The 51,252-nt window shown below is 61.5% G+C and carries 55 protein-coding genes, 1 tRNA gene and 1 pseudogene (1 of these 57 running past the window's edge); 17 read left to right on the top strand and 40 right to left on the bottom strand.

Features of this window, described 5'->3' with window-relative positions; all coding sequences use genetic code 11:
* Positions 1 to 71 precede the first annotated feature (71 nt).
* Positions 72 to 761 (bottom strand): HAD-IA family hydrolase, encoded by a 690-nt coding sequence (locus NTD80_RS10300; RefSeq protein WP_262133420.1) that lies wholly within the window; start codon positions 759 to 761, stop codon positions 72 to 74.
* A gap of 105 nt (positions 762 to 866) precedes the next feature.
* Complete coding sequence (locus NTD80_RS10295) at positions 867 to 1,715, bottom strand: oxidoreductase (RefSeq protein ID WP_262133419.1); 849 nt, start codon at positions 1,713 to 1,715, stop codon at positions 867 to 869.
* A gap of 98 nt (positions 1,716 to 1,813) precedes the next feature.
* Between NTD80_RS10295 and NTD80_RS10290 the strand changes: the two genes are divergently transcribed.
* The 7 genes and pseudogenes from NTD80_RS10290 to NTD80_RS10260 all read left to right on the top strand — a co-directional run bounded on the left by NTD80_RS10290 (position 1,814) and on the right by NTD80_RS10260 (position 5,807).
* Positions 1,814 to 2,710 carry a LysR family transcriptional regulator gene (locus NTD80_RS10290; protein ID WP_262133418.1) on the top strand — a complete coding sequence of 299 codons (897 nt, stop codon included), beginning with the start codon at positions 1,814 to 1,816 and terminating at the stop codon, positions 2,708 to 2,710.
* Positions 2,711 to 2,738: 28 nt separating this feature from the next.
* Complete coding sequence (locus tag NTD80_RS10285; protein ID WP_262133417.1) at positions 2,739 to 3,095, top strand: DUF2784 domain-containing protein; 357 nt, start codon at positions 2,739 to 2,741, stop codon at positions 3,093 to 3,095.
* An 83-nt stretch (positions 3,096 to 3,178) separates the two neighbouring features.
* Positions 3,179 to 3,757, top strand: a complete 579-nt coding sequence (locus NTD80_RS10280) for a DUF4337 domain-containing protein (RefSeq protein ID WP_065909463.1) — start codon at positions 3,179 to 3,181, stop codon at positions 3,755 to 3,757.
* A 133-nt stretch (positions 3,758 to 3,890) separates the two neighbouring features.
* Positions 3,891 to 4,550: an aminopeptidase P family protein gene (locus NTD80_RS10275; protein ID WP_262133416.1), complete on the top strand. Its 660-nt coding sequence runs from the start codon at positions 3,891 to 3,893 to the stop codon at positions 4,548 to 4,550.
* A gap of 17 nt (positions 4,551 to 4,567) precedes the next feature.
* Positions 4,568 to 4,921: pseudogene (locus NTD80_RS10270) on the top strand (gamma-glutamylcyclotransferase family protein).
* A gap of 100 nt (positions 4,922 to 5,021) precedes the next feature.
* Positions 5,022 to 5,357: a hypothetical protein gene (locus tag NTD80_RS10265; protein WP_065909457.1), complete on the top strand. Its 336-nt coding sequence runs from the start codon at positions 5,022 to 5,024 to the stop codon at positions 5,355 to 5,357.
* Positions 5,358 to 5,429: 72 nt separating this feature from the next.
* A complete protein-coding gene (locus NTD80_RS10260) occupies positions 5,430 to 5,807 on the top strand; it encodes a c-type cytochrome (RefSeq protein ID WP_120449505.1) in 378 nt (125 codons plus the stop codon).
* A gap of 70 nt (positions 5,808 to 5,877) precedes the next feature.
* On the opposite strand, the gene NTD80_RS10255 is transcribed toward NTD80_RS10260, so the two are convergent.
* Positions 5,878 to 5,967, bottom strand: a tRNA-Ser gene (locus NTD80_RS10255).
* Between the two features lie 336 nt (positions 5,968 to 6,303).
* On the opposite strand from NTD80_RS10255, the gene NTD80_RS10250 reads away from it, so the two are divergent.
* The 3 genes from NTD80_RS10250 (at position 6,304) to NTD80_RS10240 (ending at position 9,046) form a co-directional block, all read left to right on the top strand.
* Positions 6,304 to 6,996 (top strand): crotonase/enoyl-CoA hydratase family protein, encoded by a 693-nt coding sequence (locus NTD80_RS10250; protein ID WP_201145717.1) that lies wholly within the window; start codon positions 6,304 to 6,306, stop codon positions 6,994 to 6,996.
* 211 nt (positions 6,997 to 7,207) lie between these two features.
* On the top strand, positions 7,208 to 7,948 hold the full coding sequence (locus NTD80_RS10245) for a lysophospholipid acyltransferase family protein (RefSeq protein ID WP_106802882.1): 741 nt from the start codon (positions 7,208 to 7,210) through the stop codon (positions 7,946 to 7,948).
* 126 nt (positions 7,949 to 8,074) lie between these two features.
* On the top strand, positions 8,075 to 9,046 hold the full coding sequence (locus NTD80_RS10240; protein ID WP_065909380.1) for a magnesium and cobalt transport protein CorA: 972 nt from the start codon (positions 8,075 to 8,077) through the stop codon (positions 9,044 to 9,046).
* Here NTD80_RS10240 and NTD80_RS10235 read toward each other — a convergent pair.
* From NTD80_RS10235 to NTD80_RS10225, 3 genes are all read right to left on the bottom strand, one after another.
* A complete protein-coding gene (locus NTD80_RS10235; RefSeq protein ID WP_065909379.1) occupies positions 9,043 to 9,768 on the bottom strand; it encodes an amidotransferase in 726 nt (241 codons plus the stop codon). The genes NTD80_RS10240 and NTD80_RS10235 overlap by 4 nt on opposite strands.
* Before the next feature lie 94 nt (positions 9,769 to 9,862).
* Complete coding sequence (locus tag NTD80_RS10230) at positions 9,863 to 12,007, bottom strand: 3-hydroxyacyl-CoA dehydrogenase NAD-binding domain-containing protein (protein WP_262133413.1); 2,145 nt, start codon at positions 12,005 to 12,007, stop codon at positions 9,863 to 9,865.
* 16 nt (positions 12,008 to 12,023) lie between these two features.
* A complete protein-coding gene (locus NTD80_RS10225) occupies positions 12,024 to 13,229 on the bottom strand; it encodes an acetyl-CoA C-acetyltransferase (protein ID WP_262133412.1) in 1,206 nt (401 codons plus the stop codon).
* Positions 13,230 to 13,878: 649 nt separating this feature from the next.
* On the opposite strand from NTD80_RS10225, the gene NTD80_RS10220 reads away from it, so the two are divergent.
* Positions 13,879 to 14,685 carry a c-type cytochrome gene (locus NTD80_RS10220; RefSeq protein ID WP_262133411.1) on the top strand — a complete coding sequence of 269 codons (807 nt, stop codon included), beginning with the start codon at positions 13,879 to 13,881 and terminating at the stop codon, positions 14,683 to 14,685.
* A gap of 265 nt (positions 14,686 to 14,950) precedes the next feature.
* Here the strand turns inward: NTD80_RS10220 and NTD80_RS10215 are convergent, their stop codons facing one another.
* The 14 genes from NTD80_RS10215 to NTD80_RS10150 form a co-directional block, all read right to left on the bottom strand.
* Positions 14,951 to 15,754 carry a transglutaminase N-terminal domain-containing protein gene (locus NTD80_RS10215; protein WP_065909371.1) on the bottom strand — a complete coding sequence of 268 codons (804 nt, stop codon included), beginning with the start codon at positions 15,752 to 15,754 and terminating at the stop codon, positions 14,951 to 14,953.
* A complete protein-coding gene (locus tag NTD80_RS10210) occupies positions 15,751 to 16,701 on the bottom strand; it encodes an alpha-E domain-containing protein (RefSeq protein WP_065909369.1) in 951 nt (316 codons plus the stop codon). The genes NTD80_RS10215 and NTD80_RS10210 overlap by 4 nt, the downstream gene beginning before the upstream one ends.
* A gap of 3 nt (positions 16,702 to 16,704) precedes the next feature.
* Positions 16,705 to 18,114: a circularly permuted type 2 ATP-grasp protein gene (locus NTD80_RS10205; protein WP_120449513.1), complete on the bottom strand. Its 1,410-nt coding sequence runs from the start codon at positions 18,112 to 18,114 to the stop codon at positions 16,705 to 16,707.
* A gap of 442 nt (positions 18,115 to 18,556) precedes the next feature.
* A complete protein-coding gene (locus NTD80_RS10200; protein ID WP_015885395.1) occupies positions 18,557 to 18,898 on the bottom strand; it encodes a ribonuclease E inhibitor RraB in 342 nt (113 codons plus the stop codon).
* A gap of 213 nt (positions 18,899 to 19,111) precedes the next feature.
* Positions 19,112 to 19,348, bottom strand: a complete 237-nt coding sequence (locus tag NTD80_RS10195) for a hypothetical protein (protein ID WP_065909365.1) — start codon at positions 19,346 to 19,348, stop codon at positions 19,112 to 19,114.
* A 103-nt stretch (positions 19,349 to 19,451) separates the two neighbouring features.
* A complete protein-coding gene (locus NTD80_RS10190; protein WP_065909364.1) occupies positions 19,452 to 20,057 on the bottom strand; it encodes an START domain-containing protein in 606 nt (201 codons plus the stop codon).
* 41 nt (positions 20,058 to 20,098) lie between these two features.
* Positions 20,099 to 20,353 (bottom strand): YkgJ family cysteine cluster protein, encoded by a 255-nt coding sequence (locus tag NTD80_RS10185; protein ID WP_065909363.1) that lies wholly within the window; start codon positions 20,351 to 20,353, stop codon positions 20,099 to 20,101.
* Between the two features lie 162 nt (positions 20,354 to 20,515).
* Entirely contained in the window at positions 20,516 to 21,007 is a 492-nt protein-coding gene (locus NTD80_RS10180; RefSeq protein WP_120449515.1) for a translation initiation factor 2, read from the bottom strand.
* A gap of 104 nt (positions 21,008 to 21,111) precedes the next feature.
* Entirely contained in the window at positions 21,112 to 22,551 is a 1,440-nt protein-coding gene (locus NTD80_RS10175; protein ID WP_017527404.1) for a PLP-dependent aminotransferase family protein, read from the bottom strand.
* Positions 22,552 to 22,824: 273 nt separating this feature from the next.
* A complete protein-coding gene (locus NTD80_RS10170) occupies positions 22,825 to 23,640 on the bottom strand; it encodes an OmpA family protein (protein ID WP_065909360.1) in 816 nt (271 codons plus the stop codon).
* Positions 23,637 to 23,999: a DUF4398 domain-containing protein gene (locus NTD80_RS10165; RefSeq protein ID WP_065909356.1), complete on the bottom strand. Its 363-nt coding sequence runs from the start codon at positions 23,997 to 23,999 to the stop codon at positions 23,637 to 23,639. The genes NTD80_RS10170 and NTD80_RS10165 overlap by 4 nt, the downstream gene beginning before the upstream one ends.
* 9 nt (positions 24,000 to 24,008) lie before the next feature.
* Entirely contained in the window at positions 24,009 to 24,827 is an 819-nt protein-coding gene (locus NTD80_RS10160) for a substrate-binding periplasmic protein (protein ID WP_262133408.1), read from the bottom strand.
* 116 nt (positions 24,828 to 24,943) lie between these two features.
* Positions 24,944 to 25,873: an electron transfer flavoprotein subunit alpha/FixB family protein gene (locus NTD80_RS10155; protein ID WP_065909352.1), complete on the bottom strand. Its 930-nt coding sequence runs from the start codon at positions 25,871 to 25,873 to the stop codon at positions 24,944 to 24,946.
* A 2-nt stretch (positions 25,874 to 25,875) separates the two neighbouring features.
* A complete protein-coding gene (locus tag NTD80_RS10150) occupies positions 25,876 to 26,625 on the bottom strand; it encodes an electron transfer flavoprotein subunit beta/FixA family protein (protein WP_016973648.1) in 750 nt (249 codons plus the stop codon).
* A gap of 521 nt (positions 26,626 to 27,146) precedes the next feature.
* On the opposite strand from NTD80_RS10150, the gene NTD80_RS10145 reads away from it, so the two are divergent.
* On the top strand, positions 27,147 to 28,811 hold the full coding sequence (locus tag NTD80_RS10145) for an electron transfer flavoprotein-ubiquinone oxidoreductase (RefSeq protein WP_065909350.1): 1,665 nt from the start codon (positions 27,147 to 27,149) through the stop codon (positions 28,809 to 28,811).
* A gap of 168 nt (positions 28,812 to 28,979) precedes the next feature.
* Here the strand turns inward: NTD80_RS10145 and NTD80_RS10140 are convergent, their stop codons facing one another.
* A complete protein-coding gene (locus tag NTD80_RS10140; RefSeq protein ID WP_065909348.1) occupies positions 28,980 to 29,873 on the bottom strand; it encodes an AraC family transcriptional regulator in 894 nt (297 codons plus the stop codon).
* A gap of 223 nt (positions 29,874 to 30,096) precedes the next feature.
* On the opposite strand from NTD80_RS10140, the gene NTD80_RS10135 reads away from it, so the two are divergent.
* Positions 30,097 to 31,149, top strand: coding sequence for an NAD(P)-dependent alcohol dehydrogenase (locus NTD80_RS10135; RefSeq protein WP_106802876.1), 1,053 nt, complete (start codon positions 30,097 to 30,099; stop codon positions 31,147 to 31,149).
* Here NTD80_RS10135 and NTD80_RS10130 read toward each other — a convergent pair whose 3' ends face one another.
* The 6 genes from NTD80_RS10130 to NTD80_RS10105 all read right to left on the bottom strand — a co-directional run bounded on the left by NTD80_RS10130 (position 31,150) and on the right by NTD80_RS10105 (position 37,176).
* Positions 31,150 to 31,953, bottom strand: a complete 804-nt coding sequence (locus NTD80_RS10130) for an IclR family transcriptional regulator (protein WP_065909342.1) — start codon at positions 31,951 to 31,953, stop codon at positions 31,150 to 31,152.
* Between the two features lie 187 nt (positions 31,954 to 32,140).
* Positions 32,141 to 33,106: an L-arabinose ABC transporter permease AraH gene (gene araH / locus NTD80_RS10125; protein ID WP_025854166.1), complete on the bottom strand. Its 966-nt coding sequence runs from the start codon at positions 33,104 to 33,106 to the stop codon at positions 32,141 to 32,143.
* 19 nt (positions 33,107 to 33,125) lie between these two features.
* Positions 33,126 to 34,625 (bottom strand): L-arabinose ABC transporter ATP-binding protein AraG, encoded by a 1,500-nt coding sequence (gene araG, locus NTD80_RS10120; protein WP_262133403.1) that lies wholly within the window; start codon positions 34,623 to 34,625, stop codon positions 33,126 to 33,128.
* Positions 34,622 to 35,602 carry a substrate-binding domain-containing protein gene (locus NTD80_RS10115; RefSeq protein ID WP_065909335.1) on the bottom strand — a complete coding sequence of 327 codons (981 nt, stop codon included), beginning with the start codon at positions 35,600 to 35,602 and terminating at the stop codon, positions 34,622 to 34,624. The genes araG and NTD80_RS10115 overlap by 4 nt, the downstream gene beginning before the upstream one ends.
* Before the next feature lie 35 nt (positions 35,603 to 35,637).
* A complete protein-coding gene (locus NTD80_RS10110) occupies positions 35,638 to 36,459 on the bottom strand; it encodes an SDR family oxidoreductase (protein WP_201145723.1) in 822 nt (273 codons plus the stop codon).
* 237 nt (positions 36,460 to 36,696) lie between these two features.
* Positions 36,697 to 37,176 (bottom strand): GNAT family N-acetyltransferase, encoded by a 480-nt coding sequence (locus tag NTD80_RS10105; protein WP_106802872.1) that lies wholly within the window; start codon positions 37,174 to 37,176, stop codon positions 36,697 to 36,699.
* Positions 37,177 to 37,365: 189 nt separating this feature from the next.
* Here NTD80_RS10105 and NTD80_RS10100 point away from each other — a divergent pair, with 189 nt between their 5' ends.
* The 4 genes from NTD80_RS10100 to NTD80_RS10085 all read left to right on the top strand — a co-directional run bounded on the left by NTD80_RS10100 (position 37,366) and on the right by NTD80_RS10085 (position 39,741).
* Complete coding sequence (locus tag NTD80_RS10100) at positions 37,366 to 38,562, top strand: MFS transporter (RefSeq protein WP_262133398.1); 1,197 nt, start codon at positions 37,366 to 37,368, stop codon at positions 38,560 to 38,562.
* 85 nt (positions 38,563 to 38,647) lie between these two features.
* A complete protein-coding gene (locus NTD80_RS10095) occupies positions 38,648 to 38,992 on the top strand; it encodes a hypothetical protein (protein WP_065909324.1) in 345 nt (114 codons plus the stop codon).
* A gap of 51 nt (positions 38,993 to 39,043) precedes the next feature.
* Positions 39,044 to 39,310 carry a hypothetical protein gene (locus NTD80_RS10090; RefSeq protein WP_106802870.1) on the top strand — a complete coding sequence of 89 codons (267 nt, stop codon included), beginning with the start codon at positions 39,044 to 39,046 and terminating at the stop codon, positions 39,308 to 39,310.
* A 50-nt stretch (positions 39,311 to 39,360) separates the two neighbouring features.
* Positions 39,361 to 39,741 (top strand): termination factor Rho, encoded by a 381-nt coding sequence (locus NTD80_RS10085; RefSeq protein ID WP_262133395.1) that lies wholly within the window; start codon positions 39,361 to 39,363, stop codon positions 39,739 to 39,741.
* A 129-nt stretch (positions 39,742 to 39,870) separates the two neighbouring features.
* Here the strand turns inward: NTD80_RS10085 and NTD80_RS10080 are convergent, their stop codons facing one another.
* The 13 genes from NTD80_RS10080 to mltG all read right to left on the bottom strand — a co-directional run.
* Entirely contained in the window at positions 39,871 to 40,599 is a 729-nt protein-coding gene (locus NTD80_RS10080) for a class I SAM-dependent methyltransferase (RefSeq protein ID WP_262133393.1), read from the bottom strand.
* Positions 40,600 to 40,623: 24 nt separating this feature from the next.
* Positions 40,624 to 41,541: a PfkB family carbohydrate kinase gene (locus tag NTD80_RS10075; protein ID WP_262133392.1), complete on the bottom strand. Its 918-nt coding sequence runs from the start codon at positions 41,539 to 41,541 to the stop codon at positions 40,624 to 40,626.
* Entirely contained in the window at positions 41,534 to 43,000 is a 1,467-nt protein-coding gene (locus NTD80_RS10070; RefSeq protein ID WP_065909313.1) for a purine-cytosine permease family protein, read from the bottom strand. The genes NTD80_RS10075 and NTD80_RS10070 overlap by 8 nt, the downstream gene beginning before the upstream one ends.
* Positions 43,001 to 43,115: 115 nt before the next feature.
* Positions 43,116 to 44,114, bottom strand: a complete 999-nt coding sequence (locus tag NTD80_RS10065) for an ADP-ribosylglycohydrolase family protein (RefSeq protein WP_262133390.1) — start codon at positions 44,112 to 44,114, stop codon at positions 43,116 to 43,118.
* Positions 44,111 to 44,824 (bottom strand): GntR family transcriptional regulator, encoded by a 714-nt coding sequence (locus NTD80_RS10060; RefSeq protein WP_262133389.1) that lies wholly within the window; start codon positions 44,822 to 44,824, stop codon positions 44,111 to 44,113. Before NTD80_RS10060 ends, NTD80_RS10065 begins: the two co-directional genes overlap by 4 nt.
* A gap of 70 nt (positions 44,825 to 44,894) precedes the next feature.
* Entirely contained in the window at positions 44,895 to 45,455 is a 561-nt protein-coding gene (locus tag NTD80_RS10055; RefSeq protein WP_065909304.1) for a DUF1285 domain-containing protein, read from the bottom strand.
* 16 nt (positions 45,456 to 45,471) lie between these two features.
* Positions 45,472 to 46,077: a DUF4823 domain-containing protein gene (locus NTD80_RS10050; protein WP_065909302.1), complete on the bottom strand. Its 606-nt coding sequence runs from the start codon at positions 46,075 to 46,077 to the stop codon at positions 45,472 to 45,474.
* A 196-nt stretch (positions 46,078 to 46,273) separates the two neighbouring features.
* Positions 46,274 to 47,242, bottom strand: a complete 969-nt coding sequence (locus tag NTD80_RS10045; RefSeq protein WP_065909301.1) for a GTP 3',8-cyclase MoaA — start codon at positions 47,240 to 47,242, stop codon at positions 46,274 to 46,276.
* 113 nt (positions 47,243 to 47,355) lie between these two features.
* Positions 47,356 to 48,015, bottom strand: coding sequence for a TetR/AcrR family transcriptional regulator (locus NTD80_RS10040; protein ID WP_065909300.1), 660 nt, complete (start codon positions 48,013 to 48,015; stop codon positions 47,356 to 47,358).
* A gap of 445 nt (positions 48,016 to 48,460) precedes the next feature.
* Complete coding sequence (locus NTD80_RS10035; protein ID WP_262133386.1) at positions 48,461 to 49,246, bottom strand: TatD family hydrolase; 786 nt, start codon at positions 49,244 to 49,246, stop codon at positions 48,461 to 48,463.
* 63 nt (positions 49,247 to 49,309) lie between these two features.
* Entirely contained in the window at positions 49,310 to 50,299 is a 990-nt protein-coding gene (locus NTD80_RS10030) for a DNA polymerase III subunit delta' (RefSeq protein ID WP_065909296.1), read from the bottom strand.
* Entirely contained in the window at positions 50,292 to 50,924 is a 633-nt protein-coding gene (tmk, locus tag NTD80_RS10025; protein WP_262133384.1) for a dTMP kinase, read from the bottom strand. The genes NTD80_RS10030 and tmk overlap by 8 nt, the downstream gene beginning before the upstream one ends.
* 19 nt (positions 50,925 to 50,943) lie before the next feature.
* A protein-coding gene (gene mltG / locus NTD80_RS10020) for an endolytic transglycosylase MltG (protein ID WP_262133382.1) crosses the window boundary here: on the bottom strand, positions 50,944 to 51,252 show its 3' end. 825 nt of this gene lie beyond the right edge of the window; 309 of the gene's 1,134 nt are visible here — the last part of the coding sequence; its start codon lies off the right edge, out of view; it ends in the stop codon at positions 50,944 to 50,946.

Below are 51,252 nucleotides of genomic sequence, written 5' to 3'. Positions count from 1 at the left end.
CCCGCCCCCCCCCCCCCCCCCGGCCCCCCCCCCCCCCCCCCAAGCCGGGCTCCTGCATTTGATTGTGGGATTTAATTGAACGGCGGCAGGCCATACGCAGCCAGGTCAAACTCCGCAAGTTTGCGGATGATCTGGTCGGCGTGGTGGTACTTGCTGTCGGCCATGGCTTCGTCGGGCACCGCAATGGCGGTCATGTGGGCGGCCTTCGCGGCGGTCACACCAAACGGCGAATCCTCGAACACCAGGCAATCTTCAGGCGCCACGCCGAGTCGGCGCGCGGCGGTGAGGAAGATATCCGGCGCAGGCTTGGCGGCACCGACTTCCGGGTCGTCAGCCGTCACAATGGTGTCGAACAACCCGAACCACTCGCGGTGCAACGTGGTTTTGTGGCCAAACGAATTGCGCGACGAACTGGTGCCCACGGCAATCGGGATGTTGTGCGCCTTCAAGTGCCGCACCAGCGCTTCGGCGCCAGGCATCCCCAGGGCCTTGGGAAAGCGCTCGCTCATCAGCGGTTCGCGGATCTCGAGAAACTCGGCCGGGGTGATCGGCAGCTCCAGCGCCTTGACCACATAATCGGCCAAGTCCTGGGCACCGCGCCCAATGATGTGCTGCTTGATGCCCCAGTCGTAGGTACGCCCGTAGCGTTCGGCGATGATCTGCGTGACTTCGGTGTAGATACCTTCCGTGTCCAGCAACAATCCGTCCATATCAAAAATCACGGCCTTGATCGGACCGACTGCAGTACGCGGTGCATTCATCAGTAAAACACCCTGGGGAAGGACTAAAAGGATTCAGCACAATAGCGGCCCGGGTTGCCTGCAAGCAACCACCGCGGCCACGATTACCTTCGTCCCCCCCAAGGTTCACTCAGGAAAATCCGCCCCCTGCGTCACGTCCGCCCACGCTTCAAAGTCGGCACTCAATGCCTTGACCTTGGAGCGTGCAAAGCCCAGTGCAGCCTTGCCCAACAGCAAGCGCAGGGGCGGCTGCTCGGCCTCCACCGCCTTGACGATGGCAATCGCCGCGCGCACCGGATCACCCGGTTGCTTGCCGCTGTAATTGCGCACGGTGCTGGCACGGGCCGCCGCGGTATCGCGGTAGTCGTCGATGGCGTGCGCGGCCTCGTTGGCCGAACGTCCAGCCCAGTCGGTACGGAACGGCCCCGGCTCCACCAGCAGGACCTTGATCCCCAGCGGCGCAACTTCCTGGGACAGCGCTTCGGACAAACCCTCCACGGCAAACTTGGTGGCGTTGTAGAAACTCAGGGAAGGGAACGCAGCAATACCGCCCACCGAAGAAATATTCACCACCGTCCCCGAGCGCCGCGCACGCATGCCGGGCAATACCGCGCGGGTCATGGCGCTGAGGCCCCACACGTTGATTTCGAACATGCGGCGCACTTCGTCCAACTGGCTTTCTTCGAACGCGCCGAAGTAGCCGATCCCGGCATTGTTGACCAGCACATCGATATGCCCGAAGTGCGCGTGCGCCGCCTGCACCGCCGCCTCGACCTGGGCCTGGTCCGTCACGTCCAGGGTCAGCACCAATGCGTGGTCTTCGTGACCGGCAACGATGTCCTGCACCTGTTGCGGATTGCGCGCGGTCACCACCGTCGGGTAGCCGAGGCTCAAGGTGTGCAACGCCAATTGACGGCCGAAACCGGTGGAGCAACCGGTGATAAACCAGACAGGTTTTGCAGTTGAATCGGTCATGAAGGGCATTCCTCGTGAGGTGAGGAAAAAAGTATGCGCGCGGGTGTTCTTGTTAAAAAGATGCATAATCCGCAAGCCCCTTTCGGAAAAACCACACAATGGACGCGCCGGATTTCCAGCAATTGCGCCTGTTCCTACAGGTCGCGCGCACCAAAAGCTTCACCCAGGCGGCGGATGCCGTCAGCCTGTCGGTGTCGACCGTCAGCCAGCGCGTCGGCGCCCTGGAAAAACAGCTGGGTGTGCGCCTGCTCAATCGCACCACCCGCAGCGTCAGCCTGACCGAGGCCGGCACACAGCTGCTGGAAAAAATCACGCCGCTGCTCGAAGAGCTGGAAACCAGTTTGCACAGTGTCGCCGCCGCTACCGTCGAGGCCAGCGGCACTTTGCGCCTCAACATTCCCTCCACCGCCAGCCGCATGGTGCTGCAACCGCTGTTGCAGGGTTTCCTGCACAAACACCCGGGGATCAATCTGGAAGTGGCCGTGGATAACGCGCTGGTCGATATCGTCGCCCAGGGCTTCGATGCGGGAATCCGCTACGACCACGTGCTGGCCGAGGACATGGTGGTGATCCCGGTGGCCCGGCAACTGCGCTTTGTGATTGTCGCCACTCCCGGCTACTTGCAGGGGCGCAGCGTGCCGACCCATCCTCACGATTTGCTCGAGCATGAATGCGTCAACTACCGCAGCGCGCAAACCGGCCTGATGCACCGCTGGGATTTCGAAAAAGACGGCAAACCGCTGCGGGTCACGGTCAAGGGCCGACTGGCGACCAATGACATCGAACTGATGATCCGGGGCGCACTCGACGGTTTCGGCTTTGCCTACGTGGCGCGCTCCAGTGTCGAGGCGTATTTGCACAGCGGCGAGTTGGTGGAAGTCCTGGGCGACTGGATTACCCACAGCGCGCTGTATTTGTACTACTTCAATCGCAGCAACACGCCAAAGAAACTGCGGGTGTTTATCGACTACCTGCAACAACAACTCGGCGACTGACCCAGGCCCCCTTAAAAGCGAACCCATCATGTTCTATCGCGTAATCGCCGACGGCCTCGTGCTGTTTCACCTGTGCTTCATCCTGTTCGTACTGTTCGGCGGGCTGCTGGCCCTCAAGTGGCGGCCCGTGATGTGGCTGCACCTGCCCGCCGCCGCGTGGGGCGTGGCAGTGGAGGTGTTCCACCTGCCCTGCCCGCTGACCCGCTGGGAAAACCTGTTTCGCCACCTCGCCGGACAGGACGGCTACGCCGGCGGATTCATCGAGCACTACATCCTCACGCTGATTTACCCGGCCGGGTTGACGCCACAGATCCAACTGGGGCTGGGCGCGCTGGTGCTGCTGATCAACGCGGCGGTGTATGTGCGCTTGATCAGGCGCAGGTAGGAGGTTTGCAGCGTTACGTACAGGATTGAGACAGCTGGCGTGGTGAAGAATCAGACTCCCTCATTCCGTTCGTAGACGCGCCCATGTCCGAAGCCTTCGAAGTCCCCAGCCCCCACGAAAAACACCTCGAACACACCACCGAACATGCCCACGGCCGCGGGGATAATTTCGCCAGCCGCATCGCCGTGATGACCGCGCTCATGGCCACTCTCGGTGCCATGCTCAGCTACCAGGCCGGTTCCACCGAAAGCGAAGCGGCGATGGACAAGAACAACGCCGCCATCATCAAGACCGAAGCGGCCAACCAATGGAACTACTACCAGGCCAAATCCAGCCGACAAAACCTGGCGGAACTGGCCACGCATATCCCCGGTGTGGACGCTGCGCATTACAAGGATGAGATCGAGCGCTACAAAAGCCAGAAGGAAGACGTGCGCAAGCAGGCGGAGAAACTTGAAGCCACCTCGAAGGAATGGGACGAGAAATCCGAACAGGCGCTGCACCAGCATCACCGCTGGGCCCAGGCGATGACCGCGATCCAGATCGCGATTTCGCTGGCGGCGATCACCTTGCTGACGCGCAAGGAGTGGCTTAAACGGATGTCCTACACGGCCGGCGGCATCGCCTTGGTATTGGGCGGCCTGGCGTGGCTGCACGTCTGAACCTGCAGGCGCAAGCAGTGTGCTGTCGACAGAAAATGTCGGCACACAGCGCGTTTGCACTTTGGCTGCTCCGCCCTATCGCTATATAGTAAAATGCACAGCGCCTGATGCTGCTCAACGCGAGGAAAAGTCGGTGTCCACACAACCCAAAGAAGCCGTGGGCGCCGCCTACAGTATCGACTCCATGCGTTTTGCCCAGGCCATGACCTGGCAAGCCATCGAACAGCTTTCCCAGCGCATCCGCCCCGGCATGCTGGAGTCCGAAGCCCGCGAGCTGGGCAAGCAGGTGCTCGCCGACCTCGACATGCAACGCATCTGGCACCCGCTGCTGGTGCGCTTCGGCGCCAATACCCTGAAGGCCTTCAACCAACGCTCCGACGGCGACCCGGTGCTGGGCGAAAACGATATCTTCTTCATCGACATGGGCGCCGTGTGGCAAGGCCACGAAGGTGATGCCGGCGCGACCTTCGCCACCGGCAACGATCCGCAAATGCTCGCCTGCGCGAGCGCCGCCAAAGAGCTGTTCGACCGCGTGCAGGCCCGCTGGACAAACGCCAAGGTCGTCGGCCTCGAGCTGTACCGCTACGCCGAAGAACAAGCCCAGGCCCTGGGCTGGCGACTCAACCTCGACATCAAGGGCCACCGCGTCAGCGATTTCCCCCACGCCGTCCATCGCGGCGGAGACCTGGGCGACTTCGAGCACTACCCGAACGCCGGGTTGTGGATCCTGGAAATCCAGATCGCCCACCCGACCAAGCCGTATGGCGCCTTCTACGAAGACTTACTCGCCTGACCCTTTAAGGAACATCCATGAACCGCTCCACCGAACACCCCGTGCTGCTGTTTTCCTACGGCACGTTGCAAGACAAAGCCGTGCAACTGGCCAACTTCGGCCGCGAGCTGACAGGCCAGTAGGACGCCATGCTCGGCTATTCGCAAAGCTGGGTCGAGATCACCGACCCAGAGGTGCTGGCAAGCAGTGGCAAGACCCATCACCCGATCGTGGCGCCGACCACCGAGCCAGGCGCCCAAGTCGAGGGCAATGTGTTTCAGATTACCGAGCAGGAATTGGCCGCCGCCGATGCGTATGAAGTGTCGGACTACAAGCGTGTGTCAGTGGCGCTGGCGTCAGGCCTGACGGCGTGGGTGTATGTACAAGCCTGAAGAGAAATTTCCGGTAAATGATTTCAATCTCACAGGCCGGAGATTAGAGTGGCGCGCCTTCGAGAATTGAATCTCGATTTTTAGCCCATGGAGTTATCCAGTGAAGTACGTCAGTAAAGTGGTTGCAGCAGCTGTTCTCGGTTTCACCCTCGCAGGCTGCACCGGCACCGCCATCAAATCCCCGCAATACGACAGCAGCCAATACACCGTTCTCGGCCACAGCGAAGCCAGCGCCACCGGCATCATGCTCTTCGGCGTCATCCCGATCGGCCAGAACAGCCGCTTCGTCCGCGCCCAGGATGCCGCAATCAAGGCAAAAGGCGGCGACGCGCTGATCAACACCCAAGTCCAGGAAAACTGGTTCTGGGCTTGGGTACTGAGCGGTTACACCACCAAGATTTCCGGTGATGTGATCAAGCTGAAAACCGCACAGTAAGCGCACGACGTGAAAAAGCCGCTTATCTCTTCGGGAGAAAGCGGCTTTTTCATGCAATAAGGCCTGATAAAAATGAAAATCTTGGTCATCGCTTCGCTGGGGCTCTTATCGCTGGCCCAAACACCCCTGGCCGTCGCGGAAAACAGCAACGGGAAAAACCTCTACCTGCAACGATGCGCGATGTGTCACGGCGCAGACATCAAAGCAACAGGCCCGCTGGCGCATAAAAGCACGCCTCCCACACCTGACCTCACGACCGCCGCTTTCAAGAAGCGCCTGAGTGATTATCCGGGCGTTATCGTTTCTTCGATAATACTTCGCCCTAACGGCGACTTGATCCCGAGAACGTTACGAGAGAACGGCGTAAAGCTGGCGCCGCACGCCTGGAGCATCCAGGATCTACGTGATTTGAATCAGTACATGAGTGGCGTGATTTCGAAAGCGAGGTAGTTTTCAGACGCCAGAAACCACAAACCCCCGGTTTTCTCTGGGAAAACCGGGGGTTTGTGTTTACTTAATGTGGCGGTGAAGGAGAGATTCGAACTCTCGATACAATTTCTTGTATACACACTTTCCAGGCGTGCTCCTTAAGCCACTCGGACACTTCACCGTATCTCGTCAAACCAGTTCAGTCTGTCGAGGCGCGCTAATGTAGTCGAAAGCCTTTCTGATGGCAAAGGTTTTTTTCAGAATTTTCATGCGGTTAGACCGCTATACCGGGAGGTGCCCGGCAAGGGGTGGTGATTCTGCCATTCTTGGGCATGGGCAGCACGCGTCTGGAACGGCGATTGCGCCCTGCCCTAGGCTATGGGGCGACCGGCATGCGGGAAAAGTCTGACTGGGTAGTCAGTCACGGCGCTTTACCGGGGCGGGCGTGGTGGGTAACGTCTGTGCATAAGCTTCTATAAACAGCCTATCTATAACAAGTCCTACAAGGAACCGCGTCATGAGTGAGTTGATTGCTTACCACCTCGAAGACGGTATCGCGACCCTGACCTTGAGCAACGGCAAGGTGAATGCCATTTCTCCCGATGTGGTCAGTGCGTTTAATACAGCGCTGGACCAGGCCGAAAAGGACCGCGCGGTGGTGATCATCACCGGGACGCCGGGGATTTTGTCGGGTGGTTATGATTTGAAAGTGATGACGGCCGGCCCTAAAGAGGCAATCGGCCTGGTGACGTCGGGCTCGACGTTGGCCCGTCGCCTGTTGTCGCACCCGTTTCCGGTGATTGTGGCGTGCCCTGGGCATGCCGTCGCCAAGGGCGCGTTCCTGTTGTTGTCGGCGGATTATCGGATTGGTGTGGAAGGCCCGTTCAGCATTGGCCTGAATGAAGTGGCAATCGGCATGACCATGCACCACGCCGGGATCGAGTTGGCGCGGGATCGCCTGCGCAAATCCGCGTTTCACCGTTCGGTGATCAATGCCGAGATGTTCGACCCGCAAGGCGCCTTGGGCGCAGGCTTCCTCGACAAGGTGGTCGCACCGCAAGAGCTGCATGCTGCAGCGCTGGAAGCGGCCCGTCAGTTGAAGAAGCTGAATATGAACGCCCACAAACACACCAAGTTGAAGGTGCGCAAAGCGCTGCTGGAAGCGCTGGACGATGCGATCATCCAGGACCAGGGCCATATCCTCAGCTAAAGCCTGCAGCCGCATAAGAAAGCCCGGCCTTGAGTCGGGCTTTTTCTTACAGATAAATTCGAATCATCCTCAGCCGCTCTAGCCTGCCGATGTCAGCAGATGTTGAAACATGTACTTAAACATCGCCTATCTCCTCCCTCTACAGGGGTAATTGCCGAATACAGTGCACAACCGTACACTGCGCCACCTTTTGTCCCGATGGGCTGTTTCGATGCTTTTTCTGTTGCGTATGTTGTTGATGGGCCTGCACTTTATGGTCGCCGGCGTGCTGGGCGTGCTGATCGGTGTCTGCCGGCCGTTCAACCCGGATAACAGCCGTTTATGTGCTCGCCTCTACGCGCTGCCGGCCATGTGGATCCTGCGCCTGAATGTGAAGGCCGACGTGGACTCGCTGCGCAACAAGCCCGGTACGTGCGTGATCATTGCCAACCACCAGTCCAATTACGACCTGTTTGTGTTCGGCACCGTGGTGCCGCACCGCACGGTGTGTATCGCCAAGAAAAGCCTCAAGTGGGTGCCGCTGTTCGGCCAGCTGTTCTGGCTGGCGGGCAATGTGCTGATTGATCGCGGCAATGCACACAAGGCGCGCCGCGCGATGCTTACCACTACACACACCTTGCAGCATGAGGACACGTCGATCTGGGTGTTTCCGGAAGGCACGCGCAACCTGGGCAAAGGCCTGTTGCCGTTCAAGAAAGGTGCGTTCCATATGGCGATAGCCGCCGGTGTACCGATCGTGCAGGTGTGCGTGAGCAATTACGTCACCCACATGCAGCTCAATCGCTGGAACAGCGGTGATGTGCTCATACGCTCGCTGCCGCCGATTCCTACGACAGGCCTGACTGCAGACGACATCCCGCAGTTGATGCAGGCCTGCCAGGCGCAGATGGATGAATGCATCGCAGGGATGGACCGCGAACTGCAAACCGCCTGGACACCCGCGCCTCTGTAATTCTGTGGGGCCACCCGCCCCCCTATGCTGCGGATAAAAAAGCACGCTGCGCCAACGGCCACAAGGGAACGCCATTCAGGCTAAGCTGCCCAACACCTGTCCTCCCAATAAGAAGTGATCAGTATCATGGGTAGAGTTGTTGCGGCCGCTGTCTACAGCGCCGGAAAGAAAGTCACTGACATCACTCTCGACGAAGGCGCGGCCTGGGCCGCCAAACCCGACCACTTTGTGTGGATCGGCCTGGAAGAACCCAGCGCACAGGAGCTGGCCAACCTGCAACGCCAGTTCAACCTGCATGAATTGGCCATCGAAGACGCCCTGGAAAAACACAGCCGCCCCAAGCTGGAAACCTTCGGCGATGCGCTGTTTATCGTCACTTATTCACCGGTGCGCGACAACGGCAAGCTGGAGTTTATCGAGACACATATTTTTGCCGGCAATGGCTACATCATTACCGCACGCAACGGTCACTCGGCGTCCTACGGCTATGTGCGCCAGCGCTGTGAGGCGCGGCCGCTGTTGCTGGAGCATGGCGAAGATTTCGTCCTCTATGCACTGCTCGATTTCGTCACCGAAAACTACCAGCCCGTGAGCGAGGCGATCCATGCCGAGATCGATGAGCTGGAGCGCAATGTGCTGTGCAACTCCCTCAGTGAAGTCGATATCCAGAACCTCCACGGCCTGCGCCGCGACGTGCTGCGGCTCAAGCGCTACGTGGCGCCGATGGTGGAGATCAGCCAGGAGCTGCAGAAGCTGAGCTTCCCGTTTATCGACAAGAACATGCGCCCGTATTTTCGTGATGTGCAGATCCACGTGACGCGGCAGATGGAAGACCTCACCACCCTGCGCGACATCGCCAGCCAGACCATTGAAATCGGGGTGTTGCTGGAGGCGTCGCGCCAGAGCGTGGTGCAGCGCAAGTTCGCCGCGTGGGCGGCGATTCTCGCGTTCCCCACCGCGGTGGCGGGGATTTACGGAATGAACTTCCAGAACATGCCCGAGCTGCAATGGCACTACGGCTATTTTGCCGTGCTCGGGTTTATCGCGGTGGGCTGCACCAGCCTGTGGGCCAGTTTCAAGCGCTCGGGCTGGCTTTAAACCCGGGCCTCGGGCTTGTGCGCCACAAAGCGCATCATCCACTCCGCCACGGTCACGCCGTGGTGGTCACGCTCCAGGCTGGACACACCGTTGGTGTAGACCTTTTCGCCCAGGGTCGTCTGAAGAATCTCGAGCAATTCGCGGGAATAGTCGTGGATAAACTCCGGGTGGCCTTGGAAGCACAGTACCTGGTCGCCAATGTGGTATGCGGCGAACGGGCAAAAATCGCTGGAGGCAATCACCGTGGCGTTGTCCGGCAACGTGGTGACCTGGTCCTGGTGGCTGATCAATAGCGTCAGCTCTTCCACTTCAGGGCTCATCCACGGCGCCTTGGCATCGAGTTTGTAGTCGTGGATGCCCATGCCCCAGCCCTGGCCGGCACGCTCGGTCTTGCCGCCCAGCAGCAGCGCCAGCAATTGGTGACCGAAGCAAATGCCGAGCAACTTGTCGCCACGCTCGTAGCGTTCGAGCAGGTACGTCTTGAGGGTCTGGATCCACGGGTCGGTACCGAAGGAGTCGGCCTTGCTGCCGGTCACCAGATAGGCGTCAAACACTTCATCGTCCGCGGGGTATTCGCCCTGCACCACGTTGTACACGACGAACTCGGCGGGAATCGGCTGCTTGGAGAACAGGCGCTTGAACATCTGCCCGTACCCTTGGTATTGATCGATCAAGCCTGGACGCAGGATATCGGTTTCCAGGATACAGACGCGTAGCGACATAAAAAATACCTGACACGGTGATGGGAATAATGCACACCCCAGAGCCTGCCTTGAAATACCCTGACAAGGCAAGCCCCGCGCATACCCAAAACCGTCAGAACGTCGCGTTCTGTGCCGCTTTCTCCAGCAACAACGCCGGCGGCGAGAACCGCTCGCCATATTGCTCGGCCAGATAACGGGCGCGGGCGACAAAGTCGTTCAGGCCGTACTGGTTGATAAACTGCAACGCGCCACCGCTCCAGGCCGCAAAGCCGATGCCGAAAATCGACCCGATGTTGGCGTCGGCGGTGGACAGCAACACGCCCTCCTCCACGCAGCGCACGGTTTCGATAGCCTGGATAAACAGCAAACGGTCGCGTACATCCTGTGCCGAAATCCGTTGCCCGGGCTGTTCAAAGCGGCTTTTCAATTCCGGCCAGAGATACTTCTGCCCAACCGCCGGGTACTCGTAAAAGCCGCCCCCCGCCGCTTTGCCCATGCGCTTGTACTCGTTCACCAACAGGTCAATCACCGCCGTCGCCGGATGGCTCGGCACGCTTTTACCTTCCGCCTGCAGATCCTTCGCCGCCTGCTGTCGGATATGGCTCATCAAGCTGAGAGACACTTCGTCAGATACCGCCAACGGCCCCACCGGCATCCCCGCCTTGCGCGCCTCGGTCTCGATCATCGCGGCGGCCACCCCTTCGCCGAGCATGGCAATGCCTTCATTCGTGAAAGTGCCGAACACCCGCGAGGTGAAAAAGCCGCGACTGTCGTTGACCACAATCGGGGTCTTCTTGATCTGCAGTACGAAATCGAACCCCCGGGCCAGGGTTTCGTCCGAGGTGTGCGCGCCCTTGATGATTTCTACCAAGGGCATCTTGTCCACCGGGCTGAAGAAATGCAGGCCGACAAACTTGCCTGGGTCGGGCACCGCCGTGGCCAGGCCGCTGATGGGCAAGGTCGAGGTGTTGGAGGCGATCACCGCTTCGGCACCGACCACCTGCTGAGCAGCCGCAGAGACCCTGGCCTTGAGTTCGCGGTCTTCGAACACGGCTTCGATAATCAGGTCGCAACCGGCCAGGTCGGCGTCATCCTGCGTAGGATGAATCCGCGCGAGGGTGCTTTCGCGCTGATCCGGGGTCAGTTGCCCACGGCTGACCTTCTTGTCCAATAACGCCGCCGAGTGCGCCTTGCCCTTGTCGGCCGCCGCCTGGTTGATGTCCTTGAGCACCACCTCAATGCCGGCGCAAGCACTGACATAGGCGATGCCTGCACCCATCATCCCGGCGCCGAGCACGCCGACTTTGCGCGTCACGTAAGGCGCAAAGCCCTTGGGTCGGGAACGGCCGGCGTTGATCTCATTGAGCTGGAACCAGAAGGTGCCGATCATGTTTTTCGCCACCTGCCCGGTGACCAGCTCGGTGAAATAGCGGGTTTCGATCAGGTGCGCGGTGTCGAAATCCACCTGGGTGCCCTCGACGGCGGCGCAGAGGATTTTCTCCGGGGCCGGGAAGCAGCCCTGGGTCTTGCTGCGCAAAATCGACGGCGCTATTGCCAGCATCTGCGCCACCTTGGGGTTCGACGGCGTGCCGCCTGGAAGCTGATAGCCCTTGGTGTCCCACGGCTGCCTGGCCTCTGGATTAGCCAGAATCCACGCGCGGGATTTGGCCAGCAGCTCATCGCGGTTCAGCGCCAGCGCCTGGATCAAACCAGCCTGCAGCGCCTGTTGTGGGCGGACTTTCTTGCCTTCCAGCAGATACGGCAGGGCTTTTTCCAGGCCGAGCATGCGCACCATGCGCACCACCCCGCCGCCGCCTGGCAGCAGGCCGAGAGTCACTTCCGGCAAGCCGAGCTGCACCGATTTGTCATCCAGCGCGACGCGGTAGTGGCACGCCAGGCAAATCTCCCAGCCGCCGCCCAACGCGGCGCCATTGATCGCGGCGACCAGCGGTTTGCCCAGGGTTTCCAGGCGTCGCAATTGCGCCTTCAGCACCCGCACGCCGTCGTAGAAATCCTTGGCGTGGGCCTTGTCGACCTTGATCAGTTCATTGAGGTCGCCGCCGGCAAAAAAGGTTTTCTTGGCCGAGGTGATGATCACGCCGGCAATCTGCTCCTTTTCCGCTTCCAGGCGCGTGACGGTGGCCGCCATGGCCTCGCGATACACGCCGTTCATGGTGTTGGCACTCTGGCCGGGCATGTCGAGGGTCAGCACCACGATCTGGTCCTGGCCTTTTTCGTAACGAATGGCTTCGGTCATGACAAATTCCTTCGGCTCAGAGGCGTTCGATAATGGTGGCGATGCCCATGCCACCGCCCACGCACAGGGTGGCCAGGCCGTAACGTTGCTGGCGCGCCTCCAGTTCGTCGAGCAGGGTGCCGAGGATCGCGCAACCGGTGGCGCCCAGCGGATGGCCCATGGCGATGGAGCCGCCGTTGACGTTGACCCGCGCGGGGTCGATGCGCATGTCCTTGATGAACTTGAGCACGACAGACGCAAACGCTTCGTTGACTTCAAACAGGTCGATGTCTTCAACGCGCAAACCCGCCTTGGCCAGGGCCTTGCGGGTAGCCGGCGCCGGGCCGGTGAGCATGATGGTCGGATCGGTGCTGGTCACCGCCGTGGCGACGATTCGCGCCCGCGGTTGCAGGCCCAGCTCGCTCCCCTTGGCCTCGGAGCCGATCAACATCAGCGCAGCGCCGTCGACAATCCCGGAGCTATTGCCCGGCGTGTGCACATGGTGAATGCGTTCCACATGGCTGTAGACCCGCAGCGCGGTCGCGTCGAAACCCATCTGGCCCATCATTTCGAAGCTCGGCTTGAGCTTGCCGAGGCCCTCGAGGGTGGAGTCACCCCGGATAAATTCATCCTGGTCGAGCAGCACAATGCCGTTCTGGTCCTGCACTGCGATCAGCGACTTGCTGAAGGAACCGTCGGCGCGCGCCCTGGCTGCTTTCTGCTGGGACTGCAGGGCAAAGGTATCGACGTCCTCGCGCGTGAAGCCTTCGAGGGTGGCAATCAGGTCGGCGCCGATGCCCTGGGGCGTGAAGTGGCTGTGCATATTGGTGTGCGGATCGAGTACCCAGGCGCCGCCATCACTGCCCATGGGCACGCGGGACATGGATTCGACGCCGCCGACCACCACCAGGCCCTCAAAGCCGGAACGCACTTTCATCGCGCCGAGGTTGACCGCTTCCAGGCCCGAGGCGCAGAAGCGGTTAACCTGCACACCGGCGACGCTGACGGCCCAGTCCGCGACGAGCGCGGCGGTCTTGGCGATGTCCGCGCCCTGGTCCCCCACGGGCGTGACGCAGCCGAGCACGATGTCATCCACCTGGTGCGTGTCGAGGTCGCTGCGTTGCGCCAGCGCTGTCAGCAGACCGGCCACCAGGTCGACCGGTTTGACACTGTGCAAGGCACCATCGGCCTTGCCTTTGCCCCGGGGCGTGCGTATCGCATCAAAGATCAAAGCTTGGGTCATGACATCCTCGAACCGCTGTGCATGTGTGCCCCTACCTTAGGCCCGATTGACACGGTTTCAATGACGGATGCGCTCATTGCTTTTGACCACCACGCTCGGACGAACGGTAGGCTTACGCGCGTATTGCTTGATTAATCGTTTTAGCTGTCTAGCCAAGGCATTGGCGCCAAGATGGCGATAGGCCTCATAGCGTTTTAAGCTGAAATCCTGATTAGCTGATATTAAATGGATCTAAGCCACGCAGAACGAGGGCTCTAAGGTTCAATCAGTAGGAAGTTGCTGCCGGGTTTTGCTGGAGCAACTGTAAGAAAAGCGACACGTCATAACGGCATAGTAGATTTTACCGGCACGCATTTGACGCTCAGGAATAACAACAAAAGGCAGTCAGCCATGTTCAAACATTCGAAAGTACGTCAGGCGGGACTTATTCTTTTCGCCACCACACTGATTCTGATCCTGCCCAACCTGACCAAGGTCATTGGGTGACCACTCACTCCCCACATTCCGTGCACACACAGCACCAGGATTGCAGTTTTTGGCAGCACCTGCCGGGACATTGCGTATAGCGGTCCTGTTGCAGGCGCTGCCGTTTTGCGTGCGAATTTGCGCTATCGTGAGCCCCATCGTCCTTTCGCATCGGGCTTATCCGTTGAAATTGATCCTCGCCCTTCTCGCCTTGCTCATAGCCGTTCCTGCCACGGCAGCCTCGTTGAGCATCGAACTCGACCACACGCGCAAGACCTGGCAGACCGCCGACCTGCTCAAGCATCCGGACGCGCAGACCGTGCAGATCGTCGATGACGTTTCCTACAAGCGCAATATGACTTATCGCGCGGTACCGCTGGCCGTGCTCCTACCGGGTCTCACGCCCGAAGCTCATCTGCAAGCCGTCGCCCTGGATGGATTTGCCGCCGAACTGGCGGCGGCGCCGTTGCTGCAAACCCGCGGCGCCCGCGCCTGGCTGGCCGTGGAGGACCCGGCTCACCCCTGGCCCGCGCTGGCCAACGGCAAGCCGAGTGCAGGGCCGTTCTACCTGGTGTGGACCGATCCGCAAGCCGGGCATATCAGCCCTGAGCAGTGGCCGTTCCAAATCTCCACGATCAAGCAGTTGAAGACAGTGGCCGAACGCTTCCCCGCGCTGTTGCCCGACCCGGCGCTGGCCGCGAATGACCCGGTCAATCAGGGCTTCGCGTTGTTCCAGAAAAACTGCCTGGCCTGCCATCGCCTCAATGGCGCCGGCGATGCGCAGGTGGGGCCGGACCTGAATATTCCCTACAACCCCACCGAGTATTTCGGCGCCGACTTCCTCAAGCGTTATATCCGCGACCCGCAGAGCCTGCGGCATTGGCCACAGGCAAAGATGCCAGCATTCGCCGCCAGCGTGTTGCCCGACAGCGAGTTGGATTTATTGGTGGGTTATTTGAAGCATATGGCGGGGCGTAAGCAGCAGCCGTGAATGCTGGGTGATTGGTAGCAGGGTTTGTTCGGGCAACTGAGTTGGCTGTGGTAACTGAAATTGTTGTGTCAACCTAGCTTGTTGTGGCGAGCGGGCTTGCCCCGCGTTGGGCTGCGCAGCAGCCCTGATAAAGCAGAATGCACGATGTCAGGCACTCCTCAGTGCAGGGTTTTAGGGCTGCTGCGCAGCCCAACGCGGGGCAAGCCCGCTCACCACAACAAGCCCGCTCACCACAAACCTCAGCAGCAGAGCTTCGTGCAGTCGCTTACTGCTGCTGGACGGAAATCACCGGCGTCGGCGCAACGAACACCTTGGCATGCATCTGCTCATGCCCGCCGCCACGGCGCATGCCGCGCACCGGGCAGGCGTCGAGGTAGTCCAGGCCCACCGCGAGTTTCAAGTGCCGCTCCGGCCGGGCCAGTTGGTTGGTCACATCAAAGCTGTACCAGGCGTCATCCAGCCAGGCTTCGGCCCAGGCGTGGCTGGCCAGGTGCGCGGTGTCTTCGGTGTACAAATATCCCGACACATAACGCGCAGGAATTCCCAGGCTGCGCGCGCAGGCCAGGAATGCGTGGGTGTGGTCCTGACACACACCCGCATGCCCTGCAAAGGCCTGGGCGGCGCAGGTGTCGACTTCGGTGGAGCCCGGCGTGTAGACCATCGACTGGTGCAGGGCGTGCATCAGGTCGATCAGCGCCGTGCGATCGCGGCGCTGATGGCAATGCTGTTGGGCAAAACCGCGCAAGGCCTCGTCGGGCTCGGTCAGGCGCGTGCAACGCAGGAATGGGAAAGCCGACTGGCTCTCATGTTCGGCCTCGCGCAGTTCGTCGATATCCACCTGGCCACGGGCGCCGATGATGATGGCGTCGTGGGGTTCGTCCAGGGTCAGCACATGCAGGATGTTGCCGAACGGGTCCACCTGCGCACGCACCGGGCGTGGCAGGTCCAACTGCCAGCTGAGCACATGCTGGCGCTCGCTGTCGTGGGGCGTGAGGCGCAGGTACTGGATGCTGTTGCGCACCTGGTCTTCATAGCGGTAGGTGGTTTCGTGGCTGATGGAGAGTCTCATGCGGCCTCCAGGTAGGAACTGTAGATGGCGTCGCCGAGTTGGCGGACCAGGGGAATAAAGTCGGTCAGCCAGGCGTGCAGGCCTTCCTCGAGAATCTCATCGATAGCGGTAAAGCGCAGGCGCGCGTCCATCTCGGCGGCCAGGCGCTGGGCCGGGCGGCCGTTGAGACCGGGCAGGCTGGCGAGGATCTGGTCGATCTCTTCGCTGCAGGCGCGCAGCGAACGCGGGACATCGGCGCGCAACAGCAACAGTTCCGCGACTTGCCGCGCGCCGGGGGCGTCGCGGTAAATCTCGGTGTAGGCCTCGAACGACGACAACGCGCGCAGCAAGGCACTCCACTGATAGTAGGCGTGTGCCGTGCCGTCGGTGACCGCTTCGGCGCGGTCGCCGGCCATTTCATAGCGTGCATCGAGCAGGCGCAGGGTGTTGTCGGCACGTTCGATAAACGTCCCCAGGCGAATAAACCGGAAGGCATCGTTACGCATGATGGTGCCGTAGGTCGCCCCGCGAAACAGGTGGGAGCGCTCCTTGACCCATTCGCAGAACCGGCTCATGCCGTAGCGGCTCAAGCCCTGCTGGGCGATATCGCGAATATCCAGCCAGGTCGCGTTGATGTTTTCCCACATGTCCGCAGTAATTCGCCCACGCACGGCATGGGCACTGGCCCGCGCAGCGCCCAGGCAACTGTAGATGCTCGCCGGGTTGGCCGCGTCGAGGGCGAAGAAATGCAGCAGGTGTTCGGCGTGCAGTTCACCATGACGCTCGCGGTAATCTTCCAGCGTGCCGGTGATCAACAGCGGCATGGCCAATTCGTGCAGGCCATCGCCGCGCCCATCCTGGGGCATCAACGACAGCGAATAGCTGACATCGAGCATGCGCGCGAGGTTTTCCGCACGCTCCAGGTAGCGCGACATCCAGTACAAATCCGAGGCAGTTCTACTCAACATAATTCAATCCTCGACCACCCAGGTGTCTTTGGTGCCGCCGCCCTGGGACGAGTTGACCACCAGCGACCCTTCGCGCAACGCCACGCGGGTCAGCCCGCCAGGCACCACGCGGGTTTCCTTGCCGGACAGCACGAATGGGCGCAGGTCGATATGACGCGGGGCGATGCCGTTGTCGACGAAGGTCGGGCAGGTGGACAAACACAGGGTCGGCTGGGCGATATAGGCGTGGGGCTTGGCCTTGATGCGTGCGCGAAAGGCTTCGATTTCAGCCGCCGTCGAAGCCGGGCCGACCAACATGCCGTAGCCGCCGGAACCTTGGGTTTCCTTGACGACCAGGTCCGGCAGGTTGGCCAGCACGTGGGATAATTCGTCGGGCTTACGGCATTGGAAGGTAGGCACGTTCTGCAGGATGGGTTCCTCATCCAGGTAAAATCGGATCATCTCGGGGACGAAGGGATACACCGACTTGTCATCCGCCACTCCGGTGCCAATCGCGTTGGCCAGCACCACATTGCCCAAGCGATACGCGGCGAGCAGGCCGGGCACGCCGAGCATGGAGTCCGGGTTGAACGCCAGCGGGTCGAGGAACGCATCGTCGAGGCGGCGATAGATCACATCGACGGCCTTGGGGCCGTCGGTGGTGCGCATGAACACCCGGTCATCACGCACGAACAGGTCGGCGCCCTCCACCAGCTCCACCCCCATTTCGCGGGCCAGGAAAGCGTGTTCAAAGAACGCGCTGTTGAAGCGGCCCGGGGTCAGCACCACCACACTGGGGTTATCCAGGGGGCTGGAGCTTTTCAGGGTATCGAGCAGCAGGTTGGGGTAATGATCGATGGGCGCGATGCGCTGGGCGGCGAACAGTTCGGGGAACAGGCGCATCATCATCTTGCGGTCTTCGAGCATGTAGCTGACGCCGCTCGGTGTACGCAAGTTGTCTTCCAGAACGTAGTAAGTGCCGTCGCCGTCGCGTACGAGGTCGACCCCGGAGATGTGGGAATACAGGTCGCGGTGCAGGTTCAGCCCCTGCATCGCCAGTTGATATTGCTCGTTGGCCAGCACCTGCTCGGCGGGGATGATGCCGGCCTTGATGATGCGTTGCTCGTGGTACAGGTCGGCGAGAAACATGTTCAGCGCCTTGACCCGCTGGATGCAGCCGCGCTCGACCATCCGCCATTCGCTGGCGGGAATACTGCGCGGGATGGTGTCGAAGGGAATCAGGCGCTCGGTGCCCTGCTCGTCGCCGTACAGGGTGAAGGTGATCCCGGCGCGGTGAAACAGCAAATCGGCTTCGCGCCGGCGTTGGGCCAGCAGTTCAACAGGGGTATCAGCCAACCAGCGGGCGAACTCGCGGTAATGGGGGCGAACCTGCCCTGCCCCGTCGTACATTTCGTCGTAATAAGTGCGGATCATGCCGAACTCCTTGTCACCCGGACGCTTGAACCTTCGCAAGGCCCGTGCCAGCGGCATAAACACTTAAAAATCAGTGCGTTGAATAACCAGAGGGATCTGCTCGCACCGTCCTGGTGCGCAGAATGCCCCGCGCACAGGCGCACGCTTCATCGCAATGCGCGCTTTGGCTATCAACAGCATAGTCAGAGTTGATTTCACTGCCCGGTCGCGCTTGCGGATAATCGCAACCATCTGCTGAACAGGATGCGTCCTACCGCTTCAGCGCAACGCTCTTCCCTTTAGGCCACCCTGCTCGGGTGGCTTTTTTTTGGCTGGAGAAATGCTGTGTAGGTGGGGTGATAGTGAGGTTGGCGACGATGCCGAACCGGGCAGCGATAAGGGCTGGCCACAAACAAAATCGGCCGACCCGAAGGTCAGCCGATACGCTGTGTTTCTCATACTGCTACATGGGTAACCCACGCACCTCCTGCTTGACGCCCCATCCTTCGATAATGCCGCCCAGAGGCTCGACCACCGCCTCGAAGTCCTGCTCGAAGTCTCCTATGCCGTCGTAGGTTGCAAACATGATTTTGCTCAGTTCCAGGTACCAGGCGCCATCGTCGCGCGCGCTGACCTGGGCATTCAGGGATTCCCCACGAAATTCACCCGCAGCCCTGCGCGCCCGTTCCTCATCCGGGAATATGGCGTAGAACTCAATGGGGTGGAATCGCGAGAAGTCGAAGCCGCCTTCTTTCATGCGGCGCAGAACGTTGGTGCTGATGTCTTCTTGATAGGCTGTGCTCATGAAAAGTGCTCCTCGAATTGATGGATAGACTTTCCGTGCTTCCCGAAGCCCACGCCGTACTGGCGTGGGAGCTACGGCAAAAACATCACCGCTGGAAAACAAGCATGTAGCTGACAAGACCAGACCTTAGCGATTCGTTCGCTGATCTCACTTGCAGAGTAGCGCGAAGCTATCACCTCCACCAGAGGCGCTTTAAGTGTGTACAGGGAATATTCAGGCGGCGGGAGAGATGTCGAGGATCTGGATACTGTTCTGGTCTTTGAGGATCTTGACCGTAGGCTCAGGCTTGCGGCCCTCCAGGTCATTGAGGTCCAGTTCAGCGGCGATGGGCACCAGTTTGTTGCGAATCATGTGTGCCGCATCTTCGAGGCTGGGCTTCTGATCGCAGGTGAACTGCTCGACGGATTGAACGCCGTGATCATCAACGAAGGTAATCTGCCACTTTTGCATCGGTGCCTCCTCGATAAAACCCGTGTGTGGGCTTACCACTATCTGGACCTTGAGGGTTCGCCAAACGTTCCACTCAAGTCAGGAGACACCGGATCAACTGCGCTTATTTTTCAGCGTGTTCTTTCAAGGCTTTCAAGGTGTTGAACGGCGCGTCCACCACAAACTTGTTGGCCAACCACGAAGGCACGCTGCCACCTGGCTCGGTGTGCACCTGGTAAGTGACTTCGGTCTGGTTGTCGCCTTTTGGCACGAGTTTCCAGAAGCCATCGACCTGGGCAACCCGTACGTAGCCTTTTTCTTCAGGCTTGTAAGTCGGGACGCCCTCAAGCTTACGGGTCAGCGTGCCGTCGGCCGCCTTGGTCGTGGTGATGTGCAGGTAGGAATCCCGGTCCGTCACGGGGAACGGGGCCTTGAATTGGGTGTAGGTCCAGCTCTCGTCGCCTTTCTTGTCGACCAGCTTCTGGGACTTGCACTCGTGGATCCAGGCACAGGCACCGGCCACGTCTTCCTGCAGGGCGACGATTTTGGCCACGGGAGCCTTGATCACGGTCACACCGCGATAGGCCTTGTACTTGGAGCCGGCAATTTCGCTCAGGGACACTTTGATACCGTCTTCGTCCTTGGCGACTTGCCAATCCTCAGCCTGGGCAGTGGCAGCAAACACCAGCGTAAAACCGCACAACACAGCCATTCGTTTCAGCGAACCCATTGTTGTATTCCTTATTGTTGAAGTTCCGATAGTAAAGCCCATCAAGCCGCCGTCATCTGCTCCCACCAGCCGATCAACCGGATTGCATCGGCCTGGTCGGTGCCGCAGACCTCGATATCGGCCTTGAAATCACTGCACACCGCCGGGCGTTCCGGCCGGCCGAACAGCTGGCATAGCTGTTCGACAGACAGGTGCAGGCAGCGTTCGCCGGCCGGTTTGCCGTGTGGCATGCCCGGTAATGGCGAACTGATGGAGGGGGCGATGCAGCACGCGCCACAGCCTTCACGGCATTTCATGACCAAAAGGTCCTCGACGACTCAATGTGGATGGCCGGGCTAGAGTACGCCCTTAAACAGCCGTTTTAAAATGGTCTAACAGGGGTTTTTCGCAGAAAACAAAAGTGACTGACCAGTCTGCGACAGATGGTCGAGGGGTGACGTCACGTTAGGGCAAAAAGTTTATTGCTTGAACTCGAACTCCAACGCCGCGCCTTCAACATCGCGGCGCTCTTCGTTGCGCAGTTGCAGTTTCATTTCATTGCTGAGCAGGCGCCCGTTGATCTGGAAGGCACTGTTGTCAGTGGGCTTGTCACCAAACATCGGCGGCAGCAGCGGTACGCTTTTGGGCTTGGGCATGGTGCCCAGGGGCTGCAGGTGCCGGACCATGTCCGTAGGCAGTGTCAGGTCCAACTGTGCCGGTGCCAGTTGGGTCTGGGCCACTTCGCGGGCCGATTTAGACTTGCTCGCTACCGGTGCACGCTTTTTCACCGTGGCGGCTTTTTTCTTGGTCGCGGCGGCTTTTTGCGCCGGTGCCGGTTTTTTCGCGGGCGTTTTCTGCTGGTTGCTGGCGGCGGGCTGGGCGTCAGTCACAGGCGTTGCCGCCAGCACCGGACTGACGTTACACAGGCTTAACAGGCCAATCACCAAAGCAGCACGAACAATTGAGGTCATATCGCCTACAGCATTAACGGCAGAGGGCCATATGCTCGCTTGTTGTGCGCGGCATGACAAGCGCGGTGATTAGCCAGCTATCGGAGCTGTCCCCAATACGCCGCTCAAAAGCCGGCTGCCGTCTCCTGGCACAACTGGCTGGCCAGCATCCCCAACGTCATCAGCGCCCGCTCTGCCTCGCGGTTCCACGGCGTGCCGCAATTGAGGCGGATGCAGTGGTTGAACTGCTCGGTATTGCTGAAGATCAACCCCGGCGCAATGCTGATGCCCTGTTGCAGGGCACGCACGTGCAGTTCCTGGGTATTGACCCGTCCGGGCAAACTGACCCACAGGATGAAGCCGCCGGTCGGGCGGGTCATCTGGGTGCCTTCCGGGAAATACTGCTGCACCGCCAGCTGGAAAGCGCTGAGGTTCTTGCGGTATTCCTGGCGGATGTAGCGCAGGTGGCGGTCGTAGCCACCGTTCTCGAGGTAGGCCGCCACCCCCATCTGGGTCACGCTGCAGGCGGAATGGGTACTGAACATCTGCAGGCGCTGGATTTCCTGCTGGTATTTGCCGGCGATCATCCAACCAATGCGCACCCCCGGCGACAACGTCTTGGAAAAGCTCGAGCAGTAGATGACCCGGTCCAGGCGGTCATAGGCCTTGAGGGCCTTGGTGCGACCGAGTTCGAACATCAGCTCGCCGTAGATATCATCCTCGACAATCTGGATATCGAAGTCCGAGGCCAGCCGCAGCAATTGTTTCTGTCGCTCCTCGGGCATGGTGCCGCCCAGGGGATTGCTCAGGCGCGTGGTCAACACCAGGGCCTTGATCGACCATTGGTTGGCCGCCAGTTGCAGGGCTTCAAGGCTCATGCCGGTGGACGGGTCGCTGGGGATCTCGATGACCTTGAGGCCGAGCAGGTCGGCCAGTTGCAGCAAGCCATAGTAGGTCGGTGATTCGGCGGCAATCAGGTCGCCGGGGCGTGTGAGCACACGCAGCGACATCTGCAACGCATCCACGCAACCGTGGGTGATCACCACCTCGGAAGGGTCCACCACCACGCCGGCGTCGCGCATGCGTATCGCCACTTGGCGGCGCAGGGGCTCAAAACCCGGGCTGAACATGTAGCTGAACGCACGCGGGCTCTGGAAGCGGGTGACCTTGGCCAACTGCTGGTGCAGCGCGCGGACCGGCAAGTAGTCGACACTCGGCACGGCGGCGCCCAGCGGGAACACGCCTTCACGGCGCGACTCGCCCAATACCTGCTGGATAATGCTGCTGCGGGTGACCAACCCGGGACGCTCGACACGAGCAATGTCCGGCGTCGGCGCCGTCAGCGCCGGCGTCTGGTGCACGTAGTAGCCCGATTGCGGCCGCGCCCGGATCAGCCCCTGGTCTTCCAGGTTGGCGTAGGCCTGCAACACCGTGGCATGGCTGACGTTGAGCTGGGAGCTCATCTTGCGCACCGAAGGCACGCGCTCACCCGGTTGATAGACACCGCGCCGGATATCCTCAGCCAGTTGCTGGGCGATACGTTGGTAAAGCAACAGATTGGTCATGACGCAGCACTCGATTTCACGGGTATTTTATTTTTGTGTGAAACATACCGGCACAGTTTAGAAGTGTACGGGGACAGTTGCCACAATAGTCGAGCGCGGGCGGGAGTGACAGTAAAAACTGTAGGGGTGGGGGAATAGAATTTCAGCTCTGCACCGAAACGAAATGTGGGAGCGGGCTCGCTCGCAAAAGCGGTGTGTCAGCCACATTAAGGGTGACTGATACACCGCCTTCGCGAGCAAGCCCGCTCCCACATTTTGATCAGCGCTGGCGCTTTATCGGGCGGCGCCCAGTTGGCCCTTCTCGTCGGAGAATACAATTTCCACTCGACGGTTCTGCGCGCGGCCGCGCTCGGAGGCGTTGGCCTCGACCGGATACTGGTCGCCGTAGCCTTCGACCTGGATACGCTTTTCATCGATGCCGAGGTCGACCAGCACATCGGCCACCGATTGCGCACGGTCACGCGACAGCTTGAGGTTTTCCTGCTCGCCGCCGGTGTTGTCGGCGTAGCCCTCGATGCGCACCACGCGCTTAGGGTTCAGTTGCAGGAACTGTACGATTTTCAGCACTGTGCGGTTGGCGGAGTTTTTCAGCTCGGCGTCACCGGTATCGAACAGCACGTCGCCCAGGGTCATCACCAGGCCGCGATCGGTCTGGGTGGTGGCCAGGCTGGCGATCTGCTCCTCGAGCCACTTGCCCTGCTGCTGCACGCTGATCAGCTTGTTTTCACGCAGGGCCAACTGCAGGCGCTGGCGCTCCAATTCAAGCTTGGCGCCACGCTCCTGGTTGAGCGCCTGCTCAGTGTGCTCGCGAGCGATGGCACTGTAGCGCTGGCTGAGGTAGGCGTAATGCACCACGTCGGCGCCGCTGCCCCAGTAGCTGGACAAGCGGTCGGCACGTGCCAGGGACTCACCGGCGCGGATCACGTCCTTGGGGGCGAAGCGCAGCACATTGGCGTCTTCCTTGACCTTCTGGAAGTCGTTGCCGGCCTGTTGCAGCGCCTGCTCGCCATTGGGATGGCTGGCACAACCGCCCAAGACGGCGCTGCCCAGCAGCAACACACAGCTCACGGCGCGGATCATCGGGCTCATTGGGCTTCCCCCAACTGCAATTGCTTGCGCAGACGCGTGATGCGGGTGTTGAGCACGTTGAGTTGTTCCTGGCTCTTGCGGGTCAATATCCGGGCTTCAGCCAGGCGCGCATCCAGCTCGGCCTGTTCGGCCTGCATGCGCGCATCTTTGTAGGATTCATCGGCCATGTCGGCCTTGGCCTGGGCGAACTTGTCTTCGGCCAGTTTCAATTCGGGCGAGTCATCAGTACTGGCGCCCACGGCGCTGGCTTGTTCCAAGGCTTGTTGGGTGAGGCGTATTTGTTCATTCGGCGCAGGATCGGCTGCACATCCCGCCAGAGCGACAACGGCGAGGGCCGCGAAAAGAGGTCGAAGAGTCACTGAAAATCCCTACTTTGTTGGGGTGCCGACGGGTTGTTGCAATTGCGCTTTCCAACGCTCGAGATTGCGCTGCAGCGCGGCTTCCGCCACACCAGACCCGGGCAATTCTGTCATCTTTTTGGTGAGCTGTCCGCGCAACCACGGATCATTGCAGGCCGAGTTGTGGGAAATCGCCAGGTACAGGCCGGGCTGATCGACCGGGGTTTCGCGAGCGACCAGGTCGTTGCTCATGCCCAATGTCTGGGCCATGGCCATGCCCGAGTAACGCCCGGCCAGCACGTAATCCACCTCGCCCAGCAACAGTTTCTGGAAAGCCGGCGTCAGGCTCGGTAGACGTTGCAGGGTGAGTTGCTGATCGGCGAGGGTTTCGAACTCACGGCTCAAGCGTGCCCGCTCCGACACTGCGCCCTTGTGGCCGTGCAAGTCGGCGGCCGTGTTGTAGACCAGTGCCGAGTCCTTGCGTGTCCACACCAGATAGTCGGTCTGCACCAGCGCCGGGTGGATGTAATCGAGGGTCTCCAGCTCGCCCAGGTTCAGCGGTGCGTCGGCGAGGATGTCCATGCGCCCGCTGCGCACTTCATCCAGGGCCAGGGAACGTTTGCCGCCGTAGAGCAGGTCGACCTTCAAGCCGAGGTCCTTGGCGACTTGCTGCAACACATCGGCGGTGGCGCCGATCAGGTGCGTGGGGTCCTGGGGATCACGCCAGAGCAACGGCGGTGCGTCCGGGCTGCCGGTGATCACCAGGCGCTCACATTTGCCCGCCGCCAGCGTCAGGCTCGGAAGCAGTGACACACCCAGCAACAGCACCACCCAACGACGCAATTCCATCACAGACTCTCCCCATCACAAACGCATCCCTTGTAGGCGCCGGCAAGTCGGTATCTACAAAGGCAAAAAAAAACCCGGTCACAAGGACCGGGCTCTTTATAAGTGAAGCGACTGGATTAGACCAGCTTCTCCAACTCGGGAACGGCTTCGAACAAGTCCGCCACCAGGCCGTAATCAGCCACCTGGAAGATCGGTGCTTCTTCATCCTTGTTGATCGCGACGATCACTTTGGAGTCTTTCATACCGGCCAAGTGCTGGATCGCGCCGGAGATACCGACCGCGATGTACAGCTGTGGCGCAACGATCTTGCCGGTCTGGCCGACCTGCATGTCGTTGGGTACGAAACCTGCGTCGACGGCAGCGCGGGAAGCGCCGACCGCAGCGCCCAGCTTGTCGGCCAGGGCGTACAGGTGTTTGAAGTTGTCACCGTTCTGCATGCCACGGCCGCCGGAAACGACGATCTTGGCAGCGGTCAGCTCAGGACGATCGGACTTGGCCAGCTCTTCGCCAACGAAGCTCGAAGTGCCAGCGTCGTGGGCAGCAGCAACAGCTTCAACCGCAGCCGAACCCCCTTCAGCAGCAACCGGGTCGAAACCGGTGGCACGTACGGTGATCACTTTAATGGCAGCGGTCGATTGCACGGTGGCAATGGCGTTACCGGCGTAGATCGGGCGCTTGAAGGTATCAGCGCTTTCTACCGAGATGATCTCGGAGATCTGGTCAACGTCCAGCTGCGCAGCAACGCGTGGCAGGATGTTTTTGCCGTTGGACGTAGCGGCAGCCAGGATGTGGCTGTAGCCAGCGCCCAGTTCCGCGACCAGCGGGGCAACGTTTTCCGGCAGTTGGTGCGCGTAGGCGGCGTTGTCGGCCAGCAATACTTTGCTCACGCCAGCCACTTTCGCAGCGGCGTCAGCCACGGCGCCAGCGCCTTGACCTGCTACCAATACGTGAATGTCGCCACCGATTTTCGCAGCGGCCGCCACAGTGTTCAGGGTAGCCGGGGCCAGCACCTTGTTGTCGTGTTCAGCGATTACCAAGATAGTCATGTTTAGATTACCTTCGCTTCGTTTTTCAGTTTCTCGACCAGTTCAGCCACCGACTTGACCTTGATACCCGCGCTGCGTGCAGCTGGCGCTTCGACTTTGACGGTCTTGTTGGTGGAGGCGGTGGAAACGCCCAAAGCGTCTGGAGTCACCGACTCAAGCGGCTTCTTCTTGGCTTTCATGATGTTTGGCAGGGACGCGTAGCGCGGCTCGTTCAAACGCAGGTCGGTGGTGACGATGGCCGGCAGTTTCAACGAAACGGTCTGTGCGCCGCCGTCGATTTCACGGGTCACAGCCACGCTGTCGCCGCTCACTTCGACTTTGGAGGCGAAGGTGCCCTGGCCGTAACCGGTCAGTGCAGCCAGCATCTGGCCAGTCTGGTTGTTGTCGCTGTCGATGGCCTGTTTGCCAAGGATCACCAGCTGAGGCTGTTCCTTGTCGACAACGGCTTTGAGCAACTTGGCCACGGCCAGGGAGGTCAGCTCTTCAGCGGATTCAACCAGAATGGCGCGGTCGGCGCCCAGTGCCAGTGCGGTACGCAGCTGCTCTTGAGCAGTGGTAGGGCCGATGGAAACCACGACGATTTCAGTCGCCACGCCTTTCTCTTTCAGGCGTACGGCTTCTTCCACGGCGATTTCGCAGAAAGGGTTCATCGACATCTTGACGTTAGCGAGGTCGACGCCGGAATTGTCCGCCTTGACGCGAACTTTCACGTTGTAATCGACAACGCGTTTGACAGCTACAAGAACCTTCATGGATTCCTCGTTACTCTCCGGTGAAAAGAAAGTCGCCTAGGCGAACCTGGCGGTTGATGCTCATCGGCACACAAGGGCACCTCCAAAAACCTCGGCGAGTGACCTTGCTCACGGGAAGTGACGACCGTTCGTCAGTGGTGACTGAGAGGTCATTCTTTATCGCAGCGTGTAAACTGCGCGCCATTGTTTGGGCGCGCGTCACCTGTCTTGCTTTTGGACGTGCTCTTGAAACCTGCAGTCTGCCTACGGTAAGCGCAAAACCGACCGTATATTGACCGGAACACCTATTCTGGTCAATACGGCAAAATAGCCAGTCATAAGCCGCGCCTCTTTGATTTACCTAGCCTGCGGGCAATTCAAACAAACGTTTGTATTGGACGCTGACAGTGGTGTAGATATAATGCGCCACCTAGAGAGAAAGGTGGGTCGTCTCTGCTGCGAATGCAGCAATGAGGGACACAACACCGAACCTCCACCCATTAGAAAAAAAAGCCTGTTGAGCCTTGAGTAGGAGATAGCCTGTGGAACGCGAATACATGGAATTCGACGTGGTCATCGTCGGCGCTGGCCCGGCGGGACTGTCTGCCGCCTGCCGACTGAAGCAGAAGGCCGCCGAAGCCGGTAAGGAAATCAGCGTCTGCGTGGTCGAGAAAGGCTCCGAAGTCGGCGCCCACATCCTCTCCGGTGCCGTGTTTGAACCCCGCGCCCTGAACGAACTGTTCCCGGACTGGAAAGCCCTCGGCGCCCCGCTCAACACCCCGGTGGTGCGCGATGACATCTATGTACTGCGCAGCCCCGACGCCTCCACCAAGGTGCCTGACTTCTTTGTGCCCAAGACCATGCACAACGAAGGCAACTACATCATCTCCCTGGGCAACCTGTGCCGCTGGCTGGCCCAGCAGGCCGAGAACCTGGGCGTGGAAATCTACCCAGGCTTCGCCGCCCAGGAAGCACTGTTCGACGAAAACGGCGTGGTCCGCGGGATCATCACCGGTGACCTCGGCGTCGACCGCGAAGGCAATCCGAAAGAAGGCCTGTACACCCCCGGCATGGAGCTGCGTGGCAAGTACACGCTGTTCGCCGAAGGTTGCCGTGGCCACATCGGCAAGCAACTGATCCAGCGTTTCAACCTGGACAGCGACGCTGACGCCCAGCACTACGGCATCGGCCTGAAGGAAATCTGGGAGATCGACCCGGCCAAGCATCAGCCAGGCCTGGTGGTGCACACCGCCGGTTGGCCGCTGGACATCATGAGCGCCGAGAACACCGGTGGCTCGTTCCTTTATCACCTGGAAAACAACCAGGTGGTCGTCGGCCTGATCGTCGACCTGTCCTACAGCAACACCTTCCTGTCGCCGTTCGACGAATTCCAGCGCCTCAAGCATCACCCGGTGCTGGCGCAGTACCTGGAAGGCGGCAAGCGCATCAGCTACGGCGCCCGCGCCATCTGCAAAGGCGGCCTGAACTCGCTGCCGAAGATGGTCTTCAAAGGTGGCGCGCTGATCGGTTGCGACCTCGGCACCCTGAACTTCGCCAAGATCAAAGGCAGCCACACGGCGATGAAGTCCGGCATGCTCGCCGCCGACGCCGTGGCCGACCGCCTGTTTGCCGAATCCGAAGGCGGTGATGAGCTGACCGCTTACGTCGACAGCTTCAAGTCCAGCTGGCTCTACGAAGAGCTGTTCGCCAGCCGCAATTTCGGCCCGGCGATGCACAAGTTCGGTCCGATCATCGGCGCCGGCTTCAACTGGTTCGACCAGAACATCCTCGGCGGCAAGATGCCGTTCACCCTGCACGACACCAAGCCGGACTACGCTTGCCTCAAGCTCGCGAAGGACAGCAAGAAGATCGACTACCCGAAACCCGACGGCAAGCTGAGCTTCGACAAGTTGAGCTCGGTGTTCATCTCCGGGACCAACCACGAAGAAGAACAGCCGTGCCACTTGAAGCTCAAAGACGCGAGCATCCCGATCGGCACCAACCTGCCGCTCTACGATGAACCGGCACAGCGTTACTGCCCGGCCGGCGTGTATGAAGTGGTGACCAAGGAAGACGGCGAAAAACGCTTCCAGATCAACGCCCAGAACTGCGTGCACTGCAAGACCTGCGACATCAAGGACCCTTCGCAGAACATCACCTGGGTCACGCCGGAAGGCGCAGGCGGGCCGACTTACCCGAACATGTAAGTCCGTCGCTTGAACAAAAAGGGCTCCCAATCGGGAGCCTTTTTTATGGGCAACATATATCAACTGTGGGAGCTGGCTTGCCTGCGATAGCGGAGTCTCAGTCAACCAATCTTTAGCTGACCCATCGCCATCGCAGGCAAGCCAGCTCCCACATTGAGCGAGGTGTGATCAGGCAGCCCGCTCTTCACCGGGGTTGCGCAAGAAGTAGCGCTTGTACTCGCGACTGAACTGCGACGTGCTCTGGTATCCCACGTTATGCGCCGCCTGCGCCACGCCCATGCCTTCGACCAGCAGCAACTGCTGGGCCTTGAGCAGGCGCAGCCGTTTCAGATATTGCACCGGCGACAACAAGGTGCAGCGCTTGAAATGCTCATGGAACGTCGACGCACTCATGTGCGCATACCCCGCCAATGTCTCGATATTCAGCGGCTCGGCGTAATGGGCATGCAGGTGATTCAACGAGGTAGCGATCCGCGAAAACTGCCCCTGCTGTTCCACCAGTGCGCGCAGTACATCGGCCTGAGGCCCGCGCAAGGCGGTGAACAACAATTCGCGCACCCGCGCCGGGCCCATGATCCGGCTTTCCAGCGGATCGTGCAGGCACTGCAACAGCCGCTCGACGCAGCCGCGCATCGCATCGTCGAGCACCACCGAGCTCATCGATTCCAGGGTCTGCGCCGTCGGCGGCGGCCCGGCCTGCATGCCCATGGCCATGACCAACTCACCCAATACCACCCGATCGATGCCCACTGTCACGCCGTACAACGGGGCGTCGGGAGCCATGGCAAAGGTCTCGCATTCGAACGGTACCGGCATCGCCTGGATCAGGTAGTGACCGGCGCCGTACTCCAGCGTGCGCGGGCCCAGGTAGGCGACCTTGCTGCCCTGCGCCACGAACATCAGGCTCGGCTCATAGATCTGCGGCCCGCGCGCCACGTCGCAACTGGCGCGCAAGACCTGCACGCCGGGCAAGTGGGTCGGGGAGAAACCGTCGCAGGGCGTGAGCCCCTCAATCAAGGAAACCAGCGTGGCGTTGGCATCGAGATGGCGGGTCAACAACATAAAAGCAGCTCTCGCAAAGATACGTCTTGGTGCAGGCCAGCTGGCTTCAAGCCACAGGCTGCAAGAATGTCCGCAGTTTATAGCGTGCCGCTTGCAGCTTGCCGCTTTTAGCTGCTCCTCCGGAGCTTTAGGCATGAGACTCGGAGCATTTGCCATGGTCGCACCCGGGGTCGGCGCGCAGAATGCGCCACCTCCCCAGTCCAAGCTTTTGCGAGGTTTCCCCATGTACACCGCTATCGGTTATGCCGCCCAGTCGGCCACCACTCCCCTCGCCCCCATGTCGTTTGAACGTCGCAGCCCACGTGCCGATGACGTAGCCATCGAGATTCTCTACTGCGGCGTCTGCCACTCCGACATCCACCAGGCACGCAACGAGTGGGGCATCGCCGTGTACCCGCTGATGCCGGGCCACGAGATCGTCGGCAAAGTCACCGCCGTCGGCGCCAGCGTCACCGCGCACAAAGTCGGCGACCTGGTCGGCGTGGGCTGCATGGTCGACTCCTGCCGCCACTGCGACGCGTGCAAATCGGACCTGGAGCAATACTGCCTCGAAGGCCCGACCATGACCTACGCCACCCCCGACCGCGTCGACGGCAGCAACACCATGGGCGGCTACTCCGACAGCATCGTGGTCAGCGAGCACTTTGTGGTCAAGATCCCGGCCAAGCTCGACCTCGCCAGCGCCGCGCCGATCCTCTGCGCCGGCATCACCACCTACTCGCCGCTCAAGCACTACGGCGTCAAGGCCGGCGATAAAGTCGGCGTGCTGGGCATGGGCGGCCTGGGCCATATGGGCATCAAGTTTGCCAAGGCCATGGGCGCGGAAGTGACCTTGTTCACCCGCTCGGCGAGCAAGGCTGAAGAAGGCCGTCGCCAGGGCGCCGATCACGTGATCGTGTCCACTGATGCCGAGCAGATGAAGGCCGCCGCCGGCAGCTTCGACTTCCTGCTGGACACCATTCCGGTACAACACGACCTCAACCCCTACCTCGATGTACTGCGCTTTGACGGCGTGCACATCCTGGTCGGCCTGATCGAGCCGGTAGACCCGCCGGTGAATGCGGCCAAGCTGGTGCTGGGGCGTAAAGTGCTGGCCGGTTCGTTGATTGGTGGCATTGCCGAAACCCAGGAAGTCCTGGATTTCTGTGCCGAGCATGGCATCACCTGCGACATCGAAATGCTCGACATCCGCCAGATCAACGAGGCTTACGCCCGCATGATCGCCGGTGATGTGAAGTACCGCTTTGTCATCGACATGGCGACCCTGAAGGCCTGATCAGGCCTTTGCGCCCAACTCCGCGGAAAGCCGGGCCGCGACCTGTTTGATCACAGGGATCAGCTCGGCCATTTTCTCCAGCGGCATGTAGGGCACGGTACTGGCGATGCTGATGCCGGCGACGATACGCCGGCTGGCATCGCGCACCGGTGCCGCCACGCAACGGATCGACGGTTCGTTGTCTTCCAGATCGAACGCGTAGCCCCCCACCACGTATTCATGCATGCGCTGCTCGAACTGCGCCCAGGTTTGTTCCGGGTGCTGCGGCCATTGCAGGCTTTTGCCTCCCGCCGGCAGGCTGGCTTCGTACAGCCGCTGCCATTCCTGCGCGGTGTCATCCAGCAGCATCGCCTTGCCCACACCGGTCCGCGCCAATGGCATGCGATGGCCCACCCGCGAGCGCATTTCCGGACCGTTGCGGCCTGGATTCTTGTGCAGGTAGAGCACGTCATCGTATTCGCGAATGGCCAGGTGGATGGTGTCGCCGGTCAGCGCCGACAGTTCATCCAGATACGGGATGGCCAGGGTCACCAGCGGCAACTCTTCGCGGGCCTGGAAACCTAGCTCGATCAACTTCGGCCCCAGCAGGTAACCGACCTGCGGCACCACGCGCAGGTAGCGCTCTTCCACCAGGCAACTGGCCAGGCGATGCGTGGTGCTGCGGGTGGTGCCGATGCGCTTGGCGATCTCTTTCAGATCCCGCGCACCGGCCGCCACCGCCTGTACCACGCCCAGGCCACGCAGCAGGGTCTGGGTGCCGGTAGGCGCAGCGTCTTTGACGGGAGTGTGGGCGTTTTCCTGCATATCGGGCCTATGTGGTGGTACGAAAACGGCGCCATTATGGCAAATGCAGCCCTCCTGAACAGAGGAGATCCACTGCGGGAGCTGGCTTGCCTGCGATGAGGGCGTGTCAGCCAGTAAATGTGCAGGCTGACACACCGCTATCGCAGGCAAGCCAGCTCCCACATTTTGATCTTCACAGGGCACGACTTTAGCGTTGCTTCATGCGGTCGATAATCACCGCCAGCAACAGGATCGAACCGCGGATCACGTACTGGTAGAAGGTGTCGATGTTCTTCAGGTTCATCGCGTTCTCGATGATCGCCAGGATCAGCACCCCGGCAATCACATGACGGATCATGCCGATACCACCGCTCAACGAGACCCCGCCCAGGACGCAGGCAGAGATCACCGTCAGCTCGAAACCCTGGCCGATCATCGGTTGGCCCGAGGTCATGCGCGAGGCCAGGATCACCCCGGCCAGCGCGCCGATCAAACCGTGCACGGCAAAGATGATGATCTTGGTGCGGTCGACGTTCACCCCGGCCAGCAGCGCCGCTTCCTGGTTGCCGCCAATCGCCATGGTGTTGCGCCCGTAGGTGGTGTAGTTGAGCAGCCAGCCGAAGAACACAAAGCACAGCACGGTGATGATGATCGGCACCGGCACGCCCATCAGTTGGCCGTTGCCGAACACGAAGAAGCCTTCGTCCATCACCCCGACGGCCTTGCCGTTGGAGAAGATGTAGGCCAGGCCGCGCACAATCTGCATGGTCGCCAGGGTCGCGATCAACGCGTTGATGCGCAGCTTGGCGATGACGATACCGTTGATCAGCCCCACCACCAGGCCCATGGCCAGGGCGGCGGACACACCGAGCACCACGCTGTCGGTGTCGCGGATCACGATCCCCGCCACCACGCCGGCGCAGGCGATCACCGAGCCCACCGACAAGTCGAAGTGCCCCGACGCCAGGCAGAACAACATGGTGCACGCCGCGATGCCCACGGTGGAAATCGCCAGGCCCAGGCCGCGCATGTTCAGCGGCGAGAGGAAGTTGTCGATAAACAACGCGCTGAGCACAAAGATGCTGAGCGCCGCCAGCAGCATCACCCAGTCATCGAGAAACTTGCGCTGGTTGAAACCTGGCCAGAAGCCCTTTGCAGTTTTTACCTGAGACATAGCCAAACCCTCTTATTCTTCAAGCCCGCGAACGCGGGAGCGCCAGTTGCAGCAGCCGTGCTTCATCCGCTTGATCGCGGGTCAGTTCGCCGGTCAGGGCGCCTTCGCTCATCACCAGGATGCGGTCGGAGATGCCCATCACTTCCATCAGGTCGCTGGACACCACGATCACCGCGATGCCGCTGGCGGCAAGGTTGTGGATGATCTGGTAGATCTCCGACTTGGCGCCGATATCGATGCCACGCGTCGGCTCGTCCAGCAGCAGGACTTTCATCGGCATCGACAGCCAGCGGCCGAGAATGGCCTTCTGCTGGTTGCCCCCCGACAGGTACATGATTTTCTGCTCGGCGTTCGGCGTCTTGACCTTCATCGCCTTGATCTGCTTGTCGGCGTTGCCCTTCTCCCAGCCGTCGCGCAGCAGCCAGCCAAACGTGGCATGCGCACCCCGCGCACTGATGTTGATGTTCTCGGCGACGCTGGACAGCGGAATGATGCCCTCCTTCTTGCGGTCCTCCGGGCACAGCAACACGCCAGCGGCGATGGCATCGCGGGGCGAGCGCAAGGGCAGCGTCTGCCCGTTCAATTCCAGGTGGCCGGCGGTCGCGCGCTCCAACCCGCTGAGCAACCGGAACAGCTCGGTCCGCCCGGCACCGACCAGGCCAAACAGCCCGAGGATCTCGCCCTTGTGCACTTGCAGGCTGACCGCCTCACGCAGGCCCGGGCCGAGCAGCCCCTCGACCTTCAGCGCCACCTCGCCCTGCTCGCGCGGGCGATAGTCATAGATGTCCTGGATGTCGCGGCCGACCATGCAGGTCACCAGTTGATCGTGGGTCAGCGTGCTCATGTCCTCGAAGGTGCGCACGTAGCGGCCATCCTTGAACACCGTGACGGCGTTGCAGATGCGGAACACTTCTTCCATGCGATGGGACACGTAGAGCACCACTTTGCCCTCGTCGCGCAGCCGCGTGATGATCGCCATCAAGCGGTCGATCTCGCGGGCGGACAGGCTGCTGGTCGGCTCGTCGAAAGCAATCACATGCGCACCCCGCGACAACGCCTTGGCGATTTCCACCAGTTGGCGCTGCCCGAGGGACAGCCGCCCGAGCTTTTCGTCGGGGTCGATCTCATCGGCCAGGCCCTTGAGGCAGGCCAGCGCCTGCTGGCGCAACAGCCCGCGATTGACCACGCCAAAACGCGTCGGCAAATGCCCGAGGAACAGGTTCTCCGCCACCGTCATTTCCGGCACCAGGTGCAGTTCCTGGTGGATCACCGCGACGCCGTTGGCGATGCTGTCGGCGGCGGATTTGAAGTCCATGGTCTGCTCGCCGATCTGCAGCGTGCCGCTGCTCGGCATGTAGGCTCCGCCGAGAATCTTCAGCAGGGTCGACTTGCCGGCGCCGTTCTCGCCCATCAGCGCATGTACCGAATGCGGCCGCGCTTCAAAGCTGATCTGCGCCAGGGCTTTCACACCGGGAAACTCCTTGCCGATGCCATTGAAACGCAGGGCCGCGCCGCTCATTTCCACAGCCCGATTTTGCTCAACTCTTGCTTGAAATTGTCGCGGGTGATCAGGGTGACATTGTCCAGGGCGGTGAACTTGGCAGGCTCGGTGCCTTTGGTGACCCACTCGAACATCGCGCTGGCGGTTTTGTAGCCCGAGGCATCCGGGCTCAGCAGCATCGAGCCGTAGAAACCGGTATTGGATTTCTTCAATTCCTCGATTGCATCGGTACCGTTGATGCCGACACCGATCACGTTGGCCGCCTTGAAGCCGGCGCTTTCCGTGGCGCGTACGCCGCCCAGCACGGTGCTGTCGTTCATGCCGCCGATCAGCAGGTTTTTCGCGCCACTGGGCAGCTTCACCAGCGCCGAGTTGGTGGCGTCCATGCTGCCGGGGACGTCGAGGGTTTTCTGCGCGCTGAAGAGGATATGGTCAGCCGGCAGGCCCGCCGCCTTGAGGCCTTCCACCGAGCCGTCGGTGCGTTTCTTGCCGGTTTCCAGCTCGTCGAAGGTGTTGATCACGGCGTAGGTTTCTTTCCAGTCCCAGCCGCGTTTTTTCGCTTCGGTGGCCATGGCTTCGCCTTGCTTCTGGCCGATCTTGTAAGCGTCCAGGCCGACGTAGGGCACGTCTTCCATAGGCTTGCCCTTGGCGTCGACGAAACGGTCGTCGACCGCCAGCACCTTGAGGTTATTGAGCTTGGCCTTGGCCATGATCGCCGGGCCAAGGGACACGTCCGGCGGGCAGATCACAAAGCCCTTGGCGCCGTTGGCCGCGAGGGTGTCGATGGCCGACAGGGTCTTCTCACCGTCGGGCACCGCGATCTTGATCACGGTGAAACCCTGGTCCTTGCCGGCCTTTTCGGCGAAGGCCCATTCGGTCTGGAACCAGGGTTCTTCGGCCTGCTTGACCAGGAAGCCGATCTTCACTTCTTCGGCGAGTGCCACGCTGCTGAACGCCATCGCGAGCGCCAGAGTGCCTAGTGTCTTCTTGAACATGAGCCACCTCTTGTTGTTATTGAGCGTTACAAGTTCTAGTCGTGGTACATCACGGACCGCCCGCCATCGATCATCAGGCAGGTCGCATTGATGAAAGGCGCCTCGTCAGTCGCCAGGAACAATGCAGTCATCGCCACTTCGATCGGCTGGCCGATGCGCTTGGGCGGGTGCAGGTCGAACGCACGCTGGCGTTCGGCGTGGGGGTCGGGGAAACCGTTCCAGTAGTCGACGTTGAGCTGGGTTTCGATGTAGCCCGGCGCGATGGCATTCACGCGGATGCCCTTGGGCGCGTATTCGATGCCGAGCGCGCGGGTGAGGCCGAGCAGGCCGTGCTTGGCCACCGGGTATGGGAAGCAACCGGGAATGATGTGGCTGGAGTGGGTGGAGGCGATGTTGATGATGTTGCCGATGCCCTGCTCGATCATGTGCGGCAGCACCGAACGGCAGCCGTACCAGGCGCCGTCGAGGTCGATGGCGAAGCAGCGGCGCCAGTCCTCGTCGGTCATCTCCAGCGGGTCGCGGAACACGTTGACCCCGGCGCAGTTGACCAGCACATCGACGCGACCGAAGCGTTCGATGGCGACATTGACCAACGCCTGCCACTGCGTCTTGGAGGTGATATCGACGGGTTGCGCGACAATCTCGGCGCCGCGTTCGCGCCAATGGGCGGCGACTTTCTCGACCTTGTCGCCCTGGATATCGGCAATCACCAGGCGTGCCTGCTGGGCCTGGAAACAGGCGACGATCGCCTCGCCAATGCCCTGGGCGGCGCCCGTGATGATCACCACCTTGTTCTTCAGCCGTTCACCATAGGTGGGCTCGGGCACAGCGGGTAACGACAACGGTTGGGGCTGCATCGCTTCACCTGTTTTATTTTTGGTAGTGAGTGCTGATGCAGGCGACTATAAACCCATCTTTTGAAATATCTCAATATATAAATTTGCATCCCATATAGTGAGCAAAAATCAAAAAAAATGTGGGAGCGGCCTTGCTTGCGAATGCCGTGGCCAGTCACACATGAGTTGACTGATCCAGCGCATTCGCAAGCAAGCCCGCTCCCACCTGTTGATCTTCAGTGTCTACAGGCTGGGGGATTAGCCGAGGGCAAAGTCGCGCAGCGCATCGCCTTCCATGCGGTAGCGAACCCACTCTTCCTGCGGCTGGGCGCCGATGGATTTGTAGAAGGCAATCGCCGGCTCGTTCCAGTCCAGCACGCTCCACTCGAAACGGCCGCAGCCGTTGTCGCAAGCGATCTTGGCCAAATGCCGCAACAGCTTCTTGCCGGCGCCACCGCCGCGTTGCTCGGGGTTGATGTACAGGTCTTCGAGGTACAGGCAGTTGCTGCCCAGCCACGTGGAGTAACTGAAAAAGAACACGGCAAAACCGATCGGCAAGCCGTCCCGCAAGCAGATCAGGCCATGGGCGGTCGCGCCCTCGCTGAACAGGCTGCGCTCGATGTCCGCGACACTGGCGATCACTTCATGCCGGGCCTTCTCGTACTCGGCAAGCTCGGTGATGAAAGCCAGGATCTGCGCAGCATCGCTGGGCACGGCGGGGCGAATCTCGATGGTCATGGGCGAGCCTTGGGCAATTTCAAAGCACACATACTAAGGCGCTTTCATGACGAGTTGCAGTGCAATTTCGAGAGGGTGCGGGTGCTTTACTCCGTCGCGCAGTGATCCGAGCACCACCAACCACAGAACAATCGCCGTGGCCGCCCATGGTAAACAGTCGGCATAACGCCAACGATTCGAGACTTGCCCATGCACGCCACTCCGCCGGTGGGCGCGAAGACTTTCGCGCTGTTCTGCCTTGCCAGCTTCCTGCTGTCCCTGTCCTACGGTTCGACGTTTTTGCTGTCGCTGCTGATTCACACGCGCGGCGGCAACGACCATGATGCCGGCAGCGTGATTTCCATGGCGATGCTCAGCACCTTCGTGGCCGTGGTGCTCTCCGGGCATTTGGCCGATGCACTGGGCGCGGCTCGGGCAATTGCCGGGATGGGCGTGTTGCTGGTGGTGGCGTGCCTGGGTTTTGCCCTGGTGCCCGGGTTTGGCCAAGGCTTGATGATGTGCGGGCTGGCCCTGGGATTGGGTTGGGGCGTGTTCTACACACTGGGGCCGATCATCGTGACCTTGCTGGTAGAACCACGGCAGCGAGCCAAGTACTTTGCGCTGCTGTCGGGCAGCATGCTGAGTGGGATCGGCTCCGGCCCCCTGCTCGGGCGGGCCGCCAGCGCGCTGGACCTGCCCCTGACCAGCGCGTTCTATATTGCCGGGTTGGCCAGCCTCGCCGGTGTGGTGATGTTCTGGCGTATGGGCGCTCGGCTCAAGCATCACGCGAACGTGCCAGCCGCCCGTATTTCCTGGGCTGCCAGCCGCAGAGTGCTGTCTTCCAGGGCGGCGTTCGCCATCCTGATGGTCGGCTTGGGAGGGTGCGTATTTGGTGGGCTTTCATCGTTCCAGACCAGCTACGCAGCCGCGCATGGCCTGGACTATTCGCTGTTCTTCGCCGGGTTCCTGAGTGCCGCCATTACCAGCCGGCTGTTGATCGCCGGCTTCGTGGTCAAGCGCGACGCCTACCGCGCCGCCTGCGTGTTGTCCGGGTTGATGCTCGGGTCGATCGCCCTGTTTGCTTTTGGGGTGAGCGGCAACCTCAGCTACCTGCTCGCAGCTGCCACGTTGGGCGTGGGTTACGGCCTGACGTACTCGGTGATCAACGGGCTGGTGGCCAATGAAGCACCGCCCGGCACCACATCCCAGGCCCTGCTGTTATTCAGCCTCGGGTACTTTGTCGGCGTGTTTGGCTTTCCGCTGCTGGCGGGCAAGATCATCGTCGAGTACGGCCTGTCGACCCTGATGCTCTGCGTGCTGGCTATCGCCGCACTGAACTGGATGATCACCGTGGCCCGCCTGATCGCGCGCAGGCTCTCGACACACAAAATCTTACAGGTGGGCTAATACCGTTCGTCGCCATCAAGGCACGAACGCCGAAGCCGGGCGGACCAATAGAGGGTAAGGACATTAATCATATGGAGACACCCTCATGAAGAATTCCAAGTTTGCCGCCCTCGCCCTCACCGGCCTGTTGTCTGCCACATCGCTGGGCGCCTTCGCTGCCACCTCGTCCACCGGCAAGACTGACCCGGCCGGCAGCTCGCCAAACCCTGCCACCCAGGAGTCCCAGGACTCGATGGGCACCGGCATGGACACCAACGGCGGCGCGATCATCCAGCCAGGCGCAGACCCGCGCACCCAGGGCAACGACACCCAACGCCAGGCTCCGGCGGCCGTCGGCAATGGCAAGATGGGCCCTGCGATCAATCAGCCCAACATCAACAAAGGCGACGACTCGAACGTGCCTGGCGCGCCGAAACAGCCTGCGCCTTGATGGATCGATAGCAACACCAACACCCGATCATTCCCCAGTGAAGAGGTACGCATGAACGTCGATAGAAACCTTGAAAAAGAAGTCCTCACCCGCCTGTTGCACGCCCACCCGAACGGCCTGGGCAAGGAGGTGCTGGATAACTACCGCGGCGAAAAGGTGGTGGCCAGTGTCTTGGCATTCCTCCAGGACCGCGGGCTGATCAAGGATGGGCATGTGACCACCGACGACGCCGGTGAATACTCGTTGAACCTGCCGATCAAGCTGACCGCCTCCGGTGTCGACGAGGCACGCAAGCTTGAAAGTGAAGGCCCTCAGTAATCCATTTTGTCTGGTCTGGCCCTGGCGACAGGGCCAGTGGGAGTATCGCAATGCCTCTAGGAAGCAAAGCCAAATACACCGCCGCACAGAAGCGCAAGGCTGCCCGTATCGAACAGAGTTACGAGCACCAAGGCGTCCCCAAGGATGAAGCTGAGGCCCGCGCTTGGGCTACCGTCAACAAGCAGTCTGGCGGTGGCGAAAAGGCCGGTGGCTCGGGTCAGCGTAAAGCCCCGCAGGAAAAGTCCCAGGCCCGCAGCGATTCGGCCAAGCGCGCCGTGGCCACCCGTGACGGCCATGCGCGCAACAGCCGGGCATCGTTGGCGACGCAGACCAAGCAAAGCTTGCTGCAGGAAGCGCGGGCCAGGGCCATACCGGGCCGCTCGAGCATGCGCAAGGATCAACTGATTGAAGCGCTGCGAAAGGCTGGCTGACGTCAGTCTTCCCAGCATTTCAACACCCATTCTGGGCTGTGGTGAAGGAGCTTGCTAGGGCTGCGCTGTCGAACCGTAGCAAGCTCCCTCGCCACCACTCGCACATATTCTTTTTCGCGATATCGCCAATCAGCGGTGCGCCGAGACCAGCAGCATCATCGGACGCTCTTGCTCTTCTGCCAACGCTGGCAGGGCCTTGAGGTCGGCTTCGCTCGGCCCCCACTCCTGCACATGGCTCAGCGTGAACCCCGTCTGGATCAGCAGATTGAGCAACGTGCCCAAGGTACGGTGCTGCTTGATCACGCCCTCGGCCAACCAGTTCGTCACCCGTGGCCCCTCCAGCTGATAACTGTCCAGCGGCCAGCTTTTGCGACCCTGAGAATCGACCTGCCAGCCTGGGTTGCGCGGCGCCATGAAGATCGGGTGCTCGATGGAAAACACCAGCCGCCCACCCGGCACCAGCGCTTGATGGAGGGTCTGGAACAATCGCTTTAGGTCGACGATGTAATGGAACGCCAAGGAGCTGTAGGCCAAATCGAATGTGCCCGCCGGCAGGTCAAGTTGTTCCAGGTCGGCGATGGCGTAGGTGACGGTCGTCGCCGAGGTCATCGCCCGGGCCCGCGCCAGCATCTTGTGCGACACATCCAGGCCGAGCACCTGTGCGGCGCCCTGCTCCTGGGCCCAGCGACTCAACCAGCCATAACCGCAGCCCAGGTCGACCACGTTCAAACCGGACATCGGCGGCAGCAAGGCCTGCAAGGCGGGCCACTCCGGCGCCCCGGCGAGGCCCTCCACCGAGCGGCTCATTTTGCTGTAGCCCTCGAAGAAGGCCGGCGTGTCGTAGATGTTCTGGGTCATGGGACGGCTCCGTACTGAGTGCCCCTATTCTGCCAACAACGCGTCCACTTCGGCAGCCCCTGGCGAAGTCGCCGGGCCCCAGCGCGTGACCGCCAGAGCCGCGGCGGCGTTGGCGCGACGGGCTGCCTGGGCCGGTTGCAGGCCGCTGGCCAAACCGGCCAGGAACACCCCGGCATGGGCATCGCCCGCACCGTTGCTGTCGACCGCCTGGACCTTGAAACCCGGCACATGCTCAGCCTCGCCCCGACGACTGACCCAGCAACCCTGCGGACCGTCGCGCACCACCAACAAGGCCTCGGCAGGCAAATGTCGAGTGAGTGCGAGCAGCGCATCGGCGAGCGTCGTGGCACCGGTAAATGCGAGCGCCTCCGGGCCGTTGCTGGTCCAGATATCGATACGCGGCAGCAAGGCAACCATCAACGCCGAGTCCGGCGCCTTGACCAAGGGGCCCGGATCGAACACCACGGGTATAGCGCGCGGCAGCGCCAAAAGCCAATCGAGCAGCGCCTGCGCCTTGCCCTCGAGCAACAGGCTGTAGCCGCTGACGTACACATAGTCGTCTTCCCGTGGCACGACGCCCGCCAAGTCCTCGGCCGTCAAGTCGCCTTCAGCGCCGATGTGGGAAATGAAGGTGCGCTCGGTGGTGGCTTCGGTCAGCGACACACACAGGCCGGTGTCCTTGTCGTCACTGGCCGCCTGGGCGATTTCAACGCCTTCGGCCTGCATGGCCGCACGGGCCAGGTCACCAAAGCGCCCGCGGCCATGGCGCCCGAGGTACACCACCGGCAACCCATTGCGGCGCGCGGCGGCCATCACGTTGAAACCACCGCCGGCTTCGAAGCTGGCCGACTGCGCCAGCACGTCGCCGCCGGTCGCGGGCAGGGTGTCGAGGGCCATGACCAGGTCAACGATGACCTGGCCGGTGTGCAGCAATCTAGACATTGTGACTCTCGACTAAAGCCGGACGACGGTCAGCCGCGCCGCCCAGCAGCGCATAAATCCCGCCGGCCACCAGGAAGGTGACGATCCAGCCCAGGCCGTTGTGGCCCAGCCAGGAGTCGGACAACGGCCCGGCGAACCAGATGTTTTCGGCAGTCGTGCCGATGGTGGTGAAGCTGAAGCCCAGCACGATCGCCACGGCCCAGGCGCCAAACGCGCGCCACTCCACCCCGCCACGGTACCAATAGGCGCTGCTGGGACTGACGTCGAGCAGGTCCTTGGGGCTGTAGTAGTGACGGTGGATCAGGTCGACCACGAAGATCCCGACCCACGCGGTGATCGGTACCGCGAGCAACGAGATGAAGGTGATGAACGGGCCGTAGAAACTGTCGGCGATCAGCATGAAGTAGATGGAGCCGGCGAAGATTGCCACGATATCGACGATCACCGCGTGCACGCGCTTGACCTTCAAGCCAAGGGTCAAGGTGGTGAGGCCGGCCGAGTACACCGACAAGTTGTTCGACAGCAGCAGCCCACCGAAGGCGGTGATCAGGTACGGCACGGCCATCCAGGTCGGCAGCATGTCGCGAATCGCGATGATCGGGTCAGTCGCCGAGGCCAGGTCGTTGTTGCCCACCGACAGCAGGCCGCCGAGGGTAATCAGCAGCACCAGCGGAATGCCCGCACCGAACGCCGCGGACGCCACCAGGCGCACGGCCTTGACGCTGCGGTGCTGGTAGCGCGACATGTCGGCACCAGCGTTGGCCCAACCGATACCGGTCCCCGCCGCCATGGTGCCGATACCGATGATCATCGCGCTCAACGGCGCCGGGGTGGCGTTGAACACCGCGCTCCAGTCGATGGTGGCGCAGAGGAAACCGCCGACCAGGATGTTCAATGCGCCGAACACGTAGGTCGACCACTTCTGGATCACCAGCAAGGTCGCGTGGCCGAGGCCGGAAACCGACAGGGTCAGCAGCACGAAAATAGCGATGAAGATCAGCGTCAGCAGCGGCGCGCTCTTGGCCTCGACCGGCGAGCCGAACAGGATCGAACACAACGACAGCAACACGAAGGCGGCGGTGGTGGTGTTGACGGTTTCCCAGCCCAGGCGCGACATCAGCGAGACCAGCGTCGGCCCGATGTTTCCGCGCACCCCGAAGATTGCGCGGGACAGCGTCAGGCTCGGCGCACGGCCACGTCGGCCGGCAATTGAGATGATGCCCACCACCGCAAACGAGCCGGCGGCGCCGAGGATCGCGACGATGATCGCCTGCCAGATCGCCAAGCCGCGAAACGCTACCAGGGTCGCGCCCAGCGGCAAGCCGAGGATGCTGATATTGGCCGCGAACCACACCCAGAACAGTTGCAGCGGATGGCCGTTGCACTCGCCTTCAGGGACCGGTTCGATACCGCGTGTTTCCAGTTGCCCGGCACTTTGGCCGGAAGAAGTGCTGCTCATGAGGTGTGCTCCTGATGCCTGTATTGTTGTGGTTGTGGCAGAGAATCAAAGCGTTAACCGGTCATCCTGACTCGACGCGACCTGTGTAGGAGCCGGTGGGGCACGCCTACAGGGTTCAGCGCAATGTAAGCAGCCCCGCGACCAACGGCTGCAAATCCAGGCCATTGACCTGCTTGACCTGTTCGATCATCGCTTCAGGCCAGCACTGCAGGCCCAAACAGGCGCCGAGCATGGCGCCGAGGATCGCGGCGATGGTGTCGGTGTCTCCGCCAAGGCTGGCGGCCAGGCACAGCGCCTCGAAGGCGTCCAACTCACCCACCGCCACTTGCTGGGCGAGGGCAAACGACACCACCACGGACTCCTGGGAAGCCACGGAGGTGCCGATCAATTCATACAGCAGCTCGGCAAACAGGGCCTTGTCGCCGCTGACGCTCAGGGTTCGCGCCCAACTGATGCGCGTGGAAATCCGTCCACCAGCCACCCAGTGGCCATGGCTTTCTGCCTGCTGGGCGATCTGCGTGCCGATGTTCAGCGCTTCACCGAGGTCCACGCCATTGATGCCAGCCGAGACTACCGCCGCGACTGCCGCCGCGCTGGAGATGCCCAGCGTGGTGTTATGGGTCACCTGGCACGCCTGGATCACCGCCTGGATAAACTGCACCGGGTCACTGACGTCGGCGGCAATGCCCACCGGCGTGATGCGCATCGCTGCGCCGTTGGTGGTGCCATAGCGCCCGGATTCTTCCGGGGTGTGGCCGGCGAGGATCATGTCGATGGCGCGCTTGGTGGACGGCCCGAGCAGATCCTGCGAACCCTTGGCACGCATCACCGCTTCCCAGTCGATCAGGCGTTGGGCGAGCACGGTCGGCTCAATGCTGCCCTGCCCTTCGACCAGCAACTCGCCGACCAGGATCGCCTGCTCGGTGTCATCGGTGATGGAGCCGGCCGGCATGTTGGGGGCGATGGGCTGATCGGCGTCGGCGTCTTCCAGGCCGGTAATGGCACCGAAACGCGCGCGGACCTGCTCGCGGCTCAAGGATTGGGTGGGCATGCCCAGGGCATCACCCAACGCCAGGCCGTAGAAAGCGCCGAGGGCGCGATTTTGCTGGGTCATTTCGACGCTCCGAACTGCAGGTGCAGGCGAAAGTGCAGAGGGTCGAGCAAACTTTCGACGTACTCCATGAAGCGTTCGCGACGGTCATAAGTGGTACGCGAGGCCTTGAGAAACACGCTGCCGGTTGGACGGCCGAGCAACTCGGCGTCTTCATCGCTCAAGGGCTCGGCGCCGATCCACTGGTCACCTTCGGCGCCCACATAGCCGTAGGCGGCCAGGGTGATGGTCAGGGAGTTGTCGATCAGCCCCACACGCGGCAGGCTGTCGAGGCCACCGGCAGCAGGCATCAGCGAACGCTCCAGCGACACGGCTGTGCCATCGGTGGTACGCCGGCGGCGGTCGAGGGCGATAAATTGGTCAGTGCCGAAACGGCTGAGCAGGTCCGGGCGGGTGACCGCTTCCAGGCGCAAAATGTCGGTGGTCACCAGCGCGCCGGTGTCAGCCAAAGCCTGGGCCCAACCGCTGCGCTGGTCGAGCACCATGCCGTCAAAGGTGACGATGGAGCCAACGCCGCTCTGGGTGGCGATGTAATTGCGCCGCTTGAGTTCGGCCAGGGCTTCGCGCAGGGTGCCTCGGCTGACCGCAAACTCCTCGGCCAATTGATGCTCGCCCGGCAGCAGGAAACCGTCGGCCATCACCCCACCCTCGATACGGCGGATGAGCTCGTCGACGACTCGTTTTTTCTTATCAAATCGAACATGTCTAATCATGTACAAATTGATAACCGAAACCGCCCGATCACAGCAAGCGAATTATTTCAGGGGGAAGGGAAAAACGCCCTCAGGGCTCCAGGCCAATCGGGAAAAACACCCCGTCGCTCCACACGCCCAGCCAGTTCTGACCGTTGATCGGACGGCTCACCGCCAGCTCCACCAGTTGGTAGAACACGTTGCGGTGCACCAGGGCTTCGAGGTTGGTGCGCACCCGCACATACGGTGCGGGTTCCTGGGTGACGGGGTCGATGACCACCCGCAGAGGGTGCTCAAGGCCGGCGTCGATCAGTTCATCGACATTGGTGGTAAAGCGCAGCACCTGGCTGTCGCCCTGCCCCTGCACGTCCAGGGTCACGGCCACAAACGGCGCGTCATCGACACGGATGCCGACCTTTTCCACTGGGGTGACCAGGAAATAATCATCGCCATCGCGGCGGATGATGTTGGAGAACAACTTGACCATCGGCTTACGCCCGATAGGCGTGCCCTGGTAGAACCAGGTCCCATCGCGGGCGATGCGCATGTCGATGTCGCCGCAGAAATCCGGGTTCCACAGATGCACCGGCGCCGGCCCCTTGCCCTTGGGCAGTTGGGCCAACAGATCATTGGCCTTGGCGGAATCGGTCATGGGGATCTCCTGGGTCTTACTGATCGCTCATTCCCAGCAGGCCGCGGGCGTACTGCGCCAGGGGGCGGGCAATCAGGTCTTCTGGCTTGTTGTCGTGGAACGTCAGTAAACCGCCACGACTGCGAATGCGTGCAGTATCAATCAAATACTGGGTGCTGGTCTCGATCAACATGATCTGGATTACGCCGCTGTCCAAGCCTACGCGGTCGAGGGCCTGCTGGTCGGTCCATTCATCGGCATTGCCGATACGGTCATCCGCCGCGGCAAATCGGCAGTACAACAGGTAGTGCGCGCCGGCCGCACGGGCTTCGGCCATGGCTTGTTCGAGGCCTTCGGGCTGACGTGCACGACGCACCATGGGGAAGTATTCGACAAAGCCGTTGAAGGCTTCCTCGGCGACCACGTTAGGTCGCGGGTACGCGCTGCCCGGTGGCACGAACGCACCCTGGGCGATAAACACAAAGGAATCCGGCTGTATGCGAACCGAGGCGGTCCGGCGGGTGTCGCTGTGGTCGAGCAACCCGGCGTCGCTCATCTGATAGCGGGTGCCTTCGGCCATATCGCTGACGGTCATGCAACCACTCAGCGTCAACGACGCCAGCAACAAAACCAGGTTACGCATCCTAATCCTCCAAAAGCCGGTGACGGAAAACCGGCGAATGGGCACGAGATGCAGAATCCAGGCCACTCGCAAGCGGCGCAAAGCAAATGGGGGAGCGGCTTGCTCGCAACTATGGCGGATCAGTCGATATTTCCTTGGACCGGCCCACCGAATGCGTGAGCAATCCGGCTTCCACAGGGTTATACGCCAGCCTGGGCTAGCCGCCGATGATCTTCATGATGGTGGCACCGCCCGAGAACGCGACTTCCTGTTTGTCACCCAACGCCTTCATCAACAGGCCCTGCAGGGCCGGCAGCGCCTGGTGGCGGGGTTGATCCAACAGGTCGCCGACGTAGTGACGGTTACTCGACGACAGGCAACCGTGCAGCCAGCCGGTGGACGACAGCCGCAGCCGCGAACACGTGCGGCAGAACGGCACGCTTTCATTCGCGATGACGCCAAAGAAGCCTTTGCCCGGCACTTCGTAGCGCACCGCCGTGGCATCGACCGGCGCGTTGGCCTGCAGGTATTCATACTGCTCGCCGATCAGGCTGAGCAATTGCTGCAGGCTGACGAATTGCTGCAGGAATGCATTCGAGTCCTTGGCCAGGTGGCCCATGCGCATCAACTCGATAAAGCGCAGCTCGTAGCCTCGCTCCAGGCAGTAGTCGAGCAACGGCATCACCTGATCGAGGTTCTGGCCGCGCAGGGGCACCATATTGACCTTGATCTTGATCCCGGCGGCGCGGGCCTGGTCCATGCCATCAAGCACAGTGGCCAGGTCACCGCCACGCGCGATGCTGCGAAAAGCGTCGGCATCCAGGGTATCGAGGGAGACGTTGATGCGCCGAATGCCGGCGTCCACCAACAGCGGCAGTTTGCGCGCGAGCAACTGGCCATTGGTGGTCAGGCTGATATCACTGAGCCCCATCCCGCCGACAGCGCCCATGAAGGCTTCAAGCTTGGGGCTGACCAACGGCTCGCCGCCGGTGATGCGAAGGCGTTCGATCCCCGCCGCCTCGATCAGATAGGCCACGCCACGGGCCATGGCCTCGGCCGAGAGTTCGTCCTGGGCAGCCACCAGCCGCTTGCCGTTTGGCACGCAGTAGGTACACGCGTAATTGCAGGCTGAGGTCAGGCTGATCCGCAAATTGCGAAAACGCCTGCCTTGACGATCAACGATCATGGATCACTCCGGCAGAGGATGAATCGGGCGCGCTAAAAGCTGACCTATAAATCAGCTTTTAGCAAGGTCCTTGCCTGAGTATATTCCTGGGGTACTGCGCCCGACAGCAACTATCAGGTGGCAGGCGTTTCGGCAGGCGCCTGTGGCAGCTCGGCGCTGTGCTTGCGTTTGTTGCCCATGCGCACGCCAATGTCCATCAGGAACTGGAAGAAGCCTTCCTGATCTTCCAGCACATTACTCCAGAACGGCGAGTGATACAGCGCCACGGCGCCGTGCACCAGGGCCCAGGCCGCGCAGTAGTGGAAATACGGCGGTACGTCTTCCAGCTTGCCTTCGCTGATGCGGCCCTTGATCAGCAGGGTCAGGCGTTCGAAGTTCGAGGCGCGGATCTTGTGCAGTTCCTCGACCATCTCCGGCACCTGATGGCCCTTGACCACTTTCTCTTCCAGGCGATCAAACAGGCGGTAGCGCTGCGGGTCACGCATGCGGAACTCGAAGTAGGCGCGGGACAGCGCCTCCTTGTCCTTGTCGACATCGGCCGAATGCAGCAGCTCGTTCAAATCACGCTCGTAGTCGAGCATCAGGCGCAGATAGATCTCGGCCTTGGACTTGAAGTGCTTGTAGATCGTGCCTTTGCCGATACCGACGGCATCCGCGATCATCTCGACGGTGACGCTGTCTTCACCCTGTTCGAGGAACAACTTGAGTGCGGTGTCGAGAATTTCCTGCTCACGGCGGCGAAACTCTCGGACCTTACGGGGTTCTTTGTGCATGAGGAAGAGGTCTGCAGAGGTCGGAATAGGGAGGGTTGCGCAGGGCCACGGATACGCGGCGATACGATTTACCCAGTGCGAGGGATTATCCCGACTGAACGGTCGTTGGGCAACGTCTATGTGAACCCGCCGCACACTTTAGTTTCGGCGCGCCAACGTTTCCTTTGATTTCAGTCAGAAATAATACGCAACAACTATCCACGTGCACCCAGCCAATGAGAACTCAAGCGAAGCGCGCGTATTCCAAATCTGTTTAAAAAACGATCAGATGCGACTGGACTGAATGGGATACTGATCAATACTTGAACTGTCGGCGTGACATCTCCCCCAAGTGACGCGTCGACCTGGGTACCGACGGACTGTGTGCCCTTGTTTTACTCCTAATGGTCTTAACCCGGATTCACCCCCCAGAACCCGGGTTTTTTTTGCCTGCGATTTGAGCCTGTCAGCCGGCGACATGGGCCAACGGGAACAGGCGCTTGAAGTTGTCGGTGGTCTGCTGTGCAAAGCGCTCGTAAGACTCACCCCGCAGCATGGCCAGGTAATCCGCGACATCCCGTACGTATTCCGGCAGGTTCGGTTTGCCGCGATGAGGAATGGGCGCCAGGTATGGCGAATCGGTTTCCACCAGCAGGCGGTCCGCCGGCACCTGGCGTGCCACGTCGCGCAGGGCGTCGGCATTGCGGAAGGTGACGATGCCCGACAGGGAAATGTAGAAGCCCAGGTCCAGGGCCGCCTTGGCCATGTCCCAATCTTCGGTAAAGCAGTGCAGCACACCGGCCTGGGGCAACGCGGCCTCGTGCAGCAACGCCAGGGTGTCGGCACGCGCGCCACGCGTGTGGACGATTACCGGTTTGCCGGTCTGCTGGGCAGCTTGCAGGTGCAGGCGAAACGAGGCCTGCTGCAGGTCGGCGGCTTCGGGCTCGTAGTGGTAGTCCAGGCCGGTTTCGCCAATCGCTACCACACGCGGGTGGTTGAGTTCGCCCAGCAGCCAGTCGAGGGCCGGGGCTTCGCCGGGCTTGAGGTCCAGCGGGTGGATACCCACCGAGCAGTCCACATCGGCGTAGCGCTCGGCCAGGGCCTTGACGTCGGCGGCATTTTCGGCGCTGACGCCGATGCACAGGAAGTGCCCTACCCCACGCTGGCGAGCCGCTTCAAGGGCAGCATCAAGGGAGCCACCGTGCTGGGCAAGGTCGAGGCGATCGAGGTGGCAATGGGAGTCTACGAGCATAGGAATCTACAACTTGAGTCACGGAAAGTGTCTGGCCAACGATACACCCGTCGGCCACCGAAATTAACGCCGGCCGAGCAAGCCGACCCACTGCACCAGCAGCGCTTCGAGCAGCAGGACACGGTTGAGGTTGGCCTTGCCGAGCACTTTCTGGCGCTGGGCGAGGATCCAATCCTGGATGTTCAGCACCTTGTCCTGCGCACTTTTCTGCGCGAGGTACTGCACCACCTTGCGCATGTCCGGCAGGCCCAGGCCGCTTTCATCCTGGGTCAGTTGGTAGCGCAGGATCAGGCTCGACCAATCGCAGAACCAGTCGAACAGCAGCAGCAAGGGGATGTCCTTCCAGGCGCTTTCGGCCAGCTGCGTGGCAGACAGCTCTTGCTTGAGCAGCTTCTTCACGCCGTCGACGACCAGCGCGCGTTGCTCACGCACGCCCTGGGCCTGCAGCTTCACAGCCGCCAGCGGTGAGCCCGCCGCCAGGGTGAGCAATTCGACCCGCTCCTCCTCGGAGCACTCCGGCAGCGCCTTGGCCAGCCACTGCAGGCTCATGGCCTCGCTCGGCAACGGGCATGCCTGCTGCACGCAACGGCTGCGGATAGTCGGCAACAAGCGGCTGGACTGGTGACTGACCAGCAGCAACACAGTGTCGCCGGACGGCTCTTCGAGGCTCTTGAGCAAGGCGTTGGCGGCGTTGATGTTCATCGCCTCCACCGGCTCGATCAGCACCACCTTGCGCCCGCCCATCTGCGCGGTTTGCACCACGAAGCTGACGAGGTCACGCACCTGGTCGACCTTGATCGCCTTGTCGGCCTCCTCGGGTTCTAGCAGGTAGTTATCCGGGTGGCTGCCGGCCTTGAGCAACAGGCAGGACTTGCACTCACCGCAAGCCTGCAGGTTGACCGGACGCTGGCACAGCAGGCTGGCCATGAGTCGCTCGGCCAAATCACGCTTACCGATCCCCGCCGGCCCGTGCAGCAGGTAGGCGTGGGCGTGCTGGGCACGGCCGGCCAGTTGTTGCCAGAGGCTGTCCTGCCACGGATAGGCTTCAGCCACGGGCGCGCTCCAGCAGGTTCGGCAACAGGGCATCGATGGCTTGCTGCACCTGGGCCAGCGGCTGCGCAGCATCCAGCAGGTAGTAACGCGCAGGCTCAGCCTTGGCGCGCTTGAGGAACGCCGTGCGTACGGCGTCGAAGAAGGCCTGGCCTTCGAGCTCAAAGCGGTCCAGGCGACCGCGCGCACTGGCGCGGGCCAGGCCGACTTCCACCGGCAGGTCGAAGACCAGCGTCAGGTCAGGGCGCAAGTCGCCTTGAACGAAGGTTTCCAGGGTGGCGATGCGCTCCAGGGACAAGCCACGACCACCGCCCTGGTAGGCATAAGTGGAGTCGGTGAAGCGGTCGCAAATCACCACGGCACCGCGCGCCAGGGCCGGGCGGATCACTTCGGACAGGTGCTGCGCGCGCGCGGCAAACACCAACAGCAATTCGGTATCCGCATTCATCTGTTCCTCGCCCGGAGCCAGCAACACTTCACGGATGCGCTCTGCCAGCGGTGTACCACCGGGCTCGCGGGTCAACACCACCTCGATGCCCTCGATGCGCAAACGCTCGGCCAGGTAATCGCGGTTGGTGCTTTTGCCGGCGCCTTCGGGGCCTTCCAGGGTAATAAACAAGCCAGTCACAGGCAGTCCTTAGTCAGAGTCATTGCGGGCTTTGCGGCGCGGCGGTGTCCGGCGCAGGCTCCGCCGGCTTTTCAGCCGGGGCTTCGGCCGATGGTGCTGCGTCTTGCGCAGGGTTCACGACCGGCGCCGGGCTGGAGCGGTAATCGGCCCGGCGCTTGAGCTGGAACTCGCGCACGGCGGCATTATGCGCATCCAGGTTGTCGGAGAAAACATGACTGCCATCACCCCGGGCGACGAAATACAGGCTGCTGCCCGGCACCGGGTTCAGCGCCGCATGGATCGCTTCGCGACCGATCATGGCGATCGGTGTCGGCGGCAGGCCAGCCAC

The sequence above is a fragment of the Pseudomonas sp. 13B_2.1_Bac1 genome, assembly GCF_025466155.1.
Lineage (GTDB): Bacteria > Pseudomonadota > Gammaproteobacteria > Pseudomonadales > Pseudomonadaceae > Aquipseudomonas > Aquipseudomonas aylmerensis.
The sequence above is the reverse complement of the archived record's forward strand: the minus strand, read 5'-3'. Positions and strand labels throughout refer to the sequence as shown.

Excerpts from the sequence above, each read along its gene's own strand:
- NTD80_RS10300 (WP_262133420.1), bottom strand. The coding sequence starts at position 761 with ATGAATGCACCGCGTACTGCAGTCGGTCCGATCAAGGCCGTGATTTTT.
- NTD80_RS10295 (WP_262133419.1), bottom strand. The coding sequence starts at position 1,715 with ATGACCGATTCAACTGCAAAACCTGTCTGGTTTATCACCGGTTGCTCC.
- NTD80_RS10290 (WP_262133418.1), top strand. The coding sequence starts at position 1,814 with ATGGACGCGCCGGATTTCCAGCAATTGCGCCTGTTCCTACAGGTCGCG.
- NTD80_RS10285 (WP_262133417.1), top strand. The coding sequence starts at position 2,739 with ATGTTCTATCGCGTAATCGCCGACGGCCTCGTGCTGTTTCACCTGTGC.
- NTD80_RS10280 (WP_065909463.1), top strand. The coding sequence starts at position 3,179 with ATGTCCGAAGCCTTCGAAGTCCCCAGCCCCCACGAAAAACACCTCGAA.
- NTD80_RS10260 (WP_120449505.1), top strand. The coding sequence starts at position 5,430 with ATGAAAATCTTGGTCATCGCTTCGCTGGGGCTCTTATCGCTGGCCCAA.
- NTD80_RS10250 (WP_201145717.1), top strand. The coding sequence starts at position 6,304 with ATGAGTGAGTTGATTGCTTACCACCTCGAAGACGGTATCGCGACCCTG.
- NTD80_RS10245 (WP_106802882.1), top strand. The coding sequence starts at position 7,208 with ATGCTTTTTCTGTTGCGTATGTTGTTGATGGGCCTGCACTTTATGGTC.
- NTD80_RS10240 (WP_065909380.1), top strand. The coding sequence starts at position 8,075 with ATGGGTAGAGTTGTTGCGGCCGCTGTCTACAGCGCCGGAAAGAAAGTC.
- NTD80_RS10235 (WP_065909379.1), bottom strand. The coding sequence starts at position 9,768 with ATGTCGCTACGCGTCTGTATCCTGGAAACCGATATCCTGCGTCCAGGC.
- NTD80_RS10230 (WP_262133413.1), bottom strand. The coding sequence starts at position 12,007 with ATGACCGAAGCCATTCGTTACGAAAAAGGCCAGGACCAGATCGTGGTG.
- NTD80_RS10225 (WP_262133412.1), bottom strand. The coding sequence starts at position 13,229 with ATGACCCAAGCTTTGATCTTTGATGCGATACGCACGCCCCGGGGCAAA.
- NTD80_RS10215 (WP_065909371.1), bottom strand. The coding sequence starts at position 15,754 with ATGAGACTCTCCATCAGCCACGAAACCACCTACCGCTATGAAGACCAG.
- NTD80_RS10210 (WP_065909369.1), bottom strand. The coding sequence starts at position 16,701 with ATGTTGAGTAGAACTGCCTCGGATTTGTACTGGATGTCGCGCTACCTG.
- NTD80_RS10205 (WP_120449513.1), bottom strand. The coding sequence starts at position 18,114 with ATGATCCGCACTTATTACGACGAAATGTACGACGGGGCAGGGCAGGTT.
- NTD80_RS10200 (WP_015885395.1), bottom strand. The coding sequence starts at position 18,898 with ATGAGCACAGCCTATCAAGAAGACATCAGCACCAACGTTCTGCGCCGC.
- NTD80_RS10195 (WP_065909365.1), bottom strand. The coding sequence starts at position 19,348 with ATGCAAAAGTGGCAGATTACCTTCGTTGATGATCACGGCGTTCAATCC.
- NTD80_RS10190 (WP_065909364.1), bottom strand. The coding sequence starts at position 20,057 with ATGGGTTCGCTGAAACGAATGGCTGTGTTGTGCGGTTTTACGCTGGTG.
- NTD80_RS10185 (WP_065909363.1), bottom strand. The coding sequence starts at position 20,353 with ATGAAATGCCGTGAAGGCTGTGGCGCGTGCTGCATCGCCCCCTCCATC.
- NTD80_RS10180 (WP_120449515.1), bottom strand. The coding sequence starts at position 21,007 with ATGACCTCAATTGTTCGTGCTGCTTTGGTGATTGGCCTGTTAAGCCTG.
- NTD80_RS10175 (WP_017527404.1), bottom strand. The coding sequence starts at position 22,551 with ATGACCAATCTGTTGCTTTACCAACGTATCGCCCAGCAACTGGCTGAG.
- NTD80_RS10170 (WP_065909360.1), bottom strand. The coding sequence starts at position 23,640 with ATGAGCCCGATGATCCGCGCCGTGAGCTGTGTGTTGCTGCTGGGCAGC.
- NTD80_RS10160 (WP_262133408.1), bottom strand. The coding sequence starts at position 24,827 with ATGGAATTGCGTCGTTGGGTGGTGCTGTTGCTGGGTGTGTCACTGCTT.
- NTD80_RS10155 (WP_065909352.1), bottom strand. The coding sequence starts at position 25,873 with ATGACTATCTTGGTAATCGCTGAACACGACAACAAGGTGCTGGCCCCG.
- NTD80_RS10150 (WP_016973648.1), bottom strand. The coding sequence starts at position 26,625 with ATGAAGGTTCTTGTAGCTGTCAAACGCGTTGTCGATTACAACGTGAAA.
- NTD80_RS10140 (WP_065909348.1), bottom strand. The coding sequence starts at position 29,873 with ATGTTGTTGACCCGCCATCTCGATGCCAACGCCACGCTGGTTTCCTTG.
- NTD80_RS10135 (WP_106802876.1), top strand. The coding sequence starts at position 30,097 with ATGTACACCGCTATCGGTTATGCCGCCCAGTCGGCCACCACTCCCCTC.
- NTD80_RS10130 (WP_065909342.1), bottom strand. The coding sequence starts at position 31,953 with ATGCAGGAAAACGCCCACACTCCCGTCAAAGACGCTGCGCCTACCGGC.
- araH (WP_025854166.1), bottom strand. The coding sequence starts at position 33,106 with ATGTCTCAGGTAAAAACTGCAAAGGGCTTCTGGCCAGGTTTCAACCAG.
- araG (WP_262133403.1), bottom strand. The coding sequence starts at position 34,625 with ATGAGCGGCGCGGCCCTGCGTTTCAATGGCATCGGCAAGGAGTTTCCC.
- NTD80_RS10115 (WP_065909335.1), bottom strand. The coding sequence starts at position 35,602 with ATGTTCAAGAAGACACTAGGCACTCTGGCGCTCGCGATGGCGTTCAGC.
- NTD80_RS10110 (WP_201145723.1), bottom strand. The coding sequence starts at position 36,459 with ATGCAGCCCCAACCGTTGTCGTTACCCGCTGTGCCCGAGCCCACCTAT.
- NTD80_RS10105 (WP_106802872.1), bottom strand. The coding sequence starts at position 37,176 with ATGACCATCGAGATTCGCCCCGCCGTGCCCAGCGATGCTGCGCAGATC.
- NTD80_RS10100 (WP_262133398.1), top strand. The coding sequence starts at position 37,366 with ATGCACGCCACTCCGCCGGTGGGCGCGAAGACTTTCGCGCTGTTCTGC.
- NTD80_RS10095 (WP_065909324.1), top strand. The coding sequence starts at position 38,648 with ATGAAGAATTCCAAGTTTGCCGCCCTCGCCCTCACCGGCCTGTTGTCT.
- NTD80_RS10090 (WP_106802870.1), top strand. The coding sequence starts at position 39,044 with ATGAACGTCGATAGAAACCTTGAAAAAGAAGTCCTCACCCGCCTGTTG.
- NTD80_RS10085 (WP_262133395.1), top strand. The coding sequence starts at position 39,361 with ATGCCTCTAGGAAGCAAAGCCAAATACACCGCCGCACAGAAGCGCAAG.
- NTD80_RS10080 (WP_262133393.1), bottom strand. The coding sequence starts at position 40,599 with ATGACCCAGAACATCTACGACACGCCGGCCTTCTTCGAGGGCTACAGC.
- NTD80_RS10075 (WP_262133392.1), bottom strand. The coding sequence starts at position 41,541 with ATGTCTAGATTGCTGCACACCGGCCAGGTCATCGTTGACCTGGTCATG.
- NTD80_RS10070 (WP_065909313.1), bottom strand. The coding sequence starts at position 43,000 with ATGAGCAGCACTTCTTCCGGCCAAAGTGCCGGGCAACTGGAAACACGC.
- NTD80_RS10065 (WP_262133390.1), bottom strand. The coding sequence starts at position 44,114 with ATGACCCAGCAAAATCGCGCCCTCGGCGCTTTCTACGGCCTGGCGTTG.
- NTD80_RS10060 (WP_262133389.1), bottom strand. The coding sequence starts at position 44,824 with ATGATTAGACATGTTCGATTTGATAAGAAAAAACGAGTCGTCGACGAG.
- NTD80_RS10055 (WP_065909304.1), bottom strand. The coding sequence starts at position 45,455 with ATGACCGATTCCGCCAAGGCCAATGATCTGTTGGCCCAACTGCCCAAG.
- NTD80_RS10050 (WP_065909302.1), bottom strand. The coding sequence starts at position 46,077 with ATGCGTAACCTGGTTTTGTTGCTGGCGTCGTTGACGCTGAGTGGTTGC.
- NTD80_RS10045 (WP_065909301.1), bottom strand. The coding sequence starts at position 47,242 with ATGATCGTTGATCGTCAAGGCAGGCGTTTTCGCAATTTGCGGATCAGC.
- NTD80_RS10040 (WP_065909300.1), bottom strand. The coding sequence starts at position 48,015 with ATGCACAAAGAACCCCGTAAGGTCCGAGAGTTTCGCCGCCGTGAGCAG.
- NTD80_RS10035 (WP_262133386.1), bottom strand. The coding sequence starts at position 49,246 with ATGCTCGTAGACTCCCATTGCCACCTCGATCGCCTCGACCTTGCCCAG.